Annotated in this window: 51 protein-coding genes, 1 other RNA gene, 1 pseudogene and 1 riboswitch (1 of these 54 running past the window's edge); of the genes and pseudogenes, 17 read left to right on the top strand and 36 right to left on the bottom strand. The window is 68.1% G+C overall.

Annotated features, from left to right (window positions below; all coding sequences use genetic code 11):
* A protein-coding gene (locus PVZ72_RS19840) for a CoA transferase subunit A (protein ID WP_273862813.1) crosses the window boundary here: on the bottom strand, window positions 1-744 show its 5' portion. It extends 105 nt beyond the left edge of the window; 744 of the gene's 849 nt are visible here — the first part of the coding sequence; its start codon is at window positions 742-744; the stop codon falls past the left edge of the window.
* A gap of 206 nt (window positions 745-950) precedes the next feature.
* On the opposite strand from PVZ72_RS19840, the gene PVZ72_RS19835 reads away from it, so the two are divergent.
* Window positions 951-1,172, top strand: coding sequence for a VF530 family protein (locus tag PVZ72_RS19835; protein ID WP_273862812.1), 222 nt, complete (start codon window positions 951-953; stop codon window positions 1,170-1,172).
* A 24-nt stretch (window positions 1,173-1,196) separates the two neighbouring features.
* On the opposite strand, the gene PVZ72_RS19830 is transcribed toward PVZ72_RS19835, so the two are convergent.
* The 3 genes from PVZ72_RS19830 to PVZ72_RS19820 form a co-directional block, all read right to left on the bottom strand.
* The gene (locus PVZ72_RS19830; RefSeq protein ID WP_187981038.1) at window positions 1,197-2,051 is read right to left on the bottom strand and encodes an SPFH domain-containing protein; all 855 of its coding nucleotides are present in this window, start codon (window positions 2,049-2,051) and stop codon (window positions 1,197-1,199) included.
* Between the two features lie 27 nt (window positions 2,052-2,078).
* Window positions 2,079-2,522: an NfeD family protein gene (locus PVZ72_RS19825; RefSeq protein WP_158891696.1), complete on the bottom strand. Its 444-nt coding sequence runs from the start codon at window positions 2,520-2,522 to the stop codon at window positions 2,079-2,081.
* A 405-nt stretch (window positions 2,523-2,927) separates the two neighbouring features.
* Window positions 2,928-3,875, bottom strand: a complete 948-nt coding sequence (locus tag PVZ72_RS19820; protein WP_273862810.1) for a class I SAM-dependent methyltransferase — start codon at window positions 3,873-3,875, stop codon at window positions 2,928-2,930.
* A gap of 232 nt (window positions 3,876-4,107) precedes the next feature.
* Between PVZ72_RS19820 and PVZ72_RS19815 the strand changes: the two genes are divergently transcribed.
* On the top strand, window positions 4,108-6,234 hold the full coding sequence (locus PVZ72_RS19815) for a TonB-dependent siderophore receptor (RefSeq protein WP_273862809.1): 2,127 nt from the start codon (window positions 4,108-4,110) through the stop codon (window positions 6,232-6,234).
* Between the two features lie 156 nt (window positions 6,235-6,390).
* Here the strand turns inward: PVZ72_RS19815 and PVZ72_RS19810 are convergent, their stop codons facing one another.
* The 5 genes from PVZ72_RS19810 to PVZ72_RS19790 all read right to left on the bottom strand — a co-directional run bounded on the left by PVZ72_RS19810 (window position 6,391) and on the right by PVZ72_RS19790 (window position 11,833).
* On the bottom strand, window positions 6,391-7,188 hold the full coding sequence (locus tag PVZ72_RS19810; RefSeq protein ID WP_273862808.1) for an ABC transporter ATP-binding protein: 798 nt from the start codon (window positions 7,186-7,188) through the stop codon (window positions 6,391-6,393).
* Window positions 7,185-8,243: a FecCD family ABC transporter permease gene (locus PVZ72_RS19805; RefSeq protein WP_273862807.1), complete on the bottom strand. Its 1,059-nt coding sequence runs from the start codon at window positions 8,241-8,243 to the stop codon at window positions 7,185-7,187. The genes PVZ72_RS19810 and PVZ72_RS19805 overlap by 4 nt, the downstream gene beginning before the upstream one ends.
* Window positions 8,240-9,358 carry an ABC transporter substrate-binding protein gene (locus PVZ72_RS19800; RefSeq protein WP_273862805.1) on the bottom strand — a complete coding sequence of 373 codons (1,119 nt, stop codon included), beginning with the start codon at window positions 9,356-9,358 and terminating at the stop codon, window positions 8,240-8,242. Before PVZ72_RS19800 ends, PVZ72_RS19805 begins: the two co-directional genes overlap by 4 nt.
* Window positions 9,359-9,483: 125 nt before the next feature.
* Complete coding sequence (locus PVZ72_RS19795) at window positions 9,484-10,860, bottom strand: MFS transporter (RefSeq protein ID WP_252977260.1); 1,377 nt, start codon at window positions 10,858-10,860, stop codon at window positions 9,484-9,486.
* 118 nt (window positions 10,861-10,978) lie between these two features.
* Complete coding sequence (locus PVZ72_RS19790) at window positions 10,979-11,833, bottom strand: IclR family transcriptional regulator domain-containing protein (RefSeq protein WP_133862282.1); 855 nt, start codon at window positions 11,831-11,833, stop codon at window positions 10,979-10,981.
* A 143-nt stretch (window positions 11,834-11,976) separates the two neighbouring features.
* Here PVZ72_RS19790 and PVZ72_RS19785 point away from each other — a divergent pair, with 143 nt between their 5' ends.
* Window positions 11,977-12,495, top strand: a complete 519-nt coding sequence (locus PVZ72_RS19785; protein ID WP_273862804.1) for an Mpo1 family 2-hydroxy fatty acid dioxygenase — start codon at window positions 11,977-11,979, stop codon at window positions 12,493-12,495.
* Here the strand turns inward: PVZ72_RS19785 and PVZ72_RS19780 are convergent.
* From PVZ72_RS19780 to cobG, 7 genes are all read right to left on the bottom strand, one after another.
* Entirely contained in the window at window positions 12,480-13,244 is a 765-nt protein-coding gene (locus tag PVZ72_RS19780) for an ABC transporter ATP-binding protein (RefSeq protein ID WP_273862803.1), read from the bottom strand. The two genes, PVZ72_RS19785 and PVZ72_RS19780, sit on opposite strands and share 16 nt — an antisense overlap.
* On the bottom strand, window positions 13,241-14,275 hold the full coding sequence (locus PVZ72_RS19775) for a FecCD family ABC transporter permease (RefSeq protein WP_133862284.1): 1,035 nt from the start codon (window positions 14,273-14,275) through the stop codon (window positions 13,241-13,243). Before PVZ72_RS19775 ends, PVZ72_RS19780 begins: the two co-directional genes overlap by 4 nt.
* Window positions 14,272-15,288, bottom strand: coding sequence for an ABC transporter substrate-binding protein (locus tag PVZ72_RS19770; RefSeq protein ID WP_273862802.1), 1,017 nt, complete (start codon window positions 15,286-15,288; stop codon window positions 14,272-14,274). Before PVZ72_RS19770 ends, PVZ72_RS19775 begins: the two co-directional genes overlap by 4 nt.
* 31 nt (window positions 15,289-15,319) lie before the next feature.
* Window positions 15,320-15,466, bottom strand: a riboswitch (cobalamin riboswitch).
* A gap of 6 nt (window positions 15,467-15,472) precedes the next feature.
* A complete protein-coding gene (gene cobJ, locus PVZ72_RS19765; protein ID WP_273862801.1) occupies window positions 15,473-17,143 on the bottom strand; it encodes a precorrin-3B C(17)-methyltransferase in 1,671 nt (556 codons plus the stop codon).
* Entirely contained in the window at window positions 17,131-17,871 is a 741-nt protein-coding gene (locus tag PVZ72_RS19760) for a precorrin-2 C(20)-methyltransferase (protein ID WP_273862800.1), read from the bottom strand. The genes cobJ and PVZ72_RS19760 overlap by 13 nt, the downstream gene beginning before the upstream one ends.
* Entirely contained in the window at window positions 17,871-18,497 is a 627-nt protein-coding gene (locus tag PVZ72_RS19755) for a precorrin-8X methylmutase (RefSeq protein ID WP_273862799.1), read from the bottom strand. The genes PVZ72_RS19760 and PVZ72_RS19755 overlap by 1 nt, the downstream gene beginning before the upstream one ends.
* Window positions 18,490-19,776 (bottom strand): precorrin-3B synthase, encoded by a 1,287-nt coding sequence (gene cobG / locus PVZ72_RS19750; protein WP_187981026.1) that lies wholly within the window; start codon window positions 19,774-19,776, stop codon window positions 18,490-18,492. Before cobG ends, PVZ72_RS19755 begins: the two co-directional genes overlap by 8 nt.
* A 98-nt stretch (window positions 19,777-19,874) precedes the next feature.
* Here cobG and cbiE point away from each other — a divergent pair, with 98 nt between their 5' ends.
* The 3 genes from cbiE (at window position 19,875) to cobM (ending at window position 22,869) form a co-directional block, all read left to right on the top strand.
* The gene (gene cbiE / locus PVZ72_RS19745) at window positions 19,875-21,077 is read left to right on the top strand and encodes a precorrin-6y C5,15-methyltransferase (decarboxylating) subunit CbiE (protein ID WP_273862798.1); all 1,203 of its coding nucleotides are present in this window, start codon (window positions 19,875-19,877) and stop codon (window positions 21,075-21,077) included.
* 341 nt (window positions 21,078-21,418) lie between these two features.
* Window positions 21,419-22,141 (top strand): cobalt-precorrin-6A reductase, encoded by a 723-nt coding sequence (locus tag PVZ72_RS19740; RefSeq protein ID WP_187981024.1) that lies wholly within the window; start codon window positions 21,419-21,421, stop codon window positions 22,139-22,141.
* Window positions 22,138-22,869 carry a precorrin-4 C(11)-methyltransferase gene (cobM, locus tag PVZ72_RS19735; RefSeq protein WP_273862797.1) on the top strand — a complete coding sequence of 244 codons (732 nt, stop codon included), beginning with the start codon at window positions 22,138-22,140 and terminating at the stop codon, window positions 22,867-22,869. The genes PVZ72_RS19740 and cobM overlap by 4 nt, the downstream gene beginning before the upstream one ends.
* Window positions 22,870-22,969: 100 nt before the next feature.
* On the opposite strand, the gene deoC is transcribed toward cobM, so the two are convergent.
* A complete protein-coding gene (gene deoC, locus PVZ72_RS19730) occupies window positions 22,970-23,647 on the bottom strand; it encodes a deoxyribose-phosphate aldolase (protein WP_208692920.1) in 678 nt (225 codons plus the stop codon).
* A 94-nt stretch (window positions 23,648-23,741) separates the two neighbouring features.
* On the opposite strand from deoC, the gene deoR reads away from it, so the two are divergent.
* Window positions 23,742-24,506: a DNA-binding transcriptional repressor DeoR gene (gene deoR / locus PVZ72_RS19725; protein ID WP_187981021.1), complete on the top strand. Its 765-nt coding sequence runs from the start codon at window positions 23,742-23,744 to the stop codon at window positions 24,504-24,506.
* On the opposite strand, the gene PVZ72_RS19720 is transcribed toward deoR, so the two are convergent.
* The 4 genes from PVZ72_RS19720 to PVZ72_RS19705 form a co-directional block, all read right to left on the bottom strand.
* On the bottom strand, window positions 24,499-25,584 hold the full coding sequence (locus PVZ72_RS19720; protein WP_273862796.1) for an aldose 1-epimerase family protein: 1,086 nt from the start codon (window positions 25,582-25,584) through the stop codon (window positions 24,499-24,501). The two genes, deoR and PVZ72_RS19720, sit on opposite strands and share 8 nt — an antisense overlap.
* A 13-nt stretch (window positions 25,585-25,597) precedes the next feature.
* Window positions 25,598-26,929 carry an L-fucose:H+ symporter permease gene (gene fucP, locus PVZ72_RS19715; protein WP_187981019.1) on the bottom strand — a complete coding sequence of 444 codons (1,332 nt, stop codon included), beginning with the start codon at window positions 26,927-26,929 and terminating at the stop codon, window positions 25,598-25,600.
* Window positions 26,930-26,976: 47 nt separating this feature from the next.
* On the bottom strand, window positions 26,977-27,903 hold the full coding sequence (gene rbsK / locus PVZ72_RS19710; RefSeq protein WP_273862795.1) for a ribokinase: 927 nt from the start codon (window positions 27,901-27,903) through the stop codon (window positions 26,977-26,979).
* 238 nt (window positions 27,904-28,141) lie between these two features.
* Window positions 28,142-29,467, bottom strand: coding sequence for a DUF3100 domain-containing protein (locus PVZ72_RS19705; protein WP_059316366.1), 1,326 nt, complete (start codon window positions 29,465-29,467; stop codon window positions 28,142-28,144).
* 125 nt (window positions 29,468-29,592) lie between these two features.
* On the opposite strand from PVZ72_RS19705, the gene PVZ72_RS19700 reads away from it, so the two are divergent.
* Together PVZ72_RS19700 and PVZ72_RS19695 are read left to right on the top strand one after the other, a co-directional pair.
* Window positions 29,593-29,668: non-coding RNA, sX9 sRNA (locus PVZ72_RS19700), on the top strand.
* Between the two features lie 273 nt (window positions 29,669-29,941).
* Complete coding sequence (locus tag PVZ72_RS19695; RefSeq protein WP_273862794.1) at window positions 29,942-30,844, top strand: LysR family transcriptional regulator; 903 nt, start codon at window positions 29,942-29,944, stop codon at window positions 30,842-30,844.
* A 27-nt stretch (window positions 30,845-30,871) separates the two neighbouring features.
* Here PVZ72_RS19695 and PVZ72_RS19690 read toward each other — a convergent pair whose 3' ends face one another.
* Genes PVZ72_RS19690 through PVZ72_RS19680 form a run of 3 tightly spaced genes read right to left on the bottom strand, consistent with a single transcriptional unit; the run spans window position 30,872 to window position 34,521 of the window.
* Window positions 30,872-32,026 (bottom strand): M20 aminoacylase family protein, encoded by a 1,155-nt coding sequence (locus PVZ72_RS19690; RefSeq protein ID WP_273862793.1) that lies wholly within the window; start codon window positions 32,024-32,026, stop codon window positions 30,872-30,874.
* 3 nt (window positions 32,027-32,029) lie between these two features.
* Window positions 32,030-33,547, bottom strand: a complete 1,518-nt coding sequence (locus tag PVZ72_RS19685) for an aldehyde dehydrogenase family protein (protein WP_273862792.1) — start codon at window positions 33,545-33,547, stop codon at window positions 32,030-32,032.
* Window positions 33,548-33,549: 2 nt separating this feature from the next.
* A complete protein-coding gene (locus PVZ72_RS19680; RefSeq protein WP_273862791.1) occupies window positions 33,550-34,521 on the bottom strand; it encodes an NAD(P)-dependent oxidoreductase in 972 nt (323 codons plus the stop codon).
* Window positions 34,522-34,782: 261 nt separating this feature from the next.
* On the opposite strand from PVZ72_RS19680, the gene urtA reads away from it, so the two are divergent.
* The 7 genes from urtA (at window position 34,783) to PVZ72_RS19645 (ending at window position 42,171) form a co-directional block, all read left to right on the top strand.
* Entirely contained in the window at window positions 34,783-36,057 is a 1,275-nt protein-coding gene (gene urtA, locus PVZ72_RS19675) for an urea ABC transporter substrate-binding protein (protein ID WP_187981015.1), read from the top strand.
* A 371-nt stretch (window positions 36,058-36,428) separates the two neighbouring features.
* Window positions 36,429-37,997, top strand: a complete 1,569-nt coding sequence (gene urtB / locus PVZ72_RS19670) for an urea ABC transporter permease subunit UrtB (RefSeq protein WP_273862790.1) — start codon at window positions 36,429-36,431, stop codon at window positions 37,995-37,997.
* A complete protein-coding gene (gene urtC / locus PVZ72_RS19665) occupies window positions 37,994-39,073 on the top strand; it encodes an urea ABC transporter permease subunit UrtC (protein ID WP_273862789.1) in 1,080 nt (359 codons plus the stop codon). The genes urtB and urtC overlap by 4 nt, the downstream gene beginning before the upstream one ends.
* The gene (urtD, locus tag PVZ72_RS19660; RefSeq protein ID WP_273862788.1) at window positions 39,070-39,915 is read left to right on the top strand and encodes an urea ABC transporter ATP-binding protein UrtD; all 846 of its coding nucleotides are present in this window, start codon (window positions 39,070-39,072) and stop codon (window positions 39,913-39,915) included. Before urtC ends, urtD begins: the two co-directional genes overlap by 4 nt.
* 108 nt (window positions 39,916-40,023) lie before the next feature.
* Window positions 40,024-40,722, top strand: a complete 699-nt coding sequence (urtE, locus tag PVZ72_RS19655) for an urea ABC transporter ATP-binding subunit UrtE (RefSeq protein ID WP_187981302.1) — start codon at window positions 40,024-40,026, stop codon at window positions 40,720-40,722.
* 146 nt (window positions 40,723-40,868) lie between these two features.
* Entirely contained in the window at window positions 40,869-41,312 is a 444-nt protein-coding gene (gene aroQ / locus PVZ72_RS19650; RefSeq protein WP_133862306.1) for a type II 3-dehydroquinate dehydratase, read from the top strand.
* A gap of 4 nt (window positions 41,313-41,316) precedes the next feature.
* Entirely contained in the window at window positions 41,317-42,171 is an 855-nt protein-coding gene (locus PVZ72_RS19645) for a shikimate dehydrogenase (RefSeq protein WP_187981011.1), read from the top strand.
* 99 nt (window positions 42,172-42,270) lie between these two features.
* On the opposite strand, the gene PVZ72_RS19640 is transcribed toward PVZ72_RS19645, so the two are convergent.
* Both PVZ72_RS19640 and PVZ72_RS19635 read right to left on the bottom strand, forming a co-directional pair.
* Entirely contained in the window at window positions 42,271-42,726 is a 456-nt protein-coding gene (locus PVZ72_RS19640) for an REP-associated tyrosine transposase (RefSeq protein WP_187981010.1), read from the bottom strand.
* A 134-nt stretch (window positions 42,727-42,860) separates the two neighbouring features.
* A complete protein-coding gene (locus tag PVZ72_RS19635; protein WP_273862787.1) occupies window positions 42,861-45,128 on the bottom strand; it encodes a YgiQ family radical SAM protein in 2,268 nt (755 codons plus the stop codon).
* Between the two features lie 360 nt (window positions 45,129-45,488).
* Here PVZ72_RS19635 and PVZ72_RS19630 point away from each other — a divergent pair, with 360 nt between their 5' ends.
* Window positions 45,489-46,865, top strand: a complete 1,377-nt coding sequence (locus PVZ72_RS19630; RefSeq protein ID WP_133862310.1) for an amino acid permease — start codon at window positions 45,489-45,491, stop codon at window positions 46,863-46,865.
* A gap of 108 nt (window positions 46,866-46,973) precedes the next feature.
* On the opposite strand, the gene PVZ72_RS19625 is transcribed toward PVZ72_RS19630, so the two are convergent.
* The 10 genes and pseudogenes from PVZ72_RS19625 to PVZ72_RS19580 form a co-directional block, all read right to left on the bottom strand.
* Window positions 46,974-48,455, bottom strand: coding sequence for a glucosyltransferase domain-containing protein (locus tag PVZ72_RS19625; RefSeq protein ID WP_273862786.1), 1,482 nt, complete (start codon window positions 48,453-48,455; stop codon window positions 46,974-46,976).
* Between the two features lie 81 nt (window positions 48,456-48,536).
* A complete protein-coding gene (locus PVZ72_RS19620) occupies window positions 48,537-49,553 on the bottom strand; it encodes a D-alanine--D-alanine ligase (protein ID WP_187981006.1) in 1,017 nt (338 codons plus the stop codon).
* The gene (gene dnaB / locus PVZ72_RS19615) at window positions 49,553-50,947 is read right to left on the bottom strand and encodes a replicative DNA helicase (RefSeq protein WP_158896716.1); all 1,395 of its coding nucleotides are present in this window, start codon (window positions 50,945-50,947) and stop codon (window positions 49,553-49,555) included. Before dnaB ends, PVZ72_RS19620 begins: the two co-directional genes overlap by 1 nt.
* A 150-nt stretch (window positions 50,948-51,097) precedes the next feature.
* Complete coding sequence (rplI, locus tag PVZ72_RS19610; protein WP_158896715.1) at window positions 51,098-51,544, bottom strand: 50S ribosomal protein L9; 447 nt, start codon at window positions 51,542-51,544, stop codon at window positions 51,098-51,100.
* A gap of 20 nt (window positions 51,545-51,564) precedes the next feature.
* The gene (locus tag PVZ72_RS19605; RefSeq protein ID WP_273862785.1) at window positions 51,565-52,455 is read right to left on the bottom strand and encodes a hypothetical protein; all 891 of its coding nucleotides are present in this window, start codon (window positions 52,453-52,455) and stop codon (window positions 51,565-51,567) included.
* Between the two features lie 35 nt (window positions 52,456-52,490).
* Window positions 52,491-52,721 carry a 30S ribosomal protein S18 gene (rpsR, locus tag PVZ72_RS19600; RefSeq protein WP_059316384.1) on the bottom strand — a complete coding sequence of 77 codons (231 nt, stop codon included), beginning with the start codon at window positions 52,719-52,721 and terminating at the stop codon, window positions 52,491-52,493.
* Window positions 52,722-52,747: 26 nt separating this feature from the next.
* Window positions 52,748-53,164, bottom strand: a complete 417-nt coding sequence (gene rpsF, locus PVZ72_RS19595; RefSeq protein WP_007161146.1) for a 30S ribosomal protein S6 — start codon at window positions 53,162-53,164, stop codon at window positions 52,748-52,750.
* A gap of 182 nt (window positions 53,165-53,346) precedes the next feature.
* Entirely contained in the window at window positions 53,347-53,721 is a 375-nt protein-coding gene (locus PVZ72_RS19590; RefSeq protein ID WP_007161147.1) for a response regulator, read from the bottom strand.
* Between the two features lie 130 nt (window positions 53,722-53,851).
* Entirely contained in the window at window positions 53,852-54,604 is a 753-nt protein-coding gene (rlmB, locus tag PVZ72_RS19585) for a 23S rRNA (guanosine(2251)-2'-O)-methyltransferase RlmB (protein WP_273862784.1), read from the bottom strand.
* Window positions 54,601-55,311, bottom strand: a pseudogene (locus PVZ72_RS19580) (ribonuclease R); the annotation flags it as partial. The gene rlmB and the pseudogene PVZ72_RS19580, both read right to left, overlap by 4 nt.

Raw genomic sequence — 55,311 nt, 5'->3', positions numbered from 1 at the left:
GTCCCAGGCCTGGTAGAAACGGTTGTCCCGCTCGTAGTAGCCGTGGGCATAGGACGGATGCGCCCCGCCCGGCACCACGCAGACCGCGCTGAGCGCCCAGGTCGGCAGTACGCAGGCGTTCATCGGCGCCTGGAGGTCGTCGACGATCTCCTCCACGGTGACGATGCAGCGCTGGGCGGCCAGCGCCGCTTCCTTCTGCACGCCGAGGATGCCCTGGATCAGCACGTTGCCCTGGCGGTCGGCCTTCTGCGCATGGATGACGGTGACGTCGGGGCGCACGCTGGGCACCGCGGCGAGCTGCTCGCCGGTGAAGGGGCAGGCGATGAACCTGATGTCCGGATTGACCTTGGCCAGGTCCGAGCCCTGATAGCCGCGCAGGACGGCAAAGGGCAGGTTGGAGGCGCCGGCGACATAGGCGTTGGCCAGGGCCGCGTGGCTGTGCTCGGAAATCTCCAGCTTGTGCGGCCAGCCCTTTTCCACCGCATCACGCAGGCGGTGCAGGGAGCCGACCCCGGGATTGCCGCCCCAGGAGAAGATCAGCCGCTTGGCACAGCCGGCACCGATCAGCAGGTCATAGACCAGGTCGGGGGTCATGCGCACCAGGGTCAGGTCGCGCCGGTTCTGGCGGATCAGCTCGTGGGCGGCGGCGGTCGGAATGAGATGGGTGAAGCCTTCGAGGGCGACGGTCTCGCCATCGTGGACGAAGCGCTGGATGGCTTCGCTCAGGGACAGGATCTGGGCCATGGATTGTCGACTCGCGTCTTTGTTGTCGGCGCCGCCCGGTGCGGCGGTCTGGAGCCAGACTACAAAGCCCTACCCATGCAAACAATCCGATAATCGACTAATAGTTCGATTATCGAACAGCATCGTTTGTGGACTGTCGACCGCTTCGACGCGCGGCGCGCTGTTGCAGCGGCTACACTGCCCTCCCCTCATCCAGAGCCCAGCCGATGTCCGACAAGCCCCGCGCCCCCCTCGAAGGCATCACCCTCGAAGCCCTGCTCACCCGCCTGGTGGAGCATCATGGCTGGGAAGAACTCGGCCGACGCATCCCGCTGCGCTGCTTCACCCATGAGCCCAGTATCAAATCCAGCCTGACCTTCCTGCGCCGCACGCCCTGGGCGCGGGAAAAGGTCGAGCAGCTCTATCGGCGCCTGCCGAAGCAGGGCTAGGGCAGGCCCGCGACAATTGCCGGACTAGGACTTGGTCCCCAGCAGGCCACGCAGCGTCTGCTGGATATCGGCCGGCAGGACCACCGTCTTCGCGTTCTCGCTGGTGGCCAGCTTTTCCATGGCATTGATATAACGCTCGCCCAGCAGATAGAGCACCGGCGTCGGTTCGCTGCCCACGGCTTCGGAGATCTTGCTCAGGGCGGCGGCGGAGGCCTGCGCCAGGGTCACCTGGGCCACGCCGTCGCGCTTGGCGGCTTCGAGACGGGCATCGGCCTCCAGGATGGCGGCCTGCTTGGCGCCTTCGGCCCGGGTCACCACCGCCTTGCGCTCCCGCTCGGCGGCCGCCTGCATTTCCATCGCCGCCTGCATCGACGGGGTCGGCTTGAGCTCCTGCACCTCCACCGCCTTGACGGTGATGCCCCAGTCCACGGTCTGCTCGGCCATGCTGACCCTCAGCCGCGCCTTGATCTCGTCCCGCGAGGACAGTGCCTGGTCCAGTTCCATCTCGCCGATGATGGCGCGCAGCGAGGTCATCGCCAGGCTGGTGATGGCCTGGGCATAGTCTTCCACGCCATAGGCCGCCTTGGCCGGATCGACGATCTTGGCGAAGCACAGGGCATTGGCCAGGATCACCGCATTGTCGCGGGTGATGACCTCCTGTTGCTGCACATCGAGGATCAGGTCCTTGGTGCTGAGGCGGTAGCTGACCTGGTCCATGTAGGGGATGAGGAAATTCAGCCCGGGCTTGAGGGTGGTGCGGTACTTGCCGAGGCGCTCGACGATCCACTCCTGCCCCTGGGGCACCAGGCGCACGCCCTTGGCGACGGTGACGACGATGAAGACCAGCAACAGCAGGGCGACGATAAGACTGACACTCATGGACGATGTCCCTATGGATGGAAGACGTCAGGATTGACGGGCGACCTTGACCAGGTTGCCTTCGAAGGCGAGCAGTCGAACCCGCTCGCCGGCCGCGATCTCGGCATCGGCCAGGCAGGGCCATTCATCGCTGCCGAGGATGGGTTTCTGGAAGCGCACGCGGCCACGGGCGAAGGGGCCGACCGCCGCGACCAGCAGGCCTATCTCGCCCAGATGGACGTCGGCGCTCCAGTCTTCACCGGGCTTGCCACGGTCCTTGCCATAGCGAAACCAGAGAAACACCGCCACCAGCGAGGCCAGACTCCAGACCAGCAGTTGCACGGCCAGCGCCAGGGCCGGCAGTACCAGCAGCAGCACGCCGACCAGCAGGGCGCCCAGGCCGAACCAGATCAGGAAAAAGGCCGGCACCACCAATTCGCTCAGCATCAGGCCGACGCCCAGCACCAGCCAGTACCACCATTGCACGTCCATTGCCGCTCCTTCCAGGTAACGCCACAGCATGGCTGCTGCTGCGCTCATCCGCCACCAGGGCCTCCGAGTGGTACCGAGCGCCCGATGAAATGGCGCCCCGTCGCGCAGGTGGGGTTGAGCCGGCGCCACTGTCGAAGCCCAACGAACTGGGGTTGAACCTGGGGACTGTTGGGCTTCGCTACGCTCAGCGCCAACCTGCGGGCGGATTCATAGGTTGGGTTGAGACGGCCTCATCGTCGAAGCCCAACGGGCCGGGGTCGAGGCTGGGCACCTTTGGGCTTCGCGGCGCTCAGCGCCAACCTACGGGCGGATTCCGTAGGTTGGGTTGAGACGGCTTTATCGTCGAAGCCCAACAAGGCGGGGCCGAAACCGGGCACCGTTGGGCTTCGCTACGCTCAACCCAACCTACGACGCCTGGTCCTGCTGGAACACCAGCACTTTGAGACCACCTTCGGCGTCTTCGTCGGCGAATTCCGGCGGATTGGCCAGGCGCTCGACGAAGGCCAGTCCGGGCGCCTCCTGGGCCATGCCGGCGATGAGGAAATCCGCGCCGACGCCGGGGTCGTTGACGCAGGCCAGCACCCGGCCACCGGGGGTGAGCAGTTCGGGCAGGCGGCGCAGGATGCGCGCGTAGTCCTTGGTCAGCGCGAAGCTGCCCTGCTGGAAGCTGGGCGGATCGACGATCACCAGGTCATAGGGCCCCAGCTTGCGCACCTTGCCCCAAGACTTGAACAGTTCGTGGCCGAGAAAGCTGACCTTGCCCAGGTCATGGCCATTGAGTCGGTGGTTCTCGCGACCGCGGGTCAGGGGCCCGCGGGCCATGTCCAGATTGACCACCTGGGCCGCGCCGCCGGCCAGGGCGGCCACCGAGAAGCCACAGGTGTAGGCGAACAGGTTGAGGATGCGCAGACCGGCGGCCTGCTCGCGCACCCAGCGGCGGCCCAGGCGCATGTCGAGGAACAGCCCCATGTTCTGGTGGCGGGTGAGGTCCAGGCCGAACTTCAGGCCGTCTTCATGGATGACGTGCTCGCCCACCGGCGCACCGATCAGCGCCTCGCTGGCCGCGTCCAGGCGATAGCGATGCTGCAGGAGCAGGCTGCGGGCGCCGCTGGCGCGCCACGCCGGGGTCTCGCCCAGGACGGTCAGAGTCGTGCGCAGGGCATCCAGCTCGGCGGCGGGCAATTCGCGAAACAGCCCTACCCGCACCACGCCTTCCAGCCAGTCCACGGTGAGTTGTTCCAGCCCCGGCAGCAGCCGGCCACGGCCGTGCACCAGCCGGCGCGCCTCGGCAGGTGGCGAATCGAGGGCGGCGAGCAGCAGCGCGGAGAGGTGGGCAAGGGTGGCGGTATTCATGGGCGGTCACGACGGCAAAGGAGCGGCATGCTACGGCAAAAGTGCCGGGCTCGCCTCCCGGCGCAGGCCCGCCAGGTGTCTGCCGGCGATTGGCGACGACGGTATTTGGGCGCGCCGTCGCCAACGAACCGACCAGTCCGATGAAAATATGTCTCAGGCGGTAACGACTCGCAGTTGTATCCACTTTGCAAGCCGCTCTAGAATCCGCCTCCCCGATCCCAGGACGATAACAATGCGCCGGCTGGTCCCTGCTCTCTATCTGCTGCCCCTCTGTGCCCTCCCCCTCGCCGGTCATGCGCAGGAGCAGACGGAAGATTCGCCCCAGGCGCTGTCCGACCTCACCATCGTCGGCACGGCCGAATCACCCACCGGTCCGGTGCAGGGCTACAAGGCAGAGCGTTCCAGCAGTGCCACCCGTACCGACACCCCGCTGCACGAGACGCCCCAGTCGGTGAGCGTGGTCTCCCGCGAAGCCCTCGACGACCTCTCCGCCACCCGCCTGCAACAGGCGCTGGACCAGGCCGGTGGCGTCGGCCGCGGCAACAACTTCGGCGGCCAGGGCCTGACCAGCTACACGGTGCGCGGCTTCACCAGCTCCGAGTATTTCCGCAACGGCTTCCCCATGAATCGTGGCTATCCCAGCGCGCCGGATGCCGCCACCCTGGAGCGGGTCGAAGTCCTGCGCGGCCCGGCCGCGACCCTCTATGGCCGCAGCGATCCGGGCGGCACCTTCAACGTGGTCACCAAGCAGCCGCTGGGCGAGCGCAAGACCACCCTTGGCAGCCAGTTCACCGACCAGGGCCAGAAACGCGGCACCCTGGACACCACCGGCCCGGTGGACGAGGACGGCCGCCTGGCCTATCGCCTCAACCTGATCTCCGAGGGCGGCGACACCTTCCGCGACGACGTGCACACCGAGCGCTACGAAGTCGCCCCGGTGCTTAGCTGGCAGGCCACCGACGCCACCCTCATCACCTTCGAGGCGGACATCATCCGCAGCAACGCCCCGCTGGATCGCGGCCGCACCAACTACCTGACCCAGCGCGCCGAGGCCAGTCGCTCCACCAATGCCTGGGAAAAGGGCACCACCAACCTGCTGCACAGCGACAGCGAGGCCTATCAGCTGCGCTTCGAGCACCAGTTGAACGACGCCTGGACCCTGGCCGGCGGCTTCCAGTACCTGGACGGCAGCCTCAAGGGCAATGCCGTGGAAGCCAACGGCGTGCAGGCCGACGGCGTGACCCTGGGCCGCAACTTCAACTACCGCAAGCTGGAGTGGACCGATCGCGACCTGCAGCTGAACCTGACCGGTCGCTTCGACACCTTCGGCCTCGGCCACACCCTGATCACCGGGATCGAGGTGGAAGACTACGACTATCAGTCGATCATCCAGCGCTCGCCAGGCAGTGTCAGCGCCTATCCGATCAACCTGGTCGATCCGGTTCTCGGCCAGCCGCGCCCAGCCCTGACCCGTACGCCCACCCACGACCACGAGACCCTCAAGACCTGGGCGGCCTTCGTGCAGGACCAGATCGCCCTCACCGAGCGTTTCAAGGTGCTGGGTGGCGTGCGCCTGGAACGCTTCGAGCATGACTACGACAACTTCGTCGCCGGTGGTCAAAGCTGGTCCAACGCCGACAACGCCGTCACCCCGCGCCTAGGCGTCAGCTACGACCTCACCCCGGAACTGGCCCTCTATGCCAGCGCCTCCAAGTCATTCAAGCCCAACACCGGCGCGGCGCGCCTGGGCGGCGGCTTCGATCCCGAGGAAGGCAAGGCCTACGAGGTGGGCATGAAGTGGGCGGCGCTGGACGGCCGCCTCAGCGTCGACACGGCGATCTTCCATACGGTCAAGGAAAACGTCCTGACCCTGGACCCGGTCGATCCGAATTTCAACGTCGCCGCCGGCGAGGTGCGCAGCCGCGGTTTCGAAGTCAACGTGACCGGCGACCTGACGCCCAACTGGCGCATCCTCGGCGGCTATGCCTTCACCGATGCCGAGGTCACCAAGGACAACACCCTGGCCCGCGGCACGCGCCTGACCAACATCCCGCGCAATGCCGTCAACCTGCTCAACGTCTACGAATTCCACGACGGTGCACTGCGCGGCCTGGGCCTGGGTGCCAACCTCAAGTACGTGGGTGAGCGCGAAGGCCAGAAGACCATCGCCAGCGACTACACGATGGACAGCTACACGGTCACCGACCTCTTGAGCTTCTACAAGGTCGACGAGCACCTGCGGCTGAACCTGGACGTGCGCAACGTCTTCAACAAGGGCTACGACGAGAGTTCCTGGAACGCCTACAGCTATCCGGGCGAGCCGCGGACGGTACAGGCCGGTTTCACCTACACCTTCTAAGAGCCTGCTCATAATCTGCTGCGCGTCGGCCAAACCGCGTTGAGAAGGCCTCCGGAATGCTCATTTACGCTATGTAAACTCCGCTTCCTCAGGCCTTCTCGCCTTGTTTGGCTCTAGCTCGCGAGATTATGAACAGGCTCTACGACCCATTGAAAATCAGGCCTCGCTGAAGGCCTGACCGGTCAGCGGCTGCACCACCGGGCGGCCCTGGCGGTCGTGGAGGATGTCCACCGCCACGCCGTAGGTGGCCTCCAGCAGGTCGGCGGTGACGATGGCGGCGGGCCGGCCGGCGGCCAGCAGGCCACCGTTGACCAGCACCAGCAGCGAATCGGCGTACTGGCAGGCCAGGTTGAGATCGTGCAGCACCACCACGGTCACCTGATTGTGCAATCGGGTCTCGTGGCGTACCCGATCGAGCAGGTTGATCTGGTGCCGCAGATCCAGGGCGCTGACCGGTTCATCCAGCAGCATCACCTCGGGTTCGCGCATCAGCACCTGGGCAAAGAACACCAGTTGCCGCTGACCGCCACTCAGGGCGCCCAGCTGGCGCGAGGCCAGGTGCCCGATGCCCACCTCGTCGAGCTTGCCCAGCGCCCGTTCCAGCAGCTCATCGTCCAGGTGCAGGGTCAGCCGTTCCAGGCTGCCCATGGCCACCGTCTCCAGCACCGACAGCGCCGCCTCGGCATGGGAATCCTGGGGCATATAGGCCACGCCCTGGCGCCAGCTCTCGCGCTGAGCGCGGAGCCAAGCCCCCGCCACCAGCCGCCTTTCCCCGCGTTCGATATGACCCGCCGCCAGCGGCAGGTCTCCGGCCAGGGCGCGCAGCAGGGTGGTCTTGCCGGTGCCATTGGGGCCGAGTATCACATGGACCTGCCCTGCGTGCAGCTCGGTGCAGAGTCCGGAGATCACGGTGCGGTCGCCGCGCTTCAGCGCGAGGTCCTGGAGGCGGATCATGGGCTGGACCTGCGCGGGGCGAAGATGAGCCAGAGCAGGAAGGGCACCCCGACGATGGCGGTGACGATGCCCACCGGAAACAGCGCCCCGGGCAGGATCGACTTGGACAGCACCGAGGCAGAGGACAGCATCAGGGCGCCGCAGATGGCCGACAGCGGCAGCAGGAAGCGCTGATCCTCGCCCACCTGCCAACGGGCGATATGGGGCGCGACCAGGCCGACGAAGCCGATCACCCCGACGAAACTGGTGGCCGTGGCGGTCATCACCGCCACCAGGATCAGCACCTTGAGGCGCAGGCGGCGGATGTCCACGCCGAGGCTCTCGGCCCGCGCCTCGCCCAGGCGCAGCGCGGCCAGTTTCCAGGCATCGCGCAAGAGCAGGAGGCAGCACAGCAGGGTCACCCCGGCGACGATGGCCAGGGTGGTCCAGGTGGCGCGGCCGAGGCTGCCGAACAGCCAGAAGAGGATCTGCTGGGAGAGCTCCGGCGAGGAGAGGAACTGCACCAGCGACAGCAGCGACTGGAAGAGGAACAGCAGGGCGATGCCGCCGAGGATGATGGTGTCGCTGCCGGTGCGCTTGAGCGAGGCCAGGGCGAAGAGAAACAGCGCCGCCAGCATGGCGAAGGCGAAGGCCCCCAGCGGCACCCCGATCAGCGCGCCCAGGCCGAAGCTGCCCAGTGCCAGGCTGAGGGCGGCGCCACAGCCGGCGGCGGCGGCCATGCCCAGGGTGTAGGGGCTGGCCATGGGGTTGTTGAGCAGCGTCTGCATCTGCGCCCCGCCCGCACCGAGGGCGGCGCCCACCGCCAGGGCCATCAGCGCCACCGGCAGGCGCAGGTCGCGGACGATGGCGTCGGTCATCGGCTGCCGCTCGCCAAGCCCGGTCAGCGACTTGAGCACCTCCAGCGGCGAGAGCAGCGACGGCCCGGTGGCGATGTCCAGCACCAGAGCCGCCAGGGTCAACAGCAGAAACACCGCGCAAGCGCGCCAGCGGCGACGCTCGCGGGCGCGCTGCTCGGCGATGGCGTTGCCGTGGCTGGCGCTCGCGGCCGCGCTCATGGCGTCAGGCCTATGGCGAAGGTGCCCTGGGGCTGGATCGGCATGTAGCGGCGATAGTAGTCGCGGTAGTTGGCCATGGGATCCACGTCCTGGAACAGATCCGGATAGAGCTGCTTGGCAATGAACTGCAGCATGGCGAAGTCCTCCAGGCTGCGCGAGGCGCCCTGGTAGACGCCATACAGACGCCCGTCGCGGATCGCCGGCAGATTGGCCCAGCCCGGTCGCTGCATGAAGGCGCGCAAATGGTTGCGGGCATCATCGGCGGTCACGCCGGGGCCCATGGGCAAGGCGGTGGGATTGCTGTTGTCCTCGCGCCCGGAGATGAAGATGACCTCCGGCTGGGCCATGAGCACTTGTTCCGGATTCATCACCCCCCACCACTGGATGAAGGGCGCGGCGATGTTCTCGCCACCGGCCAGGGTGACCATGGCGCCCCACATGTTGCGACCATAGGTGAAGGAGTACTCGGCCGGCCCCTTGTTGCCGAACTCGGCATAGACCCGCGGCTTCGGACGATGAGCGGCCGCGATGCGGGTCTGGATGTCCTCCACCACCTTGGCATAGAAGTCGGCCAGCTCGGCGGCGCGCGCCTCCTGGCCGGTGATGACGCCGAGCAGGCGGGTGGAGGCCAGGTGGCGCTCCAGGGTCTGGGCGTTGTAGTCGATCGCCACCACCGGGATGCCGAGTTGTTCGAGGCGCTTGACCTCGCTATCCAGCGCCTGGAATTGCCAGGCGGCCAGCACCACCAGATCAGGCTTGAGGGCGAGGACCTTTTCCACCGAGAAGCTGTTGTTTTCCGTCTCCCCCACATCGGGAAGGCTGGCCAGGGAGGGTCGGTGGGCGACATTGAGCGCCCAGTTGGCCGGCACCTTGCGTTCCCAGGCGCCGCGGGAGACACCGACCACGGCATCGAAGGCCTGCTCGCCACCGACCGCCAGGTAGTCGCCATAGTGGAAGCCCAGCACCACCCGCTTGGCCGGTGCCTCGATCGTCACCGTGCGCCCGAGAACGTCAGTGACCTGGCGGGTCTCGGCAAAGGCCGGAGCAATCAGAAAGCAAGCGATAAGCGTTACCAGCCGGACAGCCCACTGCCCGCTGCGCGCGAAACCTTTCATGGAACCCCTTGGACGTCTGCACCCGCTCTAGACGGGTGACTGCGGAGCATGCAAAGGGTGCAACTTTACGCGGTGGCAGCGCCTGCGCCTAGCGCCTGCCACCGGCAAAGGGGAAGCCGTCGACGCTAGGTGGCATCGGCGTGGCTGACCACGCCCTTGATCAATACCGCCAGGGCGGCAAGACCGGCCGGCAGGAGCAGCGCGGTGAGCACCTGGGTGAAGGTCCAGCCCAGGCCCAGCAGGGTCGCGCCCATCCAGGCGCCGGTGATGGCGCCGAAGCGGCCGATGCCGAGCATCCAGGACACCCCGGTGGCGCGGCCATGGGTCGGGTAGTAGCGCGCCGCCAGCGACGGCATGGCCGACTGGGCGCCGTTGATGCACATGCCGGCCACCAGCACCAGGGTGGCGACCAGGGCGACCTGGCCCAGGCTCTGGCCCACGCAATAGGCGAAGATCCCAGCCAGCACATAGAACAGGCCGATCACCTTGTGCGGATTGAATCTGTCCATGGCCCAGCCGACGAACACCGCGCTGAGCACCCCGCCGAACTGGAACAGCGCGCCGATCAGGGCGGCCTGCTCCAGGCTGGCGCCGGCGTCGCGCATCAGCGTCGGCAGCCAGCTGGTGAGCAGGTAGACGATCACCAGGCCCATGAAATAGGTCAGCCACAGCAGCAGGGTGCCGGCGCTGTAGTTGCGGTTGAAGATCACCGCGAAGACGTTGCCGGTCTTGACCGACTTCTGCTCGGGCACCACGAAGTGCCGGGCCTCGGCGGCCTCGCGGCCGATGGGCGCCAGCACCCGGCGGATGCGCTCGGCGCTCTTGCCGTGCACCACCAGATAGCGCGCCGATTCCGGCAGCCAGAGCAGCAGCACCACGGCCAGCGCCAGCGGCAGCACGCCGCCCAGCACCAGCAGGCTGTGCCAGCCATAGGCCGGGATCATCCAGGCCGAGACGAAGCCACCGCCGGCCATGCCCAGGTTGAAGCCGCAGAACATGCTGGTCACCAGCAGCGACTTGAGGCGCTCGGGGGTGTATTCCGAGAGCAGCGTGGTGGCGTTGGGCATGGCGGCGCCCAGGCCCAGCCCGGTGAGGAATCTCAGGATCACCAGCTGTTCGAGGTTGGCGCTGAAGGCCGAGAGCAGGCTGAAGCCGCCAAAGATGAAGGTGGCGACCACCAGCACGCCCTTGCGACCGAAGCGATCGGCCAGGGGCCCGGAGCCCAGGGCGCCAAAGACCATGCCGCCCAGGGCCGCGCTCATCACCGGCCCCAGGCTGGCCCGCGGGATGCCCCACTCCACCGACAGCGCCGGGGCGATGAAGCCCATGGCCGCGGTGTCGAGGCCGTCGAGAAAGACGATGAGAAAGCACAGGGCGACGATGCGCCACTGGTAGGCGGACAGTGCCTGGCGATTGATGAAGTGCTGGACATCCAGGGTGCCGGCTGTCGCCGTGGCCGAAGAATCGGCCAGGGGCACGGCGCCCGCGAGGGTTTGTGTCATGGTGGTCTGCTCGTGTTGTTGTTATCGGCGTAGTGCGCCACTGCGCCGACGTTAAGCCCAACCCCGAACAGCTGACAATTCGATTATCGGCGATATGGCCGATAATCGACCGGATTCGCTAGTGAAACAGCCGGGTGCTCAATTCCTGGCTGGCCGCCAGCAGCACCGGCAGGAAGCGCGTCTCCAGTTCCTGGCGACTGACCCGACTGGCGTGGGTGCCGACGTTGAGCGACGCCAGCACCTGGCCGGCGGCGTCTCTCAGGGGCACCGCCAGGGATCTCAGCCCCACCTCCAGCTCCTGGTCGACGATGACGTAGCCCTGCTGGCGCACCTGGCCCAGGCACGCGATGAGCGCCGGCGGCTGATAGAGGGTGCGGCTGGTCTTGGCCTGCAGGTCGGCGTGCTCCAGGTAGTCGTGCAGGGCGGCATCGTCCAGGGCGGCGAGCAGGATGCGGCCCATGGAGGTGCAATAGGCCGGCAGCCGGCTGCCGACGCTGAGGTCCACCGAGATCAGTCGCTGCGGCGTCGCCGAGCGGGCGATATAGAGGATCTCGTCGCCTTCCAGGGTGGCCATGGAGCAGGCTTCGTGCAGTTGCTCGCTGAGGCGATCAAGCACCGGTTGGGCGGTGACCGCCAGCGGCGTCGACGACAGATAGGCGTGCCCCAGGGTCAGCACCTTGGGCAGCAGCGAATAGGTGCGGCCGTCGGTGGTGACGTAGCCCAGCTTCATCAGGGTATGCAGGCAGCGGCGCACCGCGGCGCGGGGGATCTCGGTGCGATGGCTGATCTGGGCGATGGTCAGCTGGCGCTTGCGCTCCTGGAAGGCGTGGATGACCGCCAGGCCGCGGGCCAGGGAGGTCATGAAGTTCGGGTCGCCGGTGAAGGCTTCGATGCGCTTGGCCGGCGAGGCAATGATGGGCGGCGCGGCCAGTGGCGGCAGGCCCGTGGCGTGAGCGGTGCGGTTATCGTCCATCGGACCGGTCCTCGGCAGGCTTTTGATCGATTATCGAGCGAGGGGGCGATTATCGCAATGGCATTTCTCCTGGTGCCCACTGACGCGCAGGGTCTTCCCGGTGCATGCTGAGGCTTCCCGCCCAGCCGCCTGGATGCCTGCCGATGAAGACCCTGGAAGATCATCTCAGCCAGTACGCGAGCTACCACCGCGATCCGCGCAACATCGCCAGCCACTTTCCCGGCATCCTGCTGATCGTGCTGGCGGTGGCCATCCTGCTGTCGCGACCGGTCTTCAGCCTGGCCGGCTGGCCGCTGTCGCCCGCGGTACCGGTGGCCGGGGCGGTGGCGGTCTTCTACCTGCGCCTGGATCGGCCGCTGGGGCTGCTGATGAGCGTGCTGCTTGGTCTTGCCCTCTGGCTGGGTGCCGTGCTGGCGGCCCGGACCACGGGCGTCTGGCTGGGCTGGGGGCTGGGTCTGTTCCTGGTCGGCTGGGCCATCCAGTTCGTCGGTCACCACTACGAGGGGCGCAAGCCGGCCTTTCTCGACGACCTGGCCGGCCTGGCCATCGGCCCGCTGTTCATCGCCACCGAAGCGGTCTTCTGGCTGGGGGGGCGCCCGCAGCTCAGGCAGGCGATCGAAGAGCGGGCCGGCCCGGTGCGGCGGCGTCAGCCCAGCCGATAGCGGATCGTCGGCCGACCGTCGGGGCCGTCCAGCGTCACCTGCGCCTTCACCCCCCAGACCTGCTGGATCAGCGCGGCCGTCAGCACCGCGGCCGGAGCGCCTTCGGCGACCAGGCGGCCGTCGCGCAGCACCGCCAGGCGGTCGCAGAATAGCGCGGCGAGGTTGAGATCGTGGATGGCCAGCACGCAGGTGGCCGGCAGGCGGCGGACCAGGTCGAGGATCTCCAGCTGGTGCTGGATATCGAGGTGATTGGTGGGTTCGTCCAGCAGCAGTTCGCTGGGCTCCTGGGCCAGGGCGCGGGCGATCTGGGCGCGCTGGCGCTCGCCACCGGAGAGGCTGTGCCAGCGCCGTGCCGCCTTGTCGACCAGGCCGACCTGGGCCAGGGCGCGCTGACAGACCTCGGCGTCGCGCGCGCTCCAGGCATCGAGCAGACCTCGATGGGGCGTGCGCCCCAGGCGTACCACCTCGGCCACCGACAGATCGGCCTCGGTACCGGCCTGCTGCTCCACCAGGGCGACCCGCCGCGCCAGGTCGCGCCGGCGCAACTCGGCCAGCGGCACCGCGTCGAGACTGACCCTGCCCTCCTCTGGCCGCCGCAGCCCGGCCAGCAGCCGCAGCAGGCTGGACTTGCCCGAGCCATTGGGGCCGAGCAGTCCGAGCACCCCGCCGGGCGGCACCGCGAGGGTCACCCCGGCGAGGATCGGCTGGCCGCCGGCGCTCCAGGCCACGTTCCGCGCGGCGAGGCTCATCGGACCTCCCGCGCGCGGTAGAGGATGAAGGCGAAGGCCGGCGCGCCGACCAGGGCGGTGACCACGCCGATGGGCAGAGTCTGCTTGGCCACCAGGGTGCGGGCGACGATGTCGGCCAGCACCATGAACAGCGCGCCGATCAGGGCGCAGGTGGGCAACAGCCGGCCATGCCCCGGACCGACCAGGAAGCGTGCCACATGGGGGATCACCAGGCCGACGAAGCCCACCGCACCCACCAGGCTGACCAGGCAGGCGGTGATCAGGCCGGTGACCGCCAGCAGCAGCAGGCGCAGCGGCCCCACCGCCACGCCGAGGCTGGCGGCGGCGTCTTCGCCAAAGGCGAAGGCATCCAGCGCCCGGGCGCAGGCCAGGCACACCAGCAAGCCAGCGAGCACTACCCCGGCGGCCAGCCAGACGTCCGGCCAGCGCACCCCGGCCAGGCTGCCGAGCAGCCAGAACATGACGCTGCGTGCCTGCTCGGCATTGGCCGCGGTGGCGACGATATAGGCGGTCAGGGCATTGAACAGCTGGGACGCGGCCACCCCGGCGAGGATGATGCGGGTGCTGCCGCCACTGCCGAGAAAGGGCAGCACCACGGTAAAGGCCAGCACCGCGCCGAGAAAGGCGCCGAGGGACACGCCGAGCATGCCGCCACCGACCCCCAGCAGCATCACCAGCACCGCGCCGGTGGAGGCGCCGGCCGACAGCCCCAGCACATAGGGTTCGGCCAGGGCGTTGCGCAGCAGCGCCTGGAGGATGGCGCCGGAGACCGCCAGGCCGGCGCCGCAGCAGGCGGCCACCAGAGCGCGACTGAGGCGGTATTCCCAGACGATGCCCTGGACGATGCGCTCCACCGGATAGGGCCCCAGGCCGAGGCCGTTGGCGATGGCCTGCAGACTGGTCAGGGGCGCGATGGGCATCTCGCCGAAGGACGCCGCCAGCACCACGCTCGCCGCCAGCGCCAGCACCGCGGCCAGGCCCAGCAGCCAGCGCCAGGGCCGGGCCCCCTCGGCCGCCAGGGGCAGACTCATGGTTGCGGCTTGGCCAGGTCGGCGGCCAGGGTCTCGACGCTGTCCACCACCCGCAGCGAGGGATTGAGGGTCGGGGCGTCCACCACCAGCAGGCGGTTCTCGCGCACCGCGCGCAATTCGCGGGTCAGGGGATCGCTGCGCAGGAAGGCCAGCTTCTTGTCCACGTCATCGGCGGGATAGAGACGGCGGTCCATGCGCGCCACGACGATATAGTCAGGGTCCAGACTGGCGATGCGCTCCCAGCTCACCGCCGGCCATTCCTCGGCGCTGTCGACCACGTTGCGCAGGCCCAGGGCGCGGGCGATCCAGGCCGGCGCGCCGAGGTTGCCAGCGACCCAGGGATCCCCTTCCAGCCGCGGACTGGAAAACCAGAACAGCACCGAACGCCCCCGGACCCCGGCCGCCTTGGCCTGCTCGCCAGCGGCGGCGATACGGCGGTCCAGCTCGGCAACCAGCTGCTTGCCGGCCGGCTGCACATCGAGGATGGCCGCCAGCTCCTGGGCTTCACGGGTCACCAGATTCATGTCGAACGGCGCGCTGCGGCTGCCGTCGCTGTTGGAATCGGCGGTCACCGCCTTGCCCTCGCAATCGCTGGGCGCCACATAGGCGGAGATGCCCAGCGTGGCGAAGCGCGGGAAGTCCGCCACCTCGCCGCCCGGCCCGACGTGATAGGTGTACTGGGCCGCCACCAGATCCGGCCGGGTGCCGACCACGGCTTCGAAGCTGGGGGCGTTGTCGGCCAGCCGCGGAATGCCCTTGCCCGCCGCCTGCAGGTCCGCGGGCAAGCCGCCGAACCAGACGCCGGTGCCCACCAGCCGCGCGCCCACGCCCAGGCGCAAGAGCAACTCGGTACTGGCCTGGCCCAGACTGACCAGGCGTTGAGGCGCGCGTTCGAAGACCAGGTCGCGGCCGCAGTTGTGGATGGTCAGCGGATAGGGGGTGGCCGCCTGGGCGGTAAGGGAGGCTACGGACAGCAGGCCGGCGGCGAGCAGCGGCAGAAGATGGCGAAACATGGACTCTCCTTGGGATGACGCGTCCCTGGTGGATGATGGATGTCCCCTGGCAAGGTCTGGCTCACTTCTCGCGAAGCTCACAGTGGCGCGACCGCGCCGGAGTTGCACCGGCTTCCCGCCAGGGAACGGAAAGGTCGCCGAGGGTGAGCCAGCGGCGACCAGGATTCAAGCACTAAATGTTACTTTATAACAATTCCGTATCGTACCAGCGCGGGGTATAGACCCATTCGCCGCCGTCGGCCCGCGGAAAGCGCCGGGTATGGCTGGAGCCGAGGATCACCAGGGTGCGCGAATCCACCATCTCGCTGCGCAGGGCGCCGAGGCTGGTGTATTCGAGACCGCCACCGGGACGGCCGACGTCGCGACCGAGGATCACCGGGGTGTTCGCCGAGCGGCAGCTGCGCAGGACGTCCAGCGCCCGGTCCAGCTGATGCGGTCGGGCCTTGGAGATGGGATTGTAGAAGGCCATGGCCAGGTCCGCCGCGGCGGCCTGGCGCAGGCGCTGCTCGATCACCGTCCAGGACTTGAGGTTGTCGGACAGGGAGATCAGGCAGAAGTCGTGACCCAGCGGCGCCCCGGCCAGGGCGGCGCTGGCCATGGCCGCGGTGATGCCCGGCAGGATCTCCAGCTCCACCGCCGCCCAGCGCGGGTCGGCGGCGCCCTCCAGCACCTCCAGCACCGCGGCGGCCATGGCGAAGACGCCCGGATCGCCGGACGACACCATCACCACCTGGCGCCCGCTGGCGGCCAGTTCGAAGGCATGGCGGGCGCGCTGCAATTCTTCGCGATTGTCGCTGGCATGGGCCAGCTGGTCCGGGCGCAGGGGACCGGCCATCTGCACGTAGGTGGCGTAGCCGAGCACGTCCTCGGCCTGGTCCAGGGCGCGGCGCACCACCGGTGCCATGAGTTCGGCCGCGCCAGGGCCGAGGCCCACCACGCTGAGGCGGCCACGGCGCTGGCCGAGGTCATCGGCGTCCAGCGGCCGGTCATGCAGGTGCAGGGCGAGGCCCTGGGCCTGGGCCCGTGCCACGGCCGCCTGGGCGAATTCCGGGGTGCGGGCGTCGACGAATCTCAGCGGCACCTCCAGCGCCTGGCTCAGCTCGGCCAGGCCGGGCGCGGCCATGTCGGCCGCCTGAGCCAGCAGCACCGCCACGGCCCCGGTGGCATAGCCGGTGCTGGCGAGCAGCGCGGTAATGGCGGCGGCGGTGGCATCGGCGCGTACCGCCACCAGCACGGCGCGGGGGTGGATCAACAGGGTATGGTCGTCGGCGTTGGTCAGGGGCGAGACCAGGATGCGTTGCCGCGCCTCGGGATCGCGGGCCAGGGGCACCTCATCCAGCCAGGGCGCCTCGCCCTCGATGCGTACCGGGGCGCCGGCCAGCAGATCGGCGACCCGGTGCTTGGCCACGTCGACATCGGCCAGGGCATAGCCGGCCGGCGGATCGAGCAGGCAGGTGCCGAATCTCAATTCGCCGCTGGTGGTGATGGCCGGGGCCACGTCCAGCAGCCTACCCAGCTGACGGGCCAGGCGATTGGCGCCGGCCAGGCCGCCGAGCAGCGGCACCACGGCGCTGCCGTCCTCGGCCACCGCCAGCACCGGCGGCTCGGCGGTCTTGTCATCCAGCAAGGACGCCAGGCTGCGGATGACGATGCCGGCGGCGCAGAGCACCAGCAGCGGGCGCTGCTGGCGATAGAGGTCGCGCAGGTGGTCGCCGAAGGCGTTGTAGCTGACATCGCCCTCGACCCGCCCGGCCAGGCCGTGCACCAGGCTGCCCGGCAGGCCAGCCTGCAGGCGGCGGGCGGTGGCCAGGGCACCGGGCCCAAGGATGACGATGGCCGCGCTCAACCCTTCCATTTCACCCCCGGCACCACCACCAGCGAGAAATACGGCGAAGCCATGGGCTCGACGGCGTCCAGCGCGACGATGCGCTGGTTGTCCATGGTGGCGCGCTCGATGTAGCGGGCGCGCTGGTCCAGACCCAGGTCGCGCAGCACCTGGCGCACCTTCTCGAAATTGCGTCCGAGCTTCATCACCACGGCGGCGTCGGCGCTGGCGAGGCGCGCCTTGAGCTCCTCGGCGGAAAGCACCCCGGAGAGCACCGTGAGAGTCTGGTTGCGATAGACCAGCGGCAGGCCGAGCATGGCCACGCCGCCGAGCATGGAGCAGACCCCCGGCACCACCTGGGCTTCGTAGCGCTCGGCCAGGCGGTCGTGCAGGTACATGTAGGAGCCGTAGAAGAAGGGATCGCCCTCGCAGATCACCGCCACGTCGCGACCGGCGTCGAGATGGTCGGCCGCCTGGGCGGCGGCGGTGTCGTAGAAGTCGGCGATCACCGTCTCGTAGGACAGCGGCGGCGCCAGCTTCTCGGTGGTCACCGGATAGACCAGCGGCAGGCGCTGCTGGCCGTCCAGCAGATAGCCCTCGATGACGCCATAGGCATTGCCGCCCTGGCCCGCGTTGGCCTTGGCCTTGGCGACGAAATAGGCCACCACCGGCGCGCTCTGCAAGAGGCGCAGGGCCTTCACGGTGATGAGTTCCGGATCGCCGGGGCCGACGCCCAGGCCGAGCAGGCGGCCCGCCATCACTCCACCTCCGTGGCCAGGGCGTTGACCGCGGCGGCGGCCATGGCACTACCACCCCGCCGGCCGCGGACGATGACATAGGGCACGCCGCGGCTGTCGGCGGCCAGGGCGTCCTTGGACTCCCTGGCGCCGACGAAGCCCACAGGCATGCCGAGTATCAGCGCCGGCTTGGGCGCGCCGGCATCGAGCATCTCCAGCAGATAGAACAGCGCGGTGGGGGCGTTGCCGATCACCACCACGCTGCCGGCCAGGTGCGGCCGCCAGCGCTCCAGGGCCACCGCTGAACGGGTGTTGCCCTGGGCCACGGCCAGTTCGCGAATGCCTTCGTCGTGCAGGGTGCAGATCACCTGATTGTTGGCCGGCAAGCGGGTGCGGGTGACGCCCTCGGCGACCATGCGCGCATCGCAGAGGATGGGCGCGCCGGCCGCCAGGGCCGCGCGACCGGCCGCGCCGGCACCCGGGGAAAAGGCCAGGTCCTGGACCACGTTGACCATGCCGCAGGCGTGGATCACCCGCACGGCGAGCTTTTCCAGGTCGGCGGGGATGGCCGAGAGATCGGCTTCGGCGCGGATGGTGGCGAAGGATTGGCGATAGATCGCCTGGCCGTCGCGTTCGTATTCAAGCATCACTGGGACTCCGGGCCAGCCAGGCGGCGGCCTCGTCGAGGGATAGTCGGGTGGCGCGCCGCCGGCCCGGACCGGGCTGGGTGGCGTCGCGCACGAAGAGGTCATAGCGGCCGGGAGCCACCGCCAAGAGGGTATGGGGTGCCTGGCCGGCCAGGGCGCAACTGCGCGGGCAACCGGAGAGATGCACCTCCACGTCCGCCGGCAGCCGCTCGGCCAGGCGCAGGGCATCGCCCTTGGTGTCGGCCTGGCCCTTGGCGCAGCCCTGGCTGCCGGTGCAGGCGATCAGCCGGGCCAGGGGCGCGGCTGGATCGGTGGTCAGCTCCAGGGTGGCCAGAGCGCCGAGCAGCTCGGGGGCCCTGTCGACCGGCACGTCGGGCAGCAGCAGGCCCTGCCAGGGGGTCAGGTGCAGCGCGCCCTCGCCGAGGTGCTCGGCCAGGTCGGCGATGGCAGCCAGGCTGGTTGCCGGCAGTCGGCCCAGGGCGGGCTGGGCGCCGACCCAGCAGCGACCCGGCTGAAGCTGGGGATGGCTGCCCAGGCGCAGCGCGGTTGCGGCCGCCGCGCGTGGGCTGCGCGGAACCGGCAGCAGATCCAACCCCGCCAGCAGTTCGGCGACCGGACGCTGCGCCAGCAGCTGGCGCAGGCGGCCCTGCTCGGGACCGGCCAGGTCGAGAAAGCGATGCAGCAGCCGCGCGACGGTCGCCACCTCCTGGCCCGGGGCGATCAATCCAACCGGCGCATCCAGCGGGATACCGGCGAGACCGAGCAGGTAGCCTTCGGGGCGAGCCGACAGCCAGACATCATGGGGATGGTCGAGCCGCGCCAGGGCTTCGCCGCCATCCAGTTGCAGGGCGAACTTGGCCGACAGCCCATGCAGTCGGCGGTCGCCCTCCAGCAGGGCGAGCAATTCGGCGGCCAGGGGACGGACATCCTGCAACTGCTGAGGATCACGGCCTGCCGCCGGGCTGAGCAGCAGATTGCGCACGTCGTCGGCGGCCGGATCGGCCGGACCAAGGCCAGCGGCCTGCAGCGCGGCCACCAGGGCGTCGGCGCCGTCCGGGCGCACGCCGCGCAATTGCAGGTTGGCCCTGTTGGTCAGCTCCAGTACCCCGTTCGCCCAGCGCTCGCTGGCGGCGGCGATGGCCCGCGCCTGGCCTGCCGTGAGTCGCCCGCCCGGCAACTTCACCCGGCACAGGCCGCCATCGCGCGCGGGCACGATGCGCAGCAGCCCCGGACAGGCCGAAGGCCGCGGGACGAGGGCGGAGGGAGAAGGAGGATTCACGGCGGAAGGTCGGGCTGAACGGGGAAAGACGTTATTATGCCCGCTTTGCCCGACCCCTTGAAAACGCCCGGTCGGCTGACGTTCGATGAGGTGTGTTCATGATCCCCTGGCTGACCGTGGTGGGTATCGGCGAAGACGGCTACCCCGGCCTCGGCAAGCAGGCCCGCCGCGCGCTGCTGGACGCCCAGGTCATCATTGGCGGTCCACGCCAGCTGGCGCTGCTGCCACCCTGCCTTCGCGCCATCCGCGAGCCCTGGCCGCAACCCTTCGCCCTGGCCCCGGTCCTGGACCGCCGCGGCACCCCGGTCTGCGTGCTGGCCAGCGGCGATCCCATGCTGTTCGGCGTCGGCGCGAGCCTTTCGCGCCAGCTGTCGGCCGACGAACTGCAGGTGCTGCCGGCGCCCTCCTCCTACTCCCTGGCCGCGGCTCGTCTGGGCTGGCCGTTGCAGGAGGTGGCGTTGATATCGGTGGTGGCGCGGCCCCTGGCCGGGGTGGTGCGCCACCTGCATCCCGGCGCACGCCTGCTGGTACTGAGCAATGACGGCCACAGCCCTGCCGCCCTGGCCGCGCTGCTGGTGGACCAGGGCTTTGGCGCCAGCCAGCTGCAGGTGTTGGAGCACCTGGGCGGTCCTCTGGAGCGACGGATCAGCGGCCGCGCCCAGGACTGGTCGCTGGCGGAAGCAGCCGCGCTCAACCTGGTGGCCATCGAGGTCCTGAGCGAGACCGGCGAAGCGGGACTGCCGCTCACTCCCGGTCTGCCGGACAGCGCCTATCGCCACGACGGCCAGCTGACCAAGCGAGACGTGCGCGCCGTGACCCTGGCGCGCCTGGCGCCGCGCCCGGGCGAACTGCTGTGGGACGTGGGCGCCGGCTGCGGCTCCATCGGCATCGAATGGGCGCGCAGTCATCCCCGCTGCCGGGTGCTGGCCATCGAGGTCGACGCCGGTCGCCAGGCCCATATCCTCCACAACCGTGACCAGCTCGGCGCCCCGGCGCTGCAACTGGTCGCCGGCCAGGCGCCCGAGGCGCTGGCCGGTCTGGCCACCCCGGACGCCATCTTCATCGGTGGTGGGCTTACCGCGCCGGGCGTGCTGGACGCTTGCTGGACCGCGCTGCGCCCCGGCGGTCGCCTGGTCGCCAACGCCGTGACCCTGCAGACCGAAGCCGCCCTGGTGGCCTTTCGCGAACGCCACGGCGGCGACCTGACCCGCCTGCAGGTGGCCCAGGCCCAGCCACTGGGCGCCTTCGACACCTGGCGCGCGGCGCTGCCTATCACCTTGCTGGACGTGGTGAAGCCGTGAGTGGCCGTCGCTCGGCACAAGTAGAGAGGATGATTGGGTGTGCCTCCTTCATCCCTGAAGACTGTGAGCGGCGCTTGGCCCCCTCACCCCAGCCCTCTCCCCGTAGGGGCGAGGGGGCAGTTCGGTGGTGGCCTGGAAATCTGGTGTCCGGGCTGACGCCCACGACGCTTGCTGAGCACGCTGCAATGACCGGCGGGAAAGCCGCCTACGAGACCAATACGCCTATTCCGCCGCTCGATCCCAGGCACTGGCTTTGCTCCCCTCTCCCCCCGGGAGAGGGGCCGGGGGTGAGGGCACGCCATGCATGACGAAGCCTCCGCCACTCTGACGGAAGACCGCCCATGAAGATACTCCTGCTCGGCGGCACCACCGAAGCCCTGGCCATCGCCCGCACACTGCCGGCGAAGGCGATCTACAGCCTAGCCGGTCTCGGCCGGGTGCCTCAGGACCTGCCCTGCCAGGTGCGAGTCGGCGGCTATGGTGGCGCCGAGGGGCTGAGCGCCTTTCTCCGCAGTGAAGGCATCGACCTGCTGATGGACGCTACCCACCCCTACGCCGCCCGGATCAGCCACAACGCCGCGCGGGCCGCTGCTGACGCTGGCCTCCCCTGCTGGGCGCTGCGCCGACCCGGCTGGCAGGCCGGACCAGAAGACGACTGGCGCGAGGTGGCCGACTGGGCCGAGCTGCAGCGAACCCTGGCACCCTTCGCCCGCCCCTTCTTCACCCTGGGTCGCGAGCCGCTGGAGCATCTCCAGGAGATTCCCGGCGGGCAGTTCTGGACCCTGCGCCTGCTCGATACCCATCCCGGTCACGTCCGGGCGCGGATCATCGCCGACCGCGGCCCCTTCGCCCTGGAGGCCGAGCGCGCGCTCTTCGCCCAGGGTGACTTCGATGTGCTGATCAGCAAGAACAGTGGTAGCGCCGCTACCCAACCCAAGCTGCAGGTCGCCCGCGAGCGGGGCCTGCCGGTACTGATCCTGCGTCGCCCAGCCCTGCCTAGCGTCGATCGCGAATTCGCCAGTGTCACCGACCTGCTCACCGCCCTCGCCGAGGAAATCCCATGACCGTCCATTTCATCGGCGCCGGCCCCGGCGATCCCGACCTCATCACCGTCAAGGGTCAGCGGCTGATCCGCCAGTGCCCGGTGATCCTCTATGCCGGCTCCCTGGTGCCGCCCGCGGTGCTGGAGGGTCACCAGGCCGAGACGGTGATCGACACCGCCCACCTGGACCTGGAGGCCATCGTCGGCCACCTGGCCGCCGCCCATGCCCGCGGCCAGGACGTGGCCCGGGTGCATTCCGGCGATCCCTCGCTGTATGGCGCCATCGGCGAACAGATCCGCCGCCTGCAGGCGCTGTGCATTCCCTACGAGATCGTTCCCGGCGTGACCGCCACCGCCGCCTGCGCCGCCCTGCTGGGTTGCGAACTGACCCTGCCCGGGGTCAGCCAGACGGTGATCCTCACCCGCTATGCCAGTCGCACGGCCATGCCGGAAGGCGAGGCGCTGGCCGACCTGGCCCGCCACCGCGCGACCCTGGCCATCCACCTCGGCGTCGGCCAGCTGGAACGCATCGTCGCCGACCTCCTGCCGCACTATGGCCCTGCCTGCCCGGTGGCCATCGTCCACCGCGCCAGCTGGCCGGACCAGGACAGCGTCCAGGGCACCCTGGCCGACATCGTCGAACGGGCGCGGGACAAGGATTTCCGCCGCACCGCCCTGATCCTGGTCGGCGAGGTGCTGGCACCGGGAGATTTCCAGGATTCCAAGCTGTATCGCCAAGGACCGGGGTAGCACGCGTAGGTTGGGCCGAGGCGGCTCCTCCGCCGAAGCCCAACACCAGGCGGCATCGTTGGGCTTCGCTGCGCTCAACCCAACCTACAGGCGTCCTGCTCTAATACCCCGCCCCACCCTCGCCGCCGCTGACGATGGCCACGCCGGAACTGGTCCCCAGCCGGGTCGCGCCGGCGTCCAGCATGGCCTGGGCGGTGGCACGATCGCGGACGCCACCGGAGGCCTTGACGCCCATCTCCGGACCCACCTCCTCGCGCATCAGCCGCACATCCTCCAGGGTCGCGCCGCCGTGGCCGAAACCGGTCGAGGTCTTGACGAAGGCGACCCCGAGGTCGCGACAGATCCGGCAGGCCTGGCGCTTCTGGGTTTCGTCGAGCAGACCGGTCTCCAGGATCACCTTGAGCGGTACCGCACCGCAGGCGGCCTGGACCGCGGCGATGTCGGCGGAGACCTCGTCCAGCAGGCCATCCTTGAGCCAGCCGATGTTGAGCACCATGTCGATCTCCCCCGCCCCGGCGGCGATGGCCTGCTCGGCTTCGAAGGCCTTGGCCGCGCTCAGCCCGGCGCCGAGCGGAAAGCCCACCACCGCGCAGACCTTGACCGCACTGCCGGCCAGTTGCGCCGCGGCGTGGGGGACCTGGGCGGAATTCACGCACACCGAGTAGAAGCCATGGGTACGCGCCTCCTGGCACAGGCGCTCGATCTGGGCGCGGCGGGCATCTGCGGCGAGCAGGGTGTGGTCGATGGTCTTGGCGAGTTCGCCGGGTTCAAGCTGCATGGGGCCTCCTCAGGCACGGGTAGCGTATGATCGGATCAGAATTCTTGGTTGGTGCGGCCTGCACCTCTAGTCGGACTCCCGTAGCGCACCCCTCATGGATAGCAAGAAAGCCGCTCGGCTCAAGCTGATGCACCAGGCGCTGCAGGATCAGCACGCCATTCACCTGCGCGAGATGGCCCAGCTGCTGGGTGTCTCGGAAATGACGCTGAGACGCGACCTGCGGCTCCCGCCGGACGGCCTGCGCCTGCTCGGCGGTCACGTCACCCGCGATGTCGGCGGCAGCGAGGCGCCCGGCTACCAGGTGGTGGAACAGGACCTGCGCCAGGTCGAGGAAAAGCGCCGCATCGGTCGGCTGGCCGCGGCACAGATCCGCGCCGGCGACACCGTCTTCCTCGATTGCGGGACCACCACGCCCTTCGTGGTGGACTTCATTCCCGATGACCTGGAATTCACCGCCGTCTGCCATTCGCTCAATGTGCTGCTCAAGCTGCAGCAGAAGGTCAACTGCACCCTGGTGGTGTGCGGCGGGACCTTCCAGCGCAAGAATCAGATCTTCGAGAGTCGCCTGGAGACCGGGGTGCTCGATGGCGTGCGCCTCACCCACGCCTTCGTCTCGGCGGCCGGGGTGAGCGAGGACTTCGGCGTCACCTGCTTCAACTTCAACGAGGTCGAGGTCAAGCAGAAGGTCCTGCGCCAGGCCCAGCAGCGGCTGCTGCTGGTCGACCATACCAAGTTCGACGTGGTGCGCGCCGCGCATTTCGCGGCGCTCGACGACTTCGACGGGGTGGTCAGCGACGGGCGCATTCCGCGCAGCTATCGCGAGCGGATCGAGGCGAACGGCGCGCAACTGCTTACCTGATCCGCGCCGGGTCGGCCAGACGCGCCAACAGCACCTCGCGCTCGGCGGCGGCGAGATAGCCGGTCCGCACACTGAAGGTGCGCCGTTCACCCGGCTGCAGCTGCTGCACCTTGCCCTTGGCGGTCTCGGCCAGATAGCCCTCCGGCTCACAGGTCGCCGGCAGCACGAAGGCCGCCACCTGCTGATCGGGGTTGTGCAGCACCCAGCGCGTGGCATGGGGCAAGGCCGTCGGGCGATAGGCCGTGTAGAAGGCGGCGCCGTCCGGATGCTCCAGCAGGAAGTGCGCTTCCCCCGCCGCGTCGGTGCCCGGGGCATCGATGAAGCTGACGATTTCCGGCTGGTAGCGCTCAGGCGCATCCAGCACCCGCAGGCGCTCCGAATCTTCGGCCAGCTCGGCGATGAAGGCCTGCCAGTCGGCGGTCGGCCGCACATGGGCCGGCACGCTGGTGCGCACCCGGGTGCGGGCCACGCCGAGCGGCTCATGGAAACGACCGCCGGGTACGTAGGCGTAGTTCATGTGCGCCATGTACATCAGGTCCATGGGCTGGCCGGCCTGGTTTTCCACTTCCAGGCCCAGCTCGAACACGGCGCTGTCCGGTCTCAGGGTCACGCTGGGCTGGGCGCGATAGCGATCGCCAAAGCCCATGGCGTAGTCATGGCGACCGCCTAGGCGCAGGAAGTCACCCTCCGCGTCCCGGCCCAGCTCCAGCCAGGCCTCGTCCAGCGGCGCGCAGGGCAGTTCGCCGTGCAGCTCGTGGCTGTCCTCCGGCGCCGGGCAGCCGTTGCGCAGCACCCCGGCGTGGAACATGAAGCAGCCATAGGTCTCGATGATCCGCCGGGTTGGCCGCGGCTGGTCGAACAATCCGGGCATGGTCAGGCGGCAGCCGTCGAAGCTGGCGTCCCAGACCATCTGCCCCTGGTAGGGCAGTACGATCAGCCGGCCGCGGCGATTCTCCAGCGCCAGGGCGCGCACCCCGGAGGGATAGGTCCAGGCGCGCACCTGGAAGGCGTCGCTGGCGAGCAGGGTGCGCTCGCATGCGGTGAATTGCTCAGGCTGCAGGGGCAGGCGTACGGACATGGCGGCGCCCTCCTCAGGCGGTCTGGGCGGCGCCCACCGGCAGCCGCTCGCTGGCCGGATGACGCAGGCAATAGAGGGCGTAGGCGACGATCACCGTGAAGCACAGCAGGGGCACCGAATAGGCCAGCTGCATGTTGCCGCCGGTGTAGTCCGACAGCAGGCCCTGGAAGATCGGGATCACCCCGCCGCCGACGATGCTCATCACCAGCAGCGAGCCGCCGAATTCGGTGTCGCGGCCGATGCCGTCGACGGTCAGGCCATAGATGGTCGGCCAGCAGGGGCCGAGGAAGATGCTCACGCCCACGGCGGCGTACACCGCGGTGATGTTGGGCACCAGGATGGTGTAGGCCAGCAGGGCGATGCACAGCACCCCGTAGACGCCCAGCACCTTGGCCGGATGCCAGCGACGCATCAGCAGGTTGGCGATCAGCTTGCCGACGAAATAGGCGGCGAAGGTGGTGAGCAGGAACCAGGAGGCGCTGCGCTCGTTCATGCCGCCGAGCTGCATGGCCAGGCGGATGGTGAAGCTCCAGACGCCGACCTGGGCGCCGACATAGAGGAACTGCGCCAGCACGCCAAAGACGAAGCGCGGATTGCGCCGCAGCCGCCCGAGGCTGGCGGCGATACCGTCGCTTTCGCTGCGCACGGCATCGTTGCCCTTGCAGGCCGGATAGCGGGTGCAGGCGATCAGCACGAAGATCAGCACCAGCACGCCGATCATCCACTGGTAGGGCGTCAGGGTGGCCTGGATCATCTGCAGCTGCTGGGCGGCGGCCTCGGCGGGATTCATCTGCAGCAGCTGCGCCTGGCTGGCGTCGCCGTCCTTGAACATCACGAAGCTGCCCACGTAGACGCCGGTCATGGCGCCGAAGGGGTGGAAGGTCTGGGAGATGTTCAGCCGGCGGGTGCCGGTCTCGCGCGGCCCGAGCAGGGTCGAATAGGTGTTGCAGGCGGTCTCCAGGAAGGACAGCCCGGCGGCGATCACGAACAGCGCCAGCAGGAACATGCCGTACTTGGCCATGGAGGCGGCCGGAAAGAACAGTAGGCAGCCGACCATGTAGAGGAACAGGCCGAAGAGGATGGTCGTCTTGTAGCTGAAGCGCCGCACCATCAGCGCGGCCGGCAGGGCCAGGAAGAAATAGCCGAGGTAGAAGGCCGACTGGACGAAGGCGGTCTGGAAGTCACTGAGCAGGAAGGCCTTCTTGAAGTGGGCGATGAGCACGTCGTTCATGCTCGCCGCGGCGGCCCAGAGCGCGAAGATGCAGCACAGCAGGATGAAGGCGAACCACGGCGTGCGGTTCAGGTAGTAGCCGTCGGCGCTGGGCCGCAGGGATGACTGGCTCATTGTTGTTCTCCGTAGGGGTGCCAGGGTGAGGGATTGCCGACCTTGCGTCAGAGATCCAGGGACGCGAGGTAGTCTTCGAAGACCGCGGCCTCGGGATAGGAGGTCTGGGTGCCGCGCCCGGTGACCGACAGTGCCGAATAGGCCACGGCCCGCTGCATGGCGTCCCGCAGGCCGAGGCCCTGGACGCGGCCATGGGCGAAGCAGCCGATGAAGGCATCGCCGGCGCCGGTGGTGTCGATGGCCGCCACCGGCTGGCCGGGAAGGCTGAATTCGCCCTCCTCGCCCACGTACAGCGCGCCCGCGGCGCCCAGGGTGACCACCACGTGGCGGATGCCGCGACCGGCCAGCACCCGCGCGGCGGCGAAGGCGCTCTCGCGATCCTGCACGGGCAGACCGCTGACCAGGGCCAGTTCGGTCTCGTTGGGGACGAAGTAATCCAGCCGGGCGAGGTGCGTGGCGCTCAGGTCGGCCACTGCCGGCGCCGGATTGAGCAGCACGGGGATGCCCAGGCGCTGGCCGCAGTCGATGGCCGCGTAGACCGTCTCCAGGGCGATTTCCAGCTGCAGCACGATCAGCGCGCAATCGCGCAGATCGGCTTCCGCGGCCTGGATGTCGGCCGGGCCGAGGGCGGCGTTGGCGCCCTTCACGATGAGGATGCTGTTGTGCGAGTCGGGCTGGACGAAGATCGGCGCCACCCCACTGGAGCGACCCGGCGCGCGGATCACGTGACGGGTGTCGATACCGAAGCGGCGGAAGTTGGCCAGGGTGTTGTCGGCGAAGAGGTCGTCGCCGACCTTGGTCACCATCAGCACCTCGCTGCCCAGCTTGGCCGCGGCGACCGCCTGGTTGGCGCCCTTGCCGCCACAGCCGAGGGCGAAGTCCGGCGCCTCCAGCGTCTCGCCCTGCACGGGCAGTCGCTCGATGTAGGTGATGAGATCGACCATGTTGCTGCCGATGACCGCGATTTTGCCCATGCCGAGCGCGCCTCCGTTTTTCTTGATGTTATTAAATTAACGGTTTTTGTTAATTTTCCATCATAGATACTGCAACTCGGGGCGCAGCTCAAGCGCCGGTGATCGCCCACGGACGACACCGGGCCGCCAGGACTCAAGGCTGGGAGCTGCGACACGAAACGCGGGAAGCGCAGAGATCAAGCGGCGGAGCGATACGGCAGCGGGAAGCGGCGCACCGGGGACCCGGTGCGCGCGAGGATCAGTGAAACACTTCGGCGATGAAGGCCGCGCCGATGAAGGTGCCGAAGCTGGCGATCAGCGAAACCACCACGATGCGCCAGCCGAGGCGACGGAAGGCCGGGATGTCCTTGGCGATGGACAGGCCGGCGAAGGCCAGCATGGGGGTGATCAGCGCCATGATGCCGACCGCGTTGTGGGCGGCGGTGATCTGCGGCGCCAGCGGGCACCAGGGCGAGGTCAGGAACATGGCCACCAGCGATACCCAGCACACCGCCGGCACCTTGCGGCGAAACAGTTGGCAGAGCAGTTCACCGACGAAGGCCGCCAGGATCATCACCGCGACGCCCAGGAAAGCAGCCGGTGGCAGGGTCTTGCTCATCACCAGGGTCGCCAGCAGCGCCAGGGCACCCGAGGCCAGCCAGGCGCTGAAGCGTGCCGACCAGCCCAGTTCCACGGGTTCGTCCACCACGGCGGCATCCACCGAACTCTGCTGGAAGGAAGCCTTGGTGGTACGGCCGATGCGCGGCTCCATCACACGGTAGCCCCAGACAGCCAGCGGCAGGGAGATGAACAGGGTGAAATAGGTGCCCAGGGTCAGGGTGATGAGGTTGGCAGCGGCGGCCAGGGCCATGACCTCCTTGGCCACCTCGGCGGTCTGCTGGGCGGCGATGGCACCGGCCGCGGCGGCCATGATGCTGCCCGAGCCCAGGCCGGCGCCCATGGCCAGGGAATAGGGGTGGAAGATGTTCAGGCTGGCGATGAAACCGGCCACGATGGCCATGAACACCGCGCCGAACAGGGTGCCGGTCAGGTACTCGGCGAGCACGCCGCGACCTTCCGGGGAGTCCATGCCATAACGTTCGCTGATGATCGCCAGGCTCGGTTCACGCCCCACCGAGAAGGTGGCACCGATGGCCTCGCGCTTGATGCCCAGCAGCAGGGCCACCGGCAGGCCGAGCAGGATGGTGCCGACGAAATGCCCCAGCTCCTGGAAGGCCAGTGCCCAGCCGGCGGCGATCACCGTGGGCAGCGAGCCACCCACCACCAGGCCGAGCTTGGCGATGAACACCAGCAAGGCGTATTGCAGGATGGCCGCCGAGCGCACCTGGGCGCCGCGGTCGATACCCAGCCCCAGCGGCATGCGCTTGCCGACCTGCCCCACCGCCGCACCCAGCAAGAGCGCCCAGATCATCGGCAGCAGCACCACCTTGCCCGGCCCCAGCGGTATGGTGAGGGAGCCGATCAGCTCGGCGATCAGCAGCACCAGTGCTGCCCAGATGTAGAGTCTGACGGTATTGCTGACGGCTCGGTCCTGGCCCACGGCCAGCGTCGGATTGGCGCTCATTCTTCCCCCTGCGGCCCGCTCGCGGGCTCGGTTGTTGGTCTGGTTGGCAGTCGCGAGCGACTCAGAGCGACCAACAAAACTACTGCGCGTCCGCCAGACACGTGCGTGCAGTGCTCGGAATCCTCATGTACCGCTCGTACACTCCGGTTCCTGCGCGCCGCGCGCACCCGCCTGACAACCGCTCGCTACGTTTTGTTAGCCGCTCTTAGGCCCGCTGGGCAGAAAAGGGCTCCGCTAGGGAGCAGGACCCGGTCGTTCTGGAGGCCTGGTCGAGGTCGCACGCCTGGCGTGCCGAAGGGAGGAAGCCCGACGCGGACAGTGTCTCGCCTGGGACTTCTCGCCGTTCCGGAGCTCTGCGTCGCGGGCCTTGGCCAGGCCGGGGCGGCCGTGGTCTTGGCCCGAGTATGGACAGCGGCCTGTTCTCTCTCCAATACTGGAAATGGCCTTTTCCGTTGCCTTTAAGAGAACACACGGATGCGTGGAATTCACGAACAACGCTTGCATTATTTCGTCGAGGCGGTGCGCCTGGGCAGCGTGCGCGCCGCGGCTGACGCCCTGGATATCGCCCCTTCCGCGGTCAGCCGGCAGATCGCCCAGGTCGAGGCGGAGCTGGGTGTCGACCTCATCGAGCGCCACCGCCGTGGCATCACCCCAACCGAGGCCGGACGTCTGGTGCTGGACTATTTCCGCCAGCGCCAGACCCAGCTCGACGGCCTGAGAGACGCCATCTCCGATCTCCAGGGCCTGCGCACCGGCCGCGTGGTGCTGGCCATCGGCGAGGGCTTCATCGGCGACCTCTCGCGCAGCCTGGGCGACTTTTCCGCGCGGCATCCGGAGATCGAGGTCAGGGTCAATGTGGTGGGCACCAACGAGGTGATTCGCCAGGTAATGGAAGACGAGGCGCAACTGGGGCTGGTGTTCAATCCGCCGCGCGATCCGCACCTGCGCGTACATGGCAGCCGCGAGCAGCCGCTGTATGCCATGGTGGCGCCCGAGCATCCGCTGGCCGCGACACAGGGCCCCATGACCTTGGCAGCGCTGGGCGAGCATCGCCTGGCGCTGCCGGATATCTCCTACGGCATCCGCCAGATGCTCGACGCCGTGGAGCAGGCCGCCGGCCAGCGCCTGGCGCCAACCCTGACCTGCAACACCTTCGCCCTGCTCAAGCACTACGCCCAGCAGGGCGGCGTGACCCTGCTGCCGCTGTTCGCCGCCACCCAGGAACTGGACAGCGGCGCCTTGCGCGCCCTGCCCCTGGCCGATCCGGGTTTCGCCCGCGCCCACGTCGAACTGGTCACCCGCCTGGGGCGCAAGCTCAGTCGCGCCGCGGACGAGTTGCGCACGGCCATGGTGCAGCAGATGACCGCCTTTCGCTGAGCGTCGGCGGCGCTCGCTGCAAGAGACTTAGACCGGCAACTCCTGGCGCACCAGCTCGGCCCACAGCCGTACGGCCGGCTCGATGATGGCGTCGTTGAAGTCATAGGCCGGGTTGTGCAGCGGTGCCGAGGGCTGGGCGCCATCGACGCCCATCCAGAGATAGGCCCCCGGGCGCGCCGCCAGCATGAAGGCGAAGTCCTCGGAGGCCATGGACGGCGGTACGCCATCGCTGACCCGCTCGGCGCCAAAGGCGGTCACCGCCGCCTGACGTACCCGCGCCGCCTGCTCGGGATGGTTCTGGGTCACCGGATAGCCGCGGGTGAATTCCAGCTCGCCGCGCACCCCCTGGGCCAGCGGCGCCTGGGCGACGATCTCGCCGATCAGCCGCTCCACCTCGGCACGTACCGCGCCATCCAGGCAGCGCACCGTGCCCCTGAGCCGCGCCACCTCGGGGATGACGTTGATGGCCTCCCCTGCCTCCAGCATGGTCACGCTGACCACCGCGGCGGCCAGCGGCGAGATCCGCCGGGCGACGATGGTCTGCAGCTGCAGGATCAGGTCCGCCGCGGCGACGATGGGATCACGCCCGCGCTCGGGCATGGCCGCATGGCAGCCCTTGCCGGTCAGGGTGATGGCGAAGGTGTCCAGCGAAGCCATCATGGCGCCCGGATTGACCACCACCTGCCCGGCTGGCAATCCCGGCCAGTTGTGCAGGCCGTAGAGGGCGTCCATGGGAAAGCGTTCGAACAGGCCGTCCTCGATCATCTTCTGGGCGCCGCCAAGATTCTCTTCGGCGGGCTGGAAGACGAAATAGAGGGTGCCGCGGAAATCGCGGTTTTCGCTCAGGTGGCGGGCGGTGGCCAGCAGGATGGCGGTGTGGCCGTCATGACCGCAGGCATGCATGCGCCCGGCGGCGGTGGAACGGTGGGGGACATCCCCCACCTCCTGCATCGGCAGGGCGTCCATGTCGGCGCGCAGACCCAGGCTGGGGCCCTCGCCGTGACGCAGCACCCCGACCACGCCGGTCCCACCGAGGCCACGATGGACCTCCAGGCCGAAGCCCTCCAGCAACTCGGCCACCCGCGCCGCGGTGCGGTGCTCGGCGAAACCCAGTTCCGGATGGGCGTGGAAATCGCGACGCCAGCTGCGGGCGTCGTCCAACAAGGCTTGATGGATGGTCATCTGTTACTCCAGGCTGGCGCCGTAGCCGAAGCCAGCGGCGGGCACCGCGGCGGTTTCCACCCAGACGCTCTTCACTTCGCTGTATTCGCGCAGGGCGTCGAGGCCGGAGGAGCGACCGTAGCCGCTCTCGCCGTAGCCGCCGAAGGGCGAGCTGACGTGGATGGTCTTGTAGCCGTTGACCCAGAAGGTACCGGCGCGCACGCCCCGGGCCACCCGGTGGGCGCGACCGACGTCGCGGGTCCAGACCGCCCCGGCCAGGCCGAAGCGGCTGTCGTTGGCGATACGGATGGCGTCGGCCTCGTCCTTGAACGGGATAGCCACCACCACTGGCCCGAAGATCTCTTCCTGGGCGCAACTCAGGCCGTTGTGACCGGCCAGCACCGTGGGATTGACGTAGTAGCCGGTTCCGGCGGGCAGCGGCTCGACGCCATTGGCGACATGCCGCGCGCCTTCACCCAGGGCGCCTTCCACCATGTTGCGCACATGGGCGAATTGCTTGGCGTTGTGGATCGGGCCGATCTGGGTCTCGGGATCGCTCGGATCTCCCACCTTGAACTGGCTGGCGGCGCGGGCCACCGCCTGGATGAAGCGCTCGTAGATGGATTCCTGCACCAGCAGCCGCGAACCCGAGACGCAACTCTGGCCGGCGCCGGAAAAGATCGCCGCCTGGGCGCCGCGTACGGCGAGGTCCAGGTCGGCGTCTTCGAAGACGATGTTAGCCGACTTGCCACCCAGCTCCAGCACCACCGGGATGCAGCGCTGGGCCGCGGCGGCGGCGATGTGCCGACCGGTGGCCGGCGAGCCGACAAAGACCACCTTGCGGATGTCGGCGTGGGCGATCACCTGCTGGCCACCGGTATGGCCCTGGCCGGCGAGCACGTTGACCAGGCCCTTTGGCGCACCGGCGCGTTCCACCAGCACGCCCAGCAGCAGCGAGGTCACCGGAGTCAGCTCGGAAGGCTTGAGGATCACCGCGTTGCCGGCGGTGATGGCCGGGGCGATCTGCCAGCCGCCGGTGAAGATCGGCGCATTCCAGGGGGTGATCTGCAGCACCGTACCCAGGGGTTCGTAGGTCACGTAGTTGAGGTGGCTGGTGGGCACCGGGATGACTTCGCCATGCAGCTTGTCGGCCCAGCCGGCGTAGTACTCGAACATCTCGGCGACCTTGAGCACCTCGACGCGGGCATCGCGGATCGGCTTGTTGGCGGTCAGCGATTCCAGCTGCGCCAGGGCCTCGGCCTCCTCGCGGATCAGCGCGCCGACGCGGTAGATGATGCGCCCGCGCGCCTGGGCGGTCAGGGCGCGCCATTCCTCGCGCGCCCGGCGGGCGGCGGTATCGGCGCGCTCGACCACGGCCAGGTCGGCATCGGGGTAGCTGTAGGCCGGGCTGTCGTCATGGGCGTTGCGCACGGTGATCCGCTCGCCGCTGCCATCGACGAAGGCGCCGTCCACAAAGCTTGCGACCTGCTGGCGGTCGCCCCAGAAGGGCTTGAGCAATTCCAGTGTCTTGGCGTTCATCATGATCATTCCCCCTTGCCGAACAGGTCTTCGCTGGTGCGTCGCGCGATGGCGCAGAAATCCTCGCCATCGGCCAGGGTCTCGGCGCTGGCCTTCCAGGCCTGGGCGGTGGCCGCGGCCAGCGGCAGGTCGAGGCCGAGTTCGGCGATGAGCTGCTGGGCCAGGCCCACGTCCTTGCGCATCAGGCCCATGGTGAAGCCGGAGTCATAGGCCTTGTTCAGCACCCAGGTAGGGAACATGCCCTGGCTGGCGGCGCTGCGCCCGGAACCGGCATTGATGCCTTCGAGCAGCTTCTCCGGGGCGACGCCGGCACGGGCAGCCATGGTCACCGCCTCGGCGGTGGTGATCAGGTGCGCCGCGGCGAGCAGGTTGTTGGCGATCTTGGCGATGTTGCCGGCGCCCACGGCACCGATGTGCACCCGGGTCGCGCTCATGGCTTCCAGCGCCGGCAGCGCCTTGGCCAGGGCCGCCTCGCTGCCGCCGATGACCATGGTCATGGTGCCGGCCGCGGCACCGGCGGGGCCGCCGGAGACCGGGGCATCGAGGAAATCGGCACCGACCTCGGCAAAGGCCGCCGCTACCCGGCGGCTGGTCTCCGGGGTGGAGGTGGTGGTGTCGACCACCACAGTGCCCGGCCGCACACGGCTGACCAGGCCCGCCTCGCCCAGGCACACGGCCTCGACGTGCTCGGCCTTGGGCAGCGACAGCACGATGACGTCGCTGCTGGCGGCCAGGGCCGCCAGATCACCGGCGATGGCCACGCCCTGGGCAGCGACCCGCTCGCAGGCGGCGCTGGAGGGATCCAGCCCGGTGACGACAACGCCCTTGCGCGCCAGGGTGATCGCCATGTTGCCGCCCATGTTGCCGAGTCCGATGACCCCGACCTGCCTGCCCATGCCTTGTTCCTCTGCTTCGAATTGGCGGTGACCGACCCGGTGGCCGACCTCTTGTGATCGAGTATGGGAGGCCCCAGGCATCACCACCAATACGGCATTCGGACTTTCATGTTGCGCAAAAGGCAACGTCAGGCGGGAGCACCAGCATCGTGCAAAGGCGCGATTCGAGGGCACTGCTCGGCCCCAGGCTGGTGCAGGACAACTGGTCGCGTAGCCGCGGCTGGCGGCAAGGCGCCAGTCCCCATGCGCCTTGCCGACGCCTGGCACAGTTCCTGAAAAGGCGCCCTGGCTGGCCCGCAGTCCAGCCCAACAACAGCGCACGTTCGCTCAGGAGCCTTTCGCATGAAGCGCCGCCCCCTACTGAAGACCACCCTTGCCGCGTCCGCCCTGCTCATGAGCGGCCTGTTTCCCTGGAGTGCCGCCCACGCCGCGGACACCATCAAGGTCGGCATCCTGCATTCGCTGTCCGGCACCATGGCCATCTCCGAGACCTCGCTCAAGGACATGGCGCTGATGACCATCGACGAGATCAACGCCAAGGGCGGGGTACTGGGCAAGAAGCTGGAACCCGTGGTGGTGGACCCGGCCTCCAACTGGCCGCTGTTCGCCGAGAAGGCGCGCCAGCTGGTGACCCAGGACAAGGTCGCGGTCACCTTCGGCTGCTGGACCTCGGTCTCGCGCAAATCGGTGCTGCCGGTCTATGAAGAACTCAACGGCCTGCTGTTCTACCCGGTGCAGTACGAAGGCGAAGAGATGTCGCCCAACGTCTTCTACACCGGCGCGGCGCCGAACCAGCAGGCCATCCCGGCGGTGGAATACCTGATGAGCGAAGAAGGTGGCGGCGCCAAGCGCTTCTTCCTGCTGGGCACCGACTACGTCTATCCGCGTACCACCAACAAGATTCTCAGATCCTTCCTGCACAGCAAGGGCGTGCAGGACAAGGACATCGAAGAGGTCTACACCCCCTTCGGCCACAGCGATTACCAGACCATCGTCGCCAACATCAAGAAGTTCTCCGCCGGCGGCAAGACCGCGGTGGTCTCCACCATCAACGGCGACTCCAACGTGCCCTTCTACAAGGAACTGGGCAACCAGGGCCTGAAGGCCACCGACGTGCCGGTGGTGGCCTTCTCGGTGGGCGAGGAAGAACTGCGCGGCATCGACACCAAGCCGCTGGTGGGCCAGCTGGCCGCCTGGAACTACTTCGAGTCGCTGGATAACCCGGTGAACAAGAAATTCGTCGAGGCCTGGAAGGCCTATGCCAAGGCCAAGAACCTGCCCAACTACCAGACCGCCGTGACCAACGACCCCATGGAAGCCACCTATGTCGGCATCCACATGTGGGCCCAGGCGGTGGAAAAGGCCGGCAGCACCGACGTCGACAAGGTCCGCAAGGCCATGGCCGGCCAGACCTTCGCCGCACCGGACGGCTACACCGTGAAGATGGACGAGAAGAACCACCACCTGCACAAGCCGGTGATGATCGGCGAGGTCCAGGACGACGGTCAGTTCAACGTCGTCTGGCAGACCGAGGGCCCGGTCCGCGCCCAGCCCTGGAGCCCCTATATCCCCGGCAACGACAAGAAGTCCGACGAACCGGTGAAGAGCGGCAAGTAACGGCCAGCCCTCACCCTAGGCCCCTCTCCCCCGAGGGGGGAGCGAAGCCGGAAAGATGGCACCCCGCTCCTACCCCCTCTCCCCTGGGGAGAGGGTTGGGGTGAGGGCCAAAGCCGTTCCGAGGCCAATAGCTCTTCCCCCCTCTCCCTCGGGGAGAGGGTTGGGGTGAGGGCAAAAGGCGTTCCGCAGCCCACAGGAAGCACCCGCACCACCACCGCTCCGCCCCCCCTCTCCCCCGGGAGAGGGCCGGAGTGAGGGCCCGCCAGCGCACCCGGCCACACGGCCCGGTGCCCGGCACCAGAAACGAGGCCACGCCCGCCCTCCCCCGGGAGACGTCGCGCAGGAGCCTTTACCCATCGACGAGGCCGAGCATGTCCCTACGCCTTTTTCTTCTGCCCCTGCTGTTGCTGCTCGTGGGCACCGCCCAGGCCGGTCCCGCCGCCGAACTGGCCGCCGCCAGCGCCAACGACCAGGCCAAACTGCTGCAGGACTGGGCCGCCGCGCCTGATCCCGCCCAGCTGCCGGTGCTCCAGGCACTGCAGGACGGCCGCTTCTATGTCGACGAAGACAAGCGCCCCTTCTACAAGACCGGCGATCGCTACAGCGCCGCCGAAGGTGAGGCCACGGCGCCGACCGGCACGCCCAAGCAGATCCGCCTGAACAACCGCCTGCGCATCCTCATCGGCGCTGCCCAGGCCAGCGGCGGGCTGCTGTCCACGGATGCCGGCGTACGCCTGGCCGCCGCCCAGGCCCTGCGCCAGGAGGCCAAGCCCGAGCAGCGTGCCTTCCTGGAAAAACGTCTGCAGAGCGAAGCCGACAAGGAAGTGCAAGGCGCCCTCGCCGCCGCCCTGGCCAACCTGCAGCTGACCGATCCCGATCCCGCCGTGCGCCTGGCCGCGGTACGCCTGCTCGGCGAATCCGGCGAGCCCCAGGCCAAGACCCGCCTGCAGGCCCTGCTCGATCCCGCGGTGGAAGCCAACGAAGACGTCCGCAAGGCCGCCGCTACCGGCCTCGCCCAGGTGGATCGCAAGCTGCTGCTGGGCGATCTGCTCGGCCAGGCCTTCACCGGGCTGTCGCTGGGCTCCATCCTGTTGCTCGCCGCCCTGGGCCTGGCCATCACCTATGGCCTGCTCGGCGTCATCAACATGGCCCATGGCGAGATGCTGATGCTCGGCGCCTACAGCACCTACATGGTGCAGCTGACCCTGCAGCGTCTGGCCCCCGAATGGCTGGCCTGGTATCCGCTGCTGGCGCTGCCGGTAGCCTTCGCCGTCACTGCCGCCATCGGCATGGCGCTGGAGCGCACCGTGATCCGCCATCTTTATGGCCGACCGCTGGAAACCCTGCTGGCCACCTGGGGCATCAGTCTGATGCTGATCCAGGCGGTGCGGGTGCTGTTCGGCGCCCAGAACGTCGAGGTGGCCAACCCGGCCTGGCTGTCCGGCGGCATCCAGGTGCTGCCCAACCTGCTCCTGCCGTGGAACCGGGTGATCATCCTCGGCTTCGTGGTCTTCGTGCTGGTCCTGACCTGGGCCCTGCTGAACAAGACCCGGCTGGGTCTCAACGTGCGCGCCGTGACCCAGAATCGCAACATGGCCGCCTGCTGCGGCGTCCCCACCGGGCGCATCGACATGCTCGCCTTCGGCCTTGGCTCCGGCATTGCCGGCCTCGGTGGCGTGGCCCTGTCACAGATCGGCAACGTCGGCCCGGACCTCGGCCAGAGCTACATCATCGACTCCTTCCTGGTGGTGGTGCTCGGCGGCGTCGGCCAACTGGCCGGCAGCGTGCTGGCGGCCTTCGGCCTGGGCATCGTCAACAAGATTCTCGAACCCCAGATCGGCGCCGTGCTGGGCAAGATCCTCATCCTCGGCCTGATCATCCTGTTCATCCAGAAGCGGCCCCAGGGCCTGTTCGCCCTCAAGGGGAGGGTCATCGATTGAACCAGCCACTCGCGCTTACCGCTGTGCAGAAGGCCGGTCCGCGCCTGAGCCTGGCCGTGCTCGGCCTGGCCCTCGCCGTGCTGATCGCCCTGCCGCTGCTGTCCCTGCTGCCGGCCGACAATGCCTTCCAGGTCTCGGCCTACACCCTGACCCTGGTGGGCAAGATCCTCTGCTACGCCATCGTCGCCCTGGCCCTGGACCTGGTCTGGGGCTATGCCGGGATGCTCTCCCTCGGCCACGGACTGTTCTTCGCCCTCGGCGGCTACGCCATGGGCATGTACCTGATGCGCCAGGCCGCCGGCGACGGGCTGCCCCCCTTCATGAGCTTTCTCTCCTGGACCCGCTATCCCTGGTTCTGGGCCGGCACCGACCATTTCCTCTGGGCGCTGTGCCTGGCGGTGCTGGCCCCCGGTCTGCTGGCGCTGGCGTTCGGCTTCTTCGCCTTCCGCTCGAAGATCAAGGGCGTCTACTTCTCGATCATGACCCAGGCGCTGACCTTTGCCGGCATGCTGCTGTTCTTTCGCAACGAGACCGGCTTCGGCGGCAACAACGGCTTCACCGGCTTCACCACCCTGCTGGGCTTTCCGGTGGCCGCCCAGGGCACCCGCGCGGTGCTCTTCCTGCTCACCGTGGCCCTGCTGACCGCCAGCCTCTGGCTGGGCTGGCGCCTGGCGCAGAGCAAGTGCGGCCGCATCCTCACGGCGATCCGCGACGCCGAGAACCGGGTGACCTTCTGCGGCTACGATCCGCGCGGCTTCAAGCTGTTCGTCTGGGTGCTCTCGGCGGTGCTCTGCGGCCTGGCCGGCGCCCTCTATGTACCCCAGGTGGGCATCATCAACCCCAGCGAGATGGCCCCGACCAACTCCATCGAAGCGGCCATCTGGGTCGCCCTCGGCGGACGCGGCAGCCTGATCGGCCCGGTGCTCGGCGCCGGCATCGTCAACGGCGCCAAGAGCTGGTTCACGGTGGCCTTTCCCGAATACTGGCTGTTCTTTCTCGGCGCCCTGTTCATCGTCGTCACCCTCTATCTGCCGCGTGGCGTGATCGGCCTCATCAAGAAGGAGCGCGACGCATGAAAGCCGCCCCCATCCCCCCCACCGCCGCGGAAGTGCTCGATCCCGGCATCGGCGCCGAGGCCAGCGGTCTCGGCCATCGCGCCGGCACGGGCCTGGACACCCGTCACGGCACCATCCTCAGCCTGGAAGGCATCGAGGTCAGCTTCGACGGCTTCAAGGCCCTGCGCGACCTCAATCTCTACATCGGCGTCGGCGAATTGCGCTGCATCATCGGCCCCAACGGCGCCGGCAAGACCACCATGATGGACGTCATCACCGGCAAGACCCGCCCCGACCGCGGCAGCGCCTGGTTCGGCGAGACCCTGGACCTCACCCGCCTGCAACCGGTGGAGATCGCCCAGGCCGGTATCGGCCGCAAGTTCCAGAAGCCCACGGTGTTCGAGGCCCTGACCGTCTGGGAGAACCTGGAGCTGGCGCAACGGACCGACAAGTCGGTCTGGGCCAGTCTGCGCGCACGGCTTTCCGGCGAGCAGCGCGACCGTCTGGAAGAGGTGCTCACTACCATCCGCCTGCAGGAGTCGCGCGGGCGCACCGCCGGGCTGCTCTCCCACGGCCAGAAGCAATTCCTCGAGATCGGCATGCTGCTGGTGCAGGAGCCGCAACTGCTGCTGCTCGACGAACCCGTCGCCGGCATGACCGACGCCGAGACCGAATTCACCGCCGAGCTGTTCAAGTCGCTGGTGCCCCGGCACTCGCTGATGGTGGTGGAGCACGACATGGGCTTCGTCGGCAGCATCGCCGACCACGTCACCGTGCTGCACCAGGGTCACGTCCTCGCCGAAGGCTCGCTGGACCAGGTCCAGGCCAACGACCAGGTGATCGAGGTGTATCTGGGGCGCTAGCGCCGCGCCGAACTGAATGCATATCGCGGCCATGGCGGTTCGCCGCTGCGACCGCTCCTACGTAGGAGCGGCCCATGGCCGCGATCAAAGAATCTCCCCGAGGCCCCCATGCTCCAGGTCAACGAACTCCATCAGTACTACGGCGGCAGCCACATCCTGCGTGGCCTGTCCTTCGAGGCCCCCATCGGCGAGGTCACCAGCCTGCTCGGCCGCAACGGCGTCGGCAAGACCACCCTGCTGCGTTGCCTCATGGGCCTGATCCCGGCCAAGCGCGGCAGCGTCACCTGGGAAGGCCAGGACATCACCGCCCGCAAGCCGCATCAGCGGGTGCAGTCCGGCATCGCCTACGTGCCCCAGGGCCGCGAGATCTTTCCGCGCCTCACCGTCGAGGAAAATCTGCTCATGGGCCTGTCGCGCTTTCCCGCCCGGGAAGCCCGCGAGGTGCCCGAATCCATCTACGAACTCTTCCCCGTGCTCCGGCAGATGCGCCAGCGTCGCGGCGGCGACCTCTCCGGCGGCCAGCAGCAGCAGCTGGCCATCGGCCGCGCCCTGGCCAGCCGCCCGCGGCTGCTGATCCTCGACGAACCCACCGAGGGCATCCAGCCCTCGGTGATCAAGGAGATCGGCACCGTCATCGCCCACCTGGCCAAGCGCGGCGACATGGCCATCCTGCTGGTGGAGCAGTTCTACGACTTTGCCAGCGAACTGGCCGACGGCTACCTGGTGATGTCCCGTGGCGAGATCGTCCAGCGCGGTCGCGGGGTCGACATGGAGGCCGAGGGGGTACGCGGACTGGTGGCGATCTGAGTCACCAGGGCCGATAATCGAACGCTTCCGCAGCCTGCCCTGCCACCCGCCCGACCGACTCGATTGACGGAATTAACCGGCTGGTACATTTTCTCTCCAGTGCCGGGCAGCGCCTGCCCGGCAAGACAACAAGAGAGAAGGCTGTCATGTCCTCCCGCCGCATCCTGGTCCTCAACGGACCCAACCTCAATCTGCTCGGCACCCGCGAGCCCGCCACCTACGGCCACGAGACCCTGGCCGACGTCGCCCGGCTGTGTACCGAGAGCGCCGCCGCCGGGGGTTACGAGGTGGACTTCCGCCAGACCAACCACGAGGGCGAATTGCTCGACTGGATTCACGCGGCCCGCGGCGCCTATGCCGGGGTGGTGATCAATCCCGCCGCCTGGACCCACACCTCGGTGGCCTTGCGCGACGCCCTGGTGGCCAGCGAGCTGCCGGTCTACGAGGTGCACCTGTCCAACGTGCATCGCCGCGAAGCCTTCCGTCATCATTCCTATGTCTCGGGCATCGCCGTCGGCGTCATCTGCGGCCTCGGTAGCCAGGGATATCGCGCCGCCATCGCCGCCCTCATCGCCCACCAGGGAAACTGACTCCATGACCGCACCCAAATCCGTCCTCGCCGGCCTCATCGGCGCCGGCATCCAGGCCTCGCTGACGCCCGCCATGCACGAACGCGAAGGCGACGCCCAGGGTCTCAGATACCTCTATCGGCTGATCGACCTGGATGCCCTCGGCCTCGCTGCCGACGCCCTGCCCGAGCTGCTGCAGGCCGCCCAGCGCACCGGCTTCACCGGCCTCAACATCACCTTTCCCTGCAAGCAGGCGATCATCCCGCTGCTCGACGATCTCTCGCCCGAGGCGCGCGGCATCGGCGCGGTGAATACCGTGGTGCTGGCCGACGGCCGCACCGTGGGTCACAACACCGACTGCCTGGGCTTCGCCGAAGGCTTTCGCCGCGGCCTGCCGGACGTGGCCAAGCGCCTGGTGGTGCAGCTGGGCGCCGGCGGCGCCGGCAGCGCCGTGGCCCACGCCCTGCTCGCCGAGGGCGTCGACCATCTGTTCATCTTCGACGTCGAGGCCGAGCGCGCCCAGGCGCTGGTGGACAACCTGACCCGCCACTTCGGCCCCGGGCGCGCCGCGGTCGGCACCGACCGGGCCGCCGCAGTCGCCGCCGCCGACGGCCTGGTCAACACCTCGCCGGTGGGCATGGTCAAGCTGCCCGGCATGCCACTGCCGGCCGAACTGCTGCACCCCGGCCTCTGGGTCGCCGAAATCATCTACTTCCCGCTGGAAACCGAACTGCTGCGCCAGGCCCGCGCCCTCGGCTGCCGCACCCTGGATGGCGGCACTATGGCCGTGTTCCAGGCGGTCAAGGCCTTCGAACTCTTCAGCGGCCGCAGCGCCGACGCCGACCGCATGCAGGCCCATTTCGCCGAATTGCGCGGCTGATATCGCGGCCATGGCGGTCCGCCGATGCGGCCGCTCCTATAGGCTCCGATATGCCCCGTAGGAGCGGCCCATGGCCGCGATCAGCTTTCCTGGCACGATCTACAACCACACCGCATCCCAAAACGGATAATCACCCGCCCGCTTCACCAGCCCCGCCCGCACCGGATTGGCAACGATGTACCGGGCCACCGCCTGGACATCTTCTTCGGCTCTTAGAGCGTGGTCATGATAGGCCGGCGCCCACACAGCCCCTTTGGTATTGCGGATCGCATTGACCCGACGTGCACTGGCCGACTTTAGGCGCAGGACCAACTCGTCCAGGCTGAAACGCTCACCCAACGAAACCAGCCAATGGACGTGATCCGGCATCAACACCCACGCAAGCAGCCTGGCGTCATCAAGCAAACAAGGATCGTTAAAGGTCCGGGCCACCGTGCATGCCACGGGGAAATCGGCGAACAGCGCCTGGCGCTGGCTGGTAGTCGTGGTCAGGAGATACAGCTGGCCGGGCAAAGAAACACGACCCTTGCGCAACGCCGCATGACGTGATGACATCGCTCGTCCTTGAGAGATGAAAACGACCAGTTAAACATTTGTAGCGGCTTGATCGCGGCCATGGGCCGCTCCTACAGAAGCATCGCACCCCGTAGGAGCGACCGCTTCGGCGGACTGCCCTGGCCGCGATAGCCTCAGCGCGGCATGTTCGGCTGGCGCCGCGATTTCTTGCGCGGACCGCCCTTGGCGTAGCCGGCGGCCTGGCCTTCCTGGCCCTTGTCCCAGGCCTTGCTGCCATCGCTGGCGCGGGGCGGCAGGCCGGTGTGCTGGGTGAGGATGCGCCCACCGCCGGTACCGGCCTTCTTGCTGCCCACCGGGGTGGAATTCTTGCGCCGCGCGCTCTGGTAGCCGGCGTCGCCCACCGGCTGGGTGGCCGGGATCAACTGGTGCTTGCCCGGCCCGATCAGGTCGGCGCGCCCCATCTCCTTGAGCGCCTCGCGCAGCATCGGCCAGCCCCTGGGATCGTGGTAGCGCAGGAAGGCCTTGTGCAGGCGGCGCTGCTGGTCGCTCTTGACGATGGTCACGCCGTCGCTCTTGTAGGTGACCTTGCGCAGCGGATTCTTGCCCGAGTGGTACATGGCCGTGGCGGTGGCCATCGGCGAGGGATAGAAGGCCTGGACCTGATCCGCGCGGAAGCCGTTGCGCTTGAGCCACAGCGCGAGGTTCATCATGTCCTCGTCGGTGGTGCCCGGGTGCGCCGCGATGAAGTAGGGAATCAGGTACTGCTCCTTGCCCGCCTCCTTGGTGTACTTCTCGAACATCTGCTTGAAGCGGTCATAGCTGCCGATGCCGGGCTTCATCATCTTGTCCAGCGGACCGCGCTCGGTGTGCTCGGGCGCGATCTTCAGGTAGCCGCCGACATGGTGGGTGACCAGTTCCTTGACGTATTCGGGCGACTCCACGGCCAGGTCGTATCTCAGCCCCGAGGCGATCAGGATCTTCTTCACCCCCGGTAGCGCCCGCGCCTTGCGGTACAGCTCGATCAGCGAGGAGTGATCGGTATTGAGGTTCTCGCAGATACCGGGGAACACGCACGACGGCTTGCGGCAGTGGCGCTCGATCTCCGGGTCCTTGCAGGCGATGCGGTACATGTTGGCGGTCGGCCCGCCAAGGTCCGAGACCACGCCGGTGAAGCCCGGCACCTTGTCGCGCATCTCCTCGATCTCGCGAATGATCGAGTCGTGGGAGCGATTCTGGATGATCCGGCCTTCGTGCTCGGTGATGGAGCAGAAGGTGCAGCCACCAAAGCAGCCGCGCATGATGTTGACCGAGAAACGGATCATCTCGTAGGCCGGGATCTTTTCCTTGCCATAGGCCGGGTGCGGCACGCGCGCATAGGGCATGCCGAACACATAGTCCATTTCCTCGGTGGTCATGGGGATGGGCGGCGGCGTGAACCAGACGTCCACCTCGCCATGCCGCTGCACCAGCGCGCGGGCGTTGCCCGGATTGGTTTCCAGGTGCAGCACGCGGTTGGCGTGGGCATAGAGCACCGGGTCGTTGCGCACCTTCTCGAAGGACGGCAGGCGGATCACCGTCTTGTCGCGGGTCATGCGCGGGCTTTCCAGCAGCTGCACCACCTTGGCTTCGTTGGGGTCCTCGACCTCACCCTTCGCCTGCTCGATGGCGCAGGCCTCGGTGTCCTGCGTATTCACGTAGGGATTGATGATCTTGTCGACGCGGCCGGGTCGATCGATGCGGGTCGAGTCGACCTCGAACCAGCCCGCGGGCGTATCACGCCGGATGAAGGCGGTACCGCGCACATCGGTGATGGCCTCGACGCGCTCGCCACGCGACAGCCGCTGGGCGATCTCGACCACCGCCCGCTCGGCGTTGCCATAGAGCAGGATGTCGGCGGTCGCGTCCATCAGGATCGAGCGCCGGACCTTGTCCTGCCAGTAGTCGTAGTGGGCGATCCGGCGCAGCGAGGCCTCGATGCCACCGAGCACGATCGGCACGTGGCTGTAGGCTTCCTTGCAGCGCTGGCTGTAGACCAGGCTGGCGCGATCCGGACGCTTGCCGGCGACGTTGCCCGGGGTATAGGCATCGTCGGAACGGACCTTCTTGTCCGCGGTGTAGCGGTTGATCATCGAGTCCATGTTGCCCGCGGCCACACCGAAGAACAGATTCGGCTCGCCGAGCTTCATGAAGTCGTCCTTCGAATGCCAGTCCGGCTGGGCGATGATGCCCACGCGGAAGCCCTGGGCCTCCAGCAACCGGCCAATGATGGCCATGCCAAAGGACGGGTGATCGACGTAGGCGTCCCCGGTGACGATGATGATGTCGCAGCTGTCCCAGCCGAGTTGCTCCATCTCCGCCCGACTCATGGGCAGGAAGGATGCAGGACCAAAGCACTCGGCCCAGTATTTCGGATAGTCGAACAGCGGCGTGGCGGCTTGCATGGCAGCTTCCGGGATAGGGGTGTTTTCAGGAGGGCGCGAAGAATAGCACAAAAAATGACCAGTTCAGCCCCCGGACATCGATTGCCTTTGGCTATCGACGGTGGTTCTGGACTCGCCCTCACCCCAACCCTCTCCGCAGGAGAGAGAGAGGGTAAAAGCACCTCAGGCACCTGCTCGTTCCCCTCTCCAGGGGAAGAGGGCCGACAGGGAGACTCACCGGCGACCCCTGCCCCGCTACGCTCTTCCCCCTCTCCCTCCGGGAGAGGGCCGGGGTGAGGGCAACGTCCCAGGACCAGGCCCCTGGCGACAGGAGTGCTACCATAGCCGCCCGCTCCCCTCACCACCGAGACACCCCCGTCCATGTCCCAGCCCCAACCCGCCGCCGGCCAGTTGCAGCGCGGCCTGAAGAATCGTCATATCCAGCTGATCGCCCTCGGCGGGGCCATCGGCACCGGTCTGTTCCTCGGCTCGGCCGGGGTGCTCAAGTCGGCGGGTCCGGCGATGATCCTCGGCTACGCCATCGCCGGCTTCATCGCCTTCCTGATCATGCGCCAGCTCGGCGAGATGATCGTCGAGGAGCCCGTGGCCGGCTCCTTCAGCCACTTCGCCAGTCGCTACTGGGGCCGTTTCCCGGGCTTTCTTTCCGGCTGGAACTACTGGGTGCTCTATGTGCTGGTGGGCATGTCGGAGCTCACCGCGGTGGGCAAGTACGTGCAGTACTGGTGGCCCGAGGTGCCGACCTGGGCCAGCGCCCTGGTGTTCTTCGTGCTGGTCAACGCCATCAACCTGTTCAACGTGAAGGCCTTTGGCGAGACCGAGTTCTGGTTCGCGCTGATCAAGGTGGTGGCCATCCTCGGCATGATGGCCTTCGGGCTCTGGCTGCTGGTCAGCGGCAGCGGTGGCCCCGAGGCCTCGGTGAGCAATCTCTGGAACCATGGCGGCTTCCTGCCCAACGGCTGGAGCGGCCTGTTCGCGGTGCTGGCGATCATCATGTTTTCCTTTGGCGGCCTGGAGCTGGTAGGCATCACCGCCGCCGAAGCCGACCAGCCGCGCACCGTGATCCCCAAGGCCATCAACCAGGTGGTCTGGCGCATCCTGATCTTCTATGTCGGCGCCCTGACCATCCTGCTGTCGCTGCATCCCTGGGACGAACTGGTGCGCAGCATCGGCGCCGGCGGCGACGACTACGCCGGCAGTCCCTTCGTGCAGACCTTCGCCCTGCTCGGCAGCGACACCGCCGCCCATCTGCTCAACTTCGTGGTGCTGACCGCGGCGCTGTCGGTCTACAACAGCGGCGTCTACTGCACCAGCCGCATGCTCTACGGCCTGGCCGAACAGGGCGATGCCCCGCGCGCCTTGCTGCGCACCAATCGCCAGGGCGTGCCCCTGCTGGGCATCGCCGTGTCCTCGGCGGTGACCCTGCTCTGCGTGGTGGTCAACTACCTGCTGCCGCAGAATGCCCTGGAGCTGCTGATGTCGCTGGTGGTGGCCTCGCTAGTGATCGCCTGGGCGCTGATCAGCCTGACCCACCTGAAATTCCGCGCTGCCCAGCGCCAGGCCGGGCGCACCTCGCACTTCCCGGCGTTCTGGTCGCCCTTCGTCAACTGGCTGTGCCTGGCCTTCGTCGGCATGATCCTGGTGCTGATGCTGCGCATCCCCGGCATCGCCGTCTCGGTCTACGCCATCCCGGTCTGGCTGGCCTTCCTGTTCCTCTGCTACAAGCTGCGTCGGGGCTGATCGCCTTCGCCCCCGCAGGTTGGGCTGAGCAGAGCGAAGCCCAATACCTGCATCAGGCACCGCTCGTTGGGCTTCGACGAGGGAACCGTCTCAGCCCAACCTACCCCGCTACTCGAACGGCACCCAGGGTCGCTGCGGCTTCATGATGATGCAGCCGTCCTCACCCAGCGCCCAGATGTCGTAGAAGCGGTTGTCCACCAGCCGCGTGGCGGCGCCCGGCACGGCCACCCGCTGGCTGCAGCTGTCGCTGTCGGCATCGTCGATCACCCCCAGGTCCAGCAGCCGCTCGGCGATCATGAAGTTGCCCGGCGACAGGCCGAGGATGAAGGGTAGCACCGGCACCTGCTCGAAGGTCTTCTGCGCCAGCGGCAGCCAGGCCACCTCCAGCGGACCGCCGGTCCAGAGCAGGCGCTTGAGCGGCCGCAGCTCCGGACGACTGCTGAGGTCGTGGTGCAGCTCCTGGACGAAACCGCGCTCGAAGGTCTTCTGCGCCGACAGCACCTGGCCATAGACATAGGCCAGCGACAGCATCCACAGCACCGGCAGCACCAGCAGCCAGGTCAGCCGTGGCTGGAATCGCTCCAGCAAATCATGGGCCAGCAGCAGCGCCAGGGTCAGGACGACCGCCAGTCCCATCAGGGTGCGGGCTTCGAGGATGAAATCGCTGAACAGCAGGGTGATGCCGGCCACGCAAAAGGCCAGCACCGGCAAGGTCGCAGCGTACAGCAGCAGGGGCAGCAGCGCCCGTCGGCCATAGGCGCGGGCATAGGTCAGGGCCCCCAGGCCGTAACCGATCGCGGCCAGCCCGCCAAACAGCCACCACAGCCAGAGATTGCCCGGGGTGACCAGCAGGCCGACGCTGTGCAGCACCTCGCCCAGCCGGTGCCAGAGCTCGGGTAGCACCTGGCCGCCCACGCCGGCGTGCCGCGTGGTCGCCATCAGCTGGTAGGCCGTCAGGCAATAGAGCACGCCACCCAGCAGCAGCTGCAGGCCCTGGCGCAGCACCAGCCGCAGCGCCTGCTTGGGCGCCTCGCGGCGCTGCACCGCGCGGACCAGCTCCAGGCAGCAGAGGCCGACGAAGACATTGAACGCCACCTGGTAGAAGGCGATGGCCGCCGCCAGCAGCGCCGCCGGTACCAGCAGCGCCAGCGCGGTATGGCGACTGCGATAGATCACCGCATAGATCACCGCCACCAGGCTCAGGGCCATGGTCGGGCCGTCGTACTGGTAGGTCAGGTTGCCCAGCCAGAACGGCGAGAACCATAGCGGCAGCAGGGCCAGGCACTGGGTCGGCCGCGGCGCGCCGAAACAGTGGCGGGCCAGGTCGGTCAGGGCCCAGGCGGCTGCGGCGCAGGCGATCAGCAGTGGCAGGGGGAAGAGATTGAGGGTGCTGCCGCTGAAGGTCAGCAGCCGGTAGAAGACCTCGGTAAGCACCCGCCCCTGCTGCCGCCACTCCGGACCGTTCTCCAGCTGGATGCGCCAGTTGTCATCGACATAGGGGAAGTCGACCAGGATGAAGGGCAGCACGAACAGCAGCAGCGCGGAAAAGAACAGCGCCCGGGTCTGCAGCGGGGTGAGCGTCTGGGGCATGGCGGCGGATCCGAATCCGGCTTCGACGGGAGACGCAGCCGCCGCCACCCGAAGCGATAGCGGCGCCGGCTGCGTGGGGGGTCAGTCCTGCAGGGCCAGCTGGCAGATCCGCTCGCAGAGTTCGTCGAAGTCGATGCCCATGGCCGCCGCCGATTGCGGCAGCAGGCTGGTGGCGGTCATCCCCGGCAGGGTGTTGACCTCCAGGCACCAGAGCCGCCCCTCGGCGTCCAGGCGGAAGTCGGCACGGCTGTAGCCGTCGAGCTTGAGCGCCCGATGCGCGGCCAGGGCCAGGCGGCGCGCTTCCTCGGCGATCTCGGGCGAGACCTCGGCCGGAAACACCTCCACCGCGCCCTTGGGCTGGTATTTGCTGGTGTAGTCGAACACCCCGCTCTGGCCGAGCACGATCTCGCCCACCGCCAGCGGCTGGTCGCCCAGCACGCCCACGGTCAGCTCGCGCCCGGCGACGAAGCGCTCGATCATCACCTCGCGGTCATAGCGCAGCGCCAGCTCGATGGCCGGTTGCAGGTCTTCGGCGCGGCTGACCTTGCTCAGGCCCACGGTGGAGCCCTGCTGGCTGGGTTTGACGATCACCGGAAAACCCAGGGTCGCGGCCACGGTCGCGGCATCTGCCGGCGCCATCAGCCAGTCGGCGGTGGGTACGCCAGCGGCGCGGAACAGCCGTTTGCTGAGGTCCTTGTCCATGGCCACGGCGCTGCCCACCCGGCCACTGCCGGTGTAGCGCAGTTCGGCCAGGTCGAGCAGGGTCTGCAGGGTGCCGTTCTCGCCGGTGCCGCCGTGCAGGGCGAGGAACAGCAGATCCTGGTCGCCCAGCTGGGCGCGGCTGAGCAGCGCGCCGGCGTCCTGGCCGCGCATCCGCACCAGCGCGGTCCGCTCCGGCGGCTCGAGGCCGACCCGGGCTTCCAGCAGCGCGCGCTCGGCATCCTCGTCGAGCAGGCCCAGGGCGGTATCCACGGTCACCACCTGGTGCCCGCGCCGGCGCAGGGCCGCCACCACCTGGGCACCGCTGGCGATGGACACGTCGCGTTCTTCGCTGGTGCCGCCGAGCAGGACCGCGATCTTCAGCTTGTCCTTGACCATCATTCGTCCTCGAAAACGTAGCTGCCGGGCGCGAGATTCTCGAACCGGGTGTATTTGCCGATGAAGGCCAGCCGCGTGGTGCCGATCGGGCCGTTACGCTGCTTGCCGATGATGATTTCCGCCACGCCCTTGTATTCGGTCTCCGGGTGGTACACCTCGTCCCGGTAGACGAACATGATGACGTCGGCGTCCTGCTCGATGGCCCCCGATTCCCGCAGGTCGGAGTTCACCGGGCGTTTGTTCGGCCGCTGTTCCAGCGAGCGGTTGAGCTGGGAGAGCGCCACCACCGGGCAGTTGAATTCCTTGGCCAGGCCCTTGAGCGAGCGCGAGATCTCGGAGATCTCGGCGGTCCGGTTCTCGCCGCTGCTGCCGCCGATCTGCATCAGCTGCAGGTAGTCCACCATGATCAGCGCCAGGTCGCCGTGCTCGCGCACCAGGCGCCGGGTGCGGGCGCGCATTTCCGAAGGACTGATGCCGGCGGTATCGTCGATGAACAGCTTGCGGTCGTTGAGCAGGTTGACCGCAGAGGTCAGCCGCGGCCAGTCGTCGTCGTCGAGCTTGCCGGAACGCACCTTGGTCTGGTCGATGCGACCGAGGGACGAGAGCATCCGCAGCACGATGGAGTCGGCGGGCATCTCCAGGGAAAACACCAGGACCGCCTTGTCGGTGCGCAGCACCGCGTTCTCCACCAGGTTCATGGCGAAGGTGGTCTTGCCCATGGACGGACGACCGGCAACGATGATCAGGTCCGCCGGCTGCAGGCCGCTGGTCTTTTCGTCCAGATCGGCAAAACCGGTGGAGACCCCGGTGATGGCTTCGCTGGAGTTGAACAGGGTGTCGATACGGTCGATGGCCTTGGTCAGGATGTCGTTGACCCCGACCGGACCACCGGATTTCGGGCGGGCCTCGGCGATCTCGAAGATCTTGCGCTCGGCTTCGTCGAGCAACTCGTTGGCCCCGCGGCCTTCCGGATTGTAGGCACTGTCGGCGATGGCGGCGCTGATGCCGATCAACTGCCGCAGGGTGGCCCGCTCGCGCACGATCTGCGCATAGGCCTTGATATTGGCCACCGAGGGGGTGTTCCTGGCCAGCTCGGCCAGATAGGCCAGGCCGCCCACCTGGGGCAGCTGGCCTTCGTTGTCCAGCTGTTCGGACAGGGTCACCACGTCGAACGGCTGGTTGCGCTCGGCCAGACGGGCCACGGCGCGGAAGATGAGTCTGTGGTCGTGGCGATAGAAGTCGCCATCGGACACCTGATCGAGCACGCGCTCCCAGGCATTGTTGTCCAGCATCAGACCACCCAGCACGGCCTGTTCGGCCTCGATGGAGTGCGGCGGGACCTTGAGGGCAGCGGTCTGCAGATCGTACTGCTCGGGCAGGGAAATCTCGTTCATGCGCAGGTCTTGGGCCCCCATTGCGGGCGGCGAAATGATTTTTTGGACGGCAGAAAAGACAAAGGGCACGTCACTGCCTTGGCAATGACGTGCCCGATTGTCGACAGACCGGCGCCGGGGCGCAAGTCCGCCAGTCAGGCGACGGCGCGCTTATTCAGCGACGACGACGATCTTGACGGTAGCTTCGACGTCGGTGTGCAGGTGCACTTCGACATCGTATTCGCCAACGCTGCGCAGCGCGCCGTTGGGCAGGCGAACTTCGCTCTTGTCCAGCTCGACGCCAGCGGCGCTGACGGCTTCGGCGATGTCGCGGGTGCCGATGGAACCGAACAGCTTGCCTTCGTCGCCGGAGTTGGCAGCGATGGTTACGGTCAGGTCAGCCAGCTTGGCGGCACGGGCGTCAGCCTCGGACTTCTTCTCGGCAGCCTGCTTCTCGAGCTCGGCGCGACGAGCTTCGAAAGCCTCGACGTTGGCAGCGGTGGCTGCGGTAGCCTTGCCCTGCGGCAGCAGGAAGTTACGGGCGTAGCCGCCCTTGACGTTCACTTTGTCGCCCAGGTTGCCCAGGTTGGCGATCTTTTCCAGCAGGATGACATCCATTGAGTCTTTCCTCTTAACTTTTAACCTTCACCGTCCGCGGGCCCCTGCGGCTCTTGCGCAGACCGCCCACGGAAATCGAACACGCTATCGATCACAGCCAGAATCACCAACAACGGATAGATCAGCTGCCCGAACAGCAGCAGCGTCACGTACAGCCCCACCAGCCAGAATCCTGCCAGGCGCTTGGCCGCCACCAGCCCGTGCAGCAGGGCGATGCCGGCAAAGGCCAGCGGCACGCTGCACAGCGGGGTCAGCAGGCCAAGCCCGCTGCCCAGGTTCGGCGCCAGCACCAGCAGGGCCAAGAGGCCGAGCGCGATGGCCGGACGCAGACGCAGGACGCGAAATTCGCGACCGAACCCCTGGGGGTTGTACAGCGCCGCCTGCCAGTAGCGCCCGAGCATCAGGCACAGCAGGCAGGTGATCTGGAAGAACGCCGCCATCAGGCCGGTCAGCACGGGCAGCAGCAAATGCTGCAACTGCGCCTGCTTTTCCGGCGGCAACTGCGCCGCGCTCGGGCCCAACACCTGGGGCAGCAGCCGGCGGATTTCCTCCGCCAATTGCGCGATGCCCTCGGCATAGACCTGCCCCAGCACCAGGGCGAAAACCAACCCCAGCGGGACACTGGCCAACAACACCCGTGTCCAGGACAGGCTCTGGCGCAAAATGGCCGCCAGCAGCGTCGAACCCAGCAACACCAGCACGATGCTGGCATCCCCCAGATACAGCCAGAACAGCGCCGGCAGCAGGGCCCAGACCAGCACCCCGGCCGCCGCGGCAGGTCCCCGGCGCAACAGCACCAGGCTGCCACCGGCAGCGGTCATCCAGTACAGCAGCGGCACGACTGCACCCAGCACCACCACGAGGGTGGCTTGAGTACGGCCGCGCATGATGAACTCAGCCAGAGGCCGCATGCCGTGTTTATCCGTTATTCGTGATCAGGCGTCGATCAACGACCGTGGCTGTCGGTGTAGGGCAGCAGGGCCAGGTAACGGGCACGCTTAATGGCGGCGCCCAGCTGACGCTGGTACTTGGCCTTGGTGCCAGTGATACGGCTCGGGACGATCTTGCCGGTTTCGGAGACGTAGGCCTTCAGGGTGTTGAGATCCTTGTAGTCGATCTCTTTCACGCCTTCGGCGGTGAAACGGCAGAACTTACGACGACGGAAGAAACGTGCCATGACAATGATTCCTCGCTAGATCCAGATTACTCGGCGCTGTCGGCGTCGTCGGAGTTGCCTTCGGCGGACTCGGACTCGGACTCGGCAGGACGCTCGCGACGCTCGCGACGCTCGTTGCGGTTTTCTTCGGCCTTGAGCATCTCGGATTGACCGGTGACGGCCTCGTCACGGCGCAGGATCATGTTGCGGATCACGGCGTCGTTGTAGCGGAAGTTGTCTTCCAGCTCGGCCAGGGCCTTGGCACTGCACTCGATGTTCATGAGTACATAGTGAGCCTTGTGAACGTTGTCGATGGCGTAAGCCAGCTGACGACGGCCCCAGTCTTCCAGGCGATGGACTTTGCCACCGTCTTCTTCGATAGCCTTGGTGTAGCGCTCGACCATGCCGCCCACCTGTTCGCTCTGGTCCGGATGAACCAGGAACACGACTTCGTAATGACGCATTTAATGCTCCTTACGGGTTGCAGCCTGCCGCGGAAACGCGGTCAGACAAGGAGTGAATAGTTCGGATGACTTGCCCTGTGGAATGCGGACGCACTCCGGGCAAGGGGCAACATTCTAGAGAAGGGCGCCGGAGGGCGCAACCGCAGGCATGTCCGGCGCGACCGCCGGACAACCTCAGGCACTCAGCGTTGCACGTCGGCCAGGGCCTGGCGGATCTTGTTCAGGTCATAGGGCTTGATCAGCACCCCGACCCGCGCTTCCATGCCCGGCTCGCGCTCGAAGGCATAACCCGAGGCGACGACGATGCGCAGCGTCGGATCCATCGCCAGGGCGCGCCGGGTCAGTTCGATGCCGGACATGCCGCCCAGCCCGATATCGGTGAACAGCACATCGTGTTCGCGCTGCGGCAGCAACTCCAGGGCAGCCTCTGCCGAGGCGACCGCCGTGACCTGATGGTCCAGCTCCTCGATGACTTCGGTGGTCAGCATGCGCAGCGTGGCATCGTCTTCGACGAGCAGCACTCGCAAGCCTACCGGCTCTTGGATCTCCTGACTCACGCGGGCATCCTCTTGTTGACAGGCCTCGCCCCGGGCTTTTCCGGGGCGAGGCCGGTATTCTGCGCACTGCGGCGCGATTCGTATAGTGCGATACGTGCTGCGTCGGTACCCAGACGTTTCCTGCCGTGGACTACCGGGGCGCAGAGGCGCGTCTTTGACGCACGACCTCGAACAGGCAGACCCCGGTCGCCACCGAGACATTGAGACTGCTGACGCTGCCACCCATGGGCAGCCGGGCCAGATGATCGCAATGCTCGCGGGTCAGACGGCGCATGCCCTTGCCCTCGGCACCCATGACCACCACGGTCGGCCCGCTCATGTCGACATCGTAGATCTCCTGGGTCGCCTCACCGGCGGTCCCGACGATCCACAGGCCACGCTTCTGCAGCTTTTCCAGGGTCCGCGCCAGGTTGGTGACAGCCACCAGCGGCAGCACCTCGGCAGCACCACAGGCCACCTTGCGCACCACCGCGGTCAGGGTAGCCGACTTGTCCTTGGGCACGATGACCGCCAGGGCCCCGGCAGCATCGGCGCTGCGCAGGCAGGCACCAAGGTTGTGCGGATCGGTCACACCATCGAGCACCAGCAGCAGCGGCGGCCCTTCGGCCCGGTCGAGCAACTCCTCGAGCATGGCTTCGCCCCAGACCTGGCTCGGACTGACCTGGGCCACCACGCCCTGGTGCACACCCTCGGCCAGCTCATCGAGCAAGGCCCGCGGCTTGTTTTCCACCGCCAGACGCTGACCGGCGGCCAGCTCCAGCAGGGCCTCGACCCGCGGCTCACGCCGCCCTTCGGCGATCCACAGCTGCTTCACCCGCCGCGGATGGAAGCGCAACAGCGCTTCCACGGCGTGGATACCGTAGACGGTTTCCAGCTGGCTCATGCGTCATCCTTGGGGCGCGACTGACCCTTGCGATGAGGCTTCTTCGCCTTGGTCTTCGTCTTGCCTTTGGCTGCAGCCTTGGTCTGGCCTTCGGCCTTGGACTTGCCTGCCGATTTCTTCTTGGCACTTGCAGCCTTGGCCTTCTTGACCTTGGCATCCACCGCCGCAGCCCCTTCGGCAGCCGCCCCTTTATCCTGACGTGCTGGCGCGGTACGGCTCTTGGCCGTGTCGCTGGCCTTGCCCTTGTCGCTATTACCTTTAGCCTTGGCCTTGGCCTTGCCTTGGGTTTTGGGCTTGCCGCCCTCGACCTTGGCTTCGGCCAGCAGCGCCTGCTTCACCGCACGACTACGTCTGACGTCGGTATTACCAAACAACGGGTCGTCCTGCTTCGGCGCTTTTGGCGAAGTCGCCTCAACCTGGGCTGGCATAGACGCCCCGGCGTCCTGCTTTCGCCCCGCAGCGGCCGCGCGCCGACGAGCGCTGCGCGAGCGCCGCGGTTCGGACTCCGACTCTGGCGAAACGCTTGCAGGTGTTGCCTCGACCGCCGCGGCGACACCCTGCTCCTGCGCCGGCGCACCACGACGACGACCGTTACGCGAAGAATTGGGTTGCTGCTCAGACTTCGCCGAAACGGGCTCGACCGCAGCCTCGGCAACCGGGACGACGCTCGATTCCTGCGCCGGCGCACCGCGACGACGGCCGTTACG

Origin of the sequence: Pseudomonas sp. LA5, assembly GCF_028640825.1 — a bacterium.
GTDB lineage: Bacteria > Pseudomonadota > Gammaproteobacteria > Pseudomonadales > Pseudomonadaceae > Chryseomonas > Chryseomonas aestiva.
Note: the sequence above shows the minus strand (reverse complement) of the source record. Positions and strands in the feature narration are given on the sequence as shown.

Coding starts and splice junctions, on each gene's coding strand:
- PVZ72_RS19720 (WP_273862796.1), bottom strand. CDS start 25,584: ATGTCCGTACGCCTGCCCCTGCAGCCTGAGCAATTCACCGCATGCGAG.
- PVZ72_RS19620 (WP_187981006.1), bottom strand. CDS start 49,553: ATGGTCAAGGACAAGCTGAAGATCGCGGTCCTGCTCGGCGGCACCAGC.
- PVZ72_RS19785 (WP_273862804.1), top strand. CDS start 11,977: ATGAAGACCCTGGAAGATCATCTCAGCCAGTACGCGAGCTACCACCGC.
- PVZ72_RS19805 (WP_273862807.1), bottom strand. CDS start 8,243: ATGAGCGCGGCCGCGAGCGCCAGCCACGGCAACGCCATCGCCGAGCAG.
- PVZ72_RS19690 (WP_273862793.1), bottom strand. CDS start 32,026: ATGACCATCCATCAAGCCTTGTTGGACGACGCCCGCAGCTGGCGTCGC.
- rplI (WP_158896715.1), bottom strand. CDS start 51,544: ATGGATGTCATCCTGCTGGAAAAGATCGCCAACCTGGGCAACCTGGGC.
- PVZ72_RS19835 (WP_273862812.1), top strand. CDS start 951: ATGTCCGACAAGCCCCGCGCCCCCCTCGAAGGCATCACCCTCGAAGCC.
- urtA (WP_187981015.1), top strand. CDS start 34,783: ATGAAGCGCCGCCCCCTACTGAAGACCACCCTTGCCGCGTCCGCCCTG.
- cobM (WP_273862797.1), top strand. CDS start 22,138: ATGACCGTCCATTTCATCGGCGCCGGCCCCGGCGATCCCGACCTCATC.
- rpsR (WP_059316384.1), bottom strand. CDS start 52,721: ATGGCACGTTTCTTCCGTCGTCGTAAGTTCTGCCGTTTCACCGCCGAA.
- PVZ72_RS19770 (WP_273862802.1), bottom strand. CDS start 15,288: ATGTTTCGCCATCTTCTGCCGCTGCTCGCCGCCGGCCTGCTGTCCGTA.
- PVZ72_RS19775 (WP_133862284.1), bottom strand. CDS start 14,275: ATGAGTCTGCCCCTGGCGGCCGAGGGGGCCCGGCCCTGGCGCTGGCTG.
- dnaB (WP_158896716.1), bottom strand. CDS start 50,947: ATGAACGAGATTTCCCTGCCCGAGCAGTACGATCTGCAGACCGCTGCC.
- PVZ72_RS19825 (WP_158891696.1), bottom strand. CDS start 2,522: ATGGACGTGCAATGGTGGTACTGGCTGGTGCTGGGCGTCGGCCTGATG.
- PVZ72_RS19705 (WP_059316366.1), bottom strand. CDS start 29,467: ATGAGCGCCAATCCGACGCTGGCCGTGGGCCAGGACCGAGCCGTCAGC.
- PVZ72_RS19830 (WP_187981038.1), bottom strand. CDS start 2,051: ATGAGTGTCAGTCTTATCGTCGCCCTGCTGTTGCTGGTCTTCATCGTC.
- PVZ72_RS19695 (WP_273862794.1), top strand. CDS start 29,942: ATGCGTGGAATTCACGAACAACGCTTGCATTATTTCGTCGAGGCGGTG.
- cobJ (WP_273862801.1), bottom strand. CDS start 17,143: ATGGAAGGGTTGAGCGCGGCCATCGTCATCCTTGGGCCCGGTGCCCTG.
- rpsF (WP_007161146.1), bottom strand. CDS start 53,164: ATGCGTCATTACGAAGTCGTGTTCCTGGTTCATCCGGACCAGAGCGAA.
- PVZ72_RS19820 (WP_273862810.1), bottom strand. CDS start 3,875: ATGAATACCGCCACCCTTGCCCACCTCTCCGCGCTGCTGCTCGCCGCC.
- fucP (WP_187981019.1), bottom strand. CDS start 26,929: ATGAGCCAGTCATCCCTGCGGCCCAGCGCCGACGGCTACTACCTGAAC.
- PVZ72_RS19795 (WP_252977260.1), bottom strand. CDS start 10,860: ATGACACAAACCCTCGCGGGCGCCGTGCCCCTGGCCGATTCTTCGGCC.
- PVZ72_RS19810 (WP_273862808.1), bottom strand. CDS start 7,188: ATGATCCGCCTCCAGGACCTCGCGCTGAAGCGCGGCGACCGCACCGTG.
- PVZ72_RS19755 (WP_273862799.1), bottom strand. CDS start 18,497: ATGCTTGAATACGAACGCGACGGCCAGGCGATCTATCGCCAATCCTTC.
- urtB (WP_273862790.1), top strand. CDS start 36,429: ATGTCCCTACGCCTTTTTCTTCTGCCCCTGCTGTTGCTGCTCGTGGGC.
- PVZ72_RS19645 (WP_187981011.1), top strand. CDS start 41,317: ATGACCGCACCCAAATCCGTCCTCGCCGGCCTCATCGGCGCCGGCATC.
- PVZ72_RS19640 (WP_187981010.1), bottom strand. CDS start 42,726: ATGTCATCACGTCATGCGGCGTTGCGCAAGGGTCGTGTTTCTTTGCCC.
- PVZ72_RS19635 (WP_273862787.1), bottom strand. CDS start 45,128: ATGCAAGCCGCCACGCCGCTGTTCGACTATCCGAAATACTGGGCCGAG.
- aroQ (WP_133862306.1), top strand. CDS start 40,869: ATGTCCTCCCGCCGCATCCTGGTCCTCAACGGACCCAACCTCAATCTG.
- deoR (WP_187981021.1), top strand. CDS start 23,742: ATGGATAGCAAGAAAGCCGCTCGGCTCAAGCTGATGCACCAGGCGCTG.
- PVZ72_RS19780 (WP_273862803.1), bottom strand. CDS start 13,244: ATGAGCCTCGCCGCGCGGAACGTGGCCTGGAGCGCCGGCGGCCAGCCG.
- cbiE (WP_273862798.1), top strand. CDS start 19,875: ATGATCCCCTGGCTGACCGTGGTGGGTATCGGCGAAGACGGCTACCCC.
- urtD (WP_273862788.1), top strand. CDS start 39,070: ATGAAAGCCGCCCCCATCCCCCCCACCGCCGCGGAAGTGCTCGATCCC.
- PVZ72_RS19790 (WP_133862282.1), bottom strand. CDS start 11,833: ATGGACGATAACCGCACCGCTCACGCCACGGGCCTGCCGCCACTGGCC.
- PVZ72_RS19815 (WP_273862809.1), top strand. CDS start 4,108: ATGCGCCGGCTGGTCCCTGCTCTCTATCTGCTGCCCCTCTGTGCCCTC.
- PVZ72_RS19625 (WP_273862786.1), bottom strand. CDS start 48,455: ATGCCCCAGACGCTCACCCCGCTGCAGACCCGGGCGCTGTTCTTTTCC.
- rbsK (WP_273862795.1), bottom strand. CDS start 27,903: ATGGGCAAAATCGCGGTCATCGGCAGCAACATGGTCGATCTCATCACC.
- PVZ72_RS19630 (WP_133862310.1), top strand. CDS start 45,489: ATGTCCCAGCCCCAACCCGCCGCCGGCCAGTTGCAGCGCGGCCTGAAG.
- PVZ72_RS19685 (WP_273862792.1), bottom strand. CDS start 33,547: ATGATGAACGCCAAGACACTGGAATTGCTCAAGCCCTTCTGGGGCGAC.
- PVZ72_RS19800 (WP_273862805.1), bottom strand. CDS start 9,358: ATGAAAGGTTTCGCGCGCAGCGGGCAGTGGGCTGTCCGGCTGGTAACG.
- deoC (WP_208692920.1), bottom strand. CDS start 23,647: ATGCAGCTTGAACCCGGCGAACTCGCCAAGACCATCGACCACACCCTG.
- PVZ72_RS19740 (WP_187981024.1), top strand. CDS start 21,419: ATGAAGATACTCCTGCTCGGCGGCACCACCGAAGCCCTGGCCATCGCC.
- PVZ72_RS19605 (WP_273862785.1), bottom strand. CDS start 52,455: ATGCGGCCTCTGGCTGAGTTCATCATGCGCGGCCGTACTCAAGCCACC.
- PVZ72_RS19680 (WP_273862791.1), bottom strand. CDS start 34,521: ATGCCTGGGGCCTCCCATACTCGATCACAAGAGGTCGGCCACCGGGTC.
- urtE (WP_187981302.1), top strand. CDS start 40,024: ATGCTCCAGGTCAACGAACTCCATCAGTACTACGGCGGCAGCCACATC.
- rlmB (WP_273862784.1), bottom strand. CDS start 54,604: ATGAGCCAGCTGGAAACCGTCTACGGTATCCACGCCGTGGAAGCGCTG.
- PVZ72_RS19760 (WP_273862800.1), bottom strand. CDS start 17,871: ATGGCGGGCCGCCTGCTCGGCCTGGGCGTCGGCCCCGGCGATCCGGAA.